This window comes from Olleya sp. NP1-10, assembly GCF_055804415.1.
The window spans coordinates 2110001-2167671 of record NZ_CM147840.1 but is presented as its reverse complement, the minus strand read 5'-3'; the positions used below and the strand labels follow the sequence as shown (position 1 = coordinate 2167671).

The window sequence follows — 57671 nt, the reverse complement described above, 5'->3', positions numbered from 1 at the left end:
AATGATTGAAAACATGACGGAAAGACATCCTCTTAAAAAGTTTTTAAACCCTCAGGAGGTCGCTGATATGGCTCAGTTTTTAACTTCAGAAAAAGCAGCCTCAATATCTGGACAAATATTTGAAATGGATTGTGGGATAGTAAGCTTTAAAATATAATTATTTATGAATCCTTTAAAAGCATTTGCTGCTACATTATTTAGCAAAGATTCTGTAACTATAGATTATAACAATCTGCCTAGTATTTATGATATAAAAATCAATAATATACAAGGTAAACCTATAGATTTAAATCAGTTTAAAAACAAGCATATTTTATTTGTAAACGTTGCTTCAAAGTGTGGTTTTACACCACAATATAAAGACCTGCAAGAGCTTTATGACCTACACAAAGACAAGTTACAAATTATTGGTGTTCCTTGTAACCAATTTGGAAGTCAAGAACCAGGTACTGCAGATACTATAGAGTCGTTTTGTCAAGTAAATTATGGTGTTTCTTTTTTAATAACAGAAAAGATAGCAGTTAAAGGTAGACAACAACATCCTTTATACAGTTGGCTAACTAAAAAAGAGAAAAATGGCAAAAAGAGCTCTACAGTTAAATGGAACTTTCAAAAGTATTTAGTAAGTCCAGAAGGACAATGGTTAGACTACTACTACTCTACTACAAAGCCAAATAGTTCTAAAATAACTAAGTATTTAAAATGAAAATATTTAAAGCCTTAATATTATTTTTGATTATAAACTTTAGCGGACTAGCATTTGGTAGTTGGTTAATGGATAATGGTCCATTAACAGATTGGTATATTAATTTAAATCAAGCTCCTTGGACACCTCCAGGTTGGGTGTTTGGTGTAGCTTGGACGTTAATAATGATCTGCTTTTCGGTATATCTTGCGTATTTATTCAATACTAAAAAAACTAATTTACTAATACTGTTATTTGTAATTCAATTTATACTTAATGTTAGCTGGAATTACGTGTTTTTTAATCAGCATTTGGTTTCGGTTGGGTTAGTAATCATAAGTTTACTTACAGTGCTTATTTTTTCTTCTTTTTCAATTTTAAGAAAGATTTAAAAAAACGAAGCTATTTACTTTTACCATACATGATTTGGATGCTAATTGCTACCTCTCTTAATGCCTATATTCTTATAAACAATTAAACAGTTGTATCATGAAAATTTACAGATTACATAAAAAACAGAATTTACCAATTACAAAAGCTCAAGCTTGGGATTTTTTATCTGATCCTAAAAATTTAAAAGCAATTACTCCTGATTATATGAGTTTTGATATCTTATCTGGTGCAGATAGGCCTATGTTTTCTGGACAAATCATACAGTATATTGTTACACCAGTTTTGGGAATTAAAACAAAATGGGTTACTGAAATTACACACATAAAAGAAGGCGAGTATTTTGTTGACGAGCAACGTTTTGGTCCTTATGCATTATGGCATCATAAACATTTTATTAAAGAAATTGATGGTGGTGTAGAAATGGAAGATATTATAGATTATAAAATCCCATTGGGTCTTTTAGGTCAATTGGCACATCCTATTTTGGTTAAACCAAAATTAGAAGAGATTTTTAAATATAGAACAGAAAAATTAGAACAACTTTTTGGTAAATATTAATACATGGCAACTACAGTAAATATATTTTGGTTTAGACGCGATTTAAGATTGGATGATAATGTTGGTTTTGTTAATGCTTTAAAATCAGACCTTCCTGTGCTCCCTATTTTTATTTTTGATAAAAATATTTTGGAGCAATTACCTGAGGATGATGCTAGAGTCAATTTTATTTTTGATACTCTACAATCTATGCGTAATACATTGCAAAGCGAACATAATAGTAGTTTGGCTATTTACTATGATACGCCTGAAAAAGCTTTTAAAACCATAATAGAACAGTATACCATAGACACTGTTCACACCAATCATGACTATGAGCCTTATGCTACAAAAAGAGACAAAAACATAAAACAATTATTAGATAAAAATGACATTAGCTTTAAAACGTATAAAGATCAAGTCATTTTTGAAAAGGATGAAGTCGTAAAAAAAGACGGAAAACCTTACGTTGTTTACACTCCTTATATGCGACTATGGAAAGAGACTTTTAAATCTCATGATTTAACTATTTATTACACCAATAGCTATTTAGATAATTTGATTGAGCATACAAGACTACCAAATGTGACGTTAAGCGACATTGGTTTTAAAAGCGCATCACAAAATATTGAGGATTACGACGTAACACCAACGCTAATACAGGAATATGAAGACAAACGTAATTTTCCTGCTAAAGATGCAACGTCTAAACTAGGACCTCATTTACGTTTTGGAACTGTAAGTGTACGTAAAATGGTCAAAAAAGCTATTGCTGAAGACAATGAAATTTTCTGGCAAGAATTAATCTGGAGAGAATTTTTTATGCAAATACTTTGGCATTTTCCAGACACTCATAAAGATGCTTTTAAAGCTAAATACGATAGAATCGAATGGCGAAATAATGAAACCGAATTTAAAGCTTGGTGTAAAGGTGAAACAGGCTACCCTTTAGTTGATGCTGGTATGCGACAACTTAACCAAACCGGATTTATGCACAATCGCGTACGTATGTTAGTTGGAAGTTTTTTATGTAAACATCTATTAATTGATTGGCGTTGGGGAGAAGCTTATTTTGCCGAAAAACTTCATGATTACGATATGTCCAGTAATGTTGGAAATTGGCAATGGGTTGCAGGATCTGGTGTGGATGCGTCTCCTTATTTCAGAATATTTAATCCTACAACACAAATCGACAAATTTGACAAGCAACATGAATACATAAAACAATGGGTTCCCGATTATCAAGAATTAACTTACCCAAAACCTATAGTTGATCATAAAGAAGCTAGAGAACGCTGCTTAAAGGTTTATAAGGAAGCTGTTGCTTAAAATATTAAAGAGGAAATAAAATTCCTCTTTTTTATTTCCTATATTTAATATCAAACAAGATATTAAACCTAAATTTTATGAATCAAAATCTTAAAAATGAAGTTATAGAACAACTAGAAAAAGATATTTGTTTTGGATTTGAAAATGAAAAAGATCTAATTGAAAATATTAGTGATATGTTTTACGATGAAGAAGATTTGGACTTAAAGTGGTTAACAACACAAGTTAAAACAAGATTAAATAACCATTACACACACAGTTTAAATTGGGACAGACCTAGTGATTTTGATAGACTTGTTAAAGCTTTTGACCAACTCAACACAGCCAATATTGTGTCTTTACACAAGGCAGGTTACACTAAACAAGATGGTAGAAATGATTGTCACGAAATTATCAATGAACTAAAATCCTTTGGCATTACCTCAAAAGGATATTGTTTTTATCATACGCAAGATTTAGAAACAGCAATAAGTAATCTTAAGACTTTACATATTGCTTTTGATAGTTATAATCAGGATGATGAACTGGCTCAAGAAGTCGCTAAAAACATTATTGAAGTTTTAAAAAATAATGGTTTTAAAACAAAATGGAATGGTAGCTTAGAAACCAGAATAGCCATTTTAGACATTAATTGGCAAAAAACAATTGATAATATAGATTATAATTATACACGTATTTTTGATATCTTGAAAGCTAATACTGAAAAATCAGTAATTAAAAAAAGCACCAAAAAGCCTTTTTGGAGAATATGGTAATAAAAAGAAGCAATACTTGAAAGCAAAACAAACCTATCTTAAAGGTAAATCTGTATTTATTGTATCATTAATAGTTATTACTATTACAGCTCTTACAGTATATATAACTGGTATTAATTATAACAGATCTGTAACTTCAAACCTATATTTATCATTATCAATTATTGGCATAGTATTAATATTATTTATGACATATGGTCTTTATGTTGGCGTCAAATTAAAAGACAATTATCCAAAAATTAAAACGTTTAAGTCTGGAGATTATATACCTTCAGCAGGTTCGTTTCCAGATATACAAGCACCAACTATTGATACCGAAGATGTTATTATTGGTATCGTCATATCTTTTTTATTCTGGATAGTAACTTCAGTTTTACTTTTTCTGTTTTTAATTTTAATAGAAGCTATATTTTGGTTTTCTATTTTTATCCTTTTAGCAATGCTTTATTGGGTGTTTTTTAGAGCATTAAAATTAGTGTTTTTTAAATCTAAAGTTACCAAAAATAACTTAGGTCTATCTTTAATGTACGCTACCACTTACACTACGCTATACTTATCTTGGATATTTTTAATTGCTTACTTTTCTCAAAACTTTTGATTAACCTTAATATTAATTATATGTTAACCTTTATTAAAACTTAGTTTCGGTTTTTAGAATTCTGTACATTTAATCTAGTTTAATTTTTGACACAAAAAACAAATACAATGAGTAGTTTAAAAAATAAAAAAGCAATAATCACAGGTGGTGGTAAAGGGTTAGGTAAAGCAACAGCTATTGCATTTGCCAAAGAAGGTATTGACGTAGCCATTACTGGACGTACAGAAAGCACACTAAAAGAGACCGTTACTGAGTTAGAAACATATGGAGTAAAAGCCACATATTCAATTTTTGATGTTGGTAATTATGACGAAGTTAAAACTGGTATTGCTAAAATTATTGAAACTTTTGGGACAGTAGATATTTTAGTTAATAATGCAGGTATTGCTGCTTTTGGAACTTTTAATGATATGGAAGTTAGCCAGTGGACAAAAATTATACAAACTAACCTTTTAGGTATGTATTATGTTACTAAAGAAGTATTGCCTGTTTTAATTAATAAAAATGAAGGTGATATAATTAACGTCTCATCAACTGCAGGATTAAACGGAAACGCTAGTACATCTGCCTATTCTGCTTCAAAATTTGCAGTTATTGGTATGTCAGAATCTTTAATGAAAGAGGTCCGTAAAAACAATATTAGAGTATGCACATTAACGCCAAGTACAATAGCATCAGACATGTCTATAGATCTTGGTATTGCTAATAAAGACTCAGAAGACAGTGTCTTACAGCCTGAAGATTTTGCAGAATTAGTTGTTGCTGGATTAAAATTACCTAGACGAGCTATGCTAAAAAGTGCAGCTTTATGGTCTACTAATCCGTAATCTAAAATATAGTCTAAATCAAAGCATCCATTAAGTTTTAATGGATGCTTTTTTGTTTAACACCAGAATAATACCAAGTTAACACTTTGTAAATCAAAATTTTACTATATTTAGTAAAACAAACAACTAAATAGTATGAACACACAAGAAGTTGCTCAAAAATGGGCTAATATGTGCAGAGAAGGTAAAAACTTAGACTGCGTTACAGAACTTTACGCTGACAATGTAGTTAGCAGAGAAATGCCTGGAATGCCAGGAGAAATTATTTCTGGAAAAGAAAATGTTTGGAATAAAAGTAAACAATGGTATGAGAACGTTGAAAACCTTCATTCAAGTGAGATTGGAGAACCAATAGTTGCTGGAAACTTTTTTACTGCAAAAATGAGCTTTGATTGCACCTTTAAAGAAGGTGGAAGACAACAAATGGAAGAGGTTTGTGTATATGAAGTAAAAGACGGTAAAATTGCTAGCGAGCAGTATTTTTATAACATGGGTCAATAATCCTAAGTATAAAAAAAGCTTCAGTATTGCTGAAGCTTTTTTTATCTTTTATCTAAATTTAGTTTCCGTCAATACGTTCAATTTTAGCTCCAATAGCTTGTAAACGTTCTACAATTTTTTGATAACCTCTATCAATTTGCTCGATGTTGTGTATTGTAGAAGTACCTTTTGCAGATAATGCAGCAATTAATAACGATATACCTGCTCTAATATCTGGAGATACCATTGTTGTTGCCTTTAATTGTGATTTAAAATCATGTCCCATTACTGTGGCTCTATGTGGATCGCAAAGTATAATTTTTGCTCCCATGTCAATTAATTTATCTACAAAAAACAAGCGACTTTCAAACATTTTTTGATGCACTAAAACCTCACCTTTTGCTTGTGTAGCTACAACTAAAACAATACTTAATAAGTCAGGAGTAAATCCTGGCCAAGGTGCATCTGCAATAGTTAAAATAGAACCATCAATATAATTTTGTATTTGGTAACCCTCTTTATGAGCAGGAATGTAAATATCATCTCCTTTACGCTCAACAGTAATACCTAACTTTCTAAATACATCTGGTATTTGTCCTAAATCGTCCCAACTTACATTTTTAATTGTAAGTTCTGATTTTGTCATAGCTGCTAAACCTATCCAACTTCCAATTTCAATCATATCTGGCAGCATAGTATGCTCTGTTCCTCCTAAACTATCCACACCTTTAATGGTTAGTAAATTAGATCCAACACCAGAAATTTTTGCTCCCATTCTATTCAGCATCTTACATAGTTGCTGTAAATAAGGCTCACAAGCTGCATTGTATATAGTTGTTGTACCTTCTGCTAATACAGCAGCCATTACAATATTTGCTGTTCCTGTTACAGAAGCTTCATCTAAAAGCATATCTGTACCAATTAATTTATCGGCTTCTACACCATAAAAATAATCTTCACGATTATATCTAAACTTTGCTCCTAAATTAATAAACCCTTCAAAGTGAGTATCTAAACGACGACGTCCAATTTTATCTCCTCCTGGTTTTGGAATGTACCCTTTACCAAAACGTGCTAATAAAGGTCCGACAATCATAATAGATCCTCTTAAAGAACTTCCTTCTTTTTTAAACTGAGCAGATTCTAAATATTCTAAATTTAAATCGTCCGCTTGAAAAGAGTATGTACTTTCTGATAATTTTTCAACCTTAACACCTAAGTTACTTAAAAGTGATATTAACTTATTAATATCAATAATATCAGGTATGTTATTTATGGTTACTTTTTCTGGAGTTAATAAAACTGCACATAATATTTGTAACGATTCATTTTTGGCACCTTGAGGTTGTATATTTCCTTTTAGTTGGTGACCACCTTCAATTTTAAATGTTCCCATAAATGTGATTAGTATCTTTTTCGGTTTCGGTTTTGATTATTATTTTTTTGTGACCTCCTTTTTTATTATTGTTATTGGAGTATTTTTTTCCGCTTGATGCTTTCATTAATCTAGAAGAATCAGTCAAATCTTCTTCAGAGTTTTTAAGATTAATTTCTCCGTTTGAAAGCTCAAATAAATGGTCAAAAATCACTTTATCCTCAACAGTGTCTTTGTTCCAATTTAAAAAGCACTTTTTCATGTGATTGGCAATGGTATATGTCAAAGCCTCTTTCATTTCACCTTCTTCCCAGGTTTTTGCAACATCAATCATTGTTTTTATGTTATTACCATAAAAACGATATTTAGGAAAATTTTGAGGGTATTTTAAAGGTTGTGGACGTTCAGACAATTCCTCTTTTGAAGGCGCTCCATATGGAGAATCAGCATCTAATTCAAAATTAGACATAATAAATAATTGGTCCCAAAGTTTATGTTGGAAATCTGGTACATCACGCAAATGTGGTTGCATGTTACCCATTACTGCAATTATTGATTTTGCTAATTTATTGCGCTCTTCTTTGGTGTCTTGCGCTTTAGCATGATTAATCATTTTTTGAATATGGCGTCCATATTCAGGAATAATTAAATGTTCACGCTCTGTGTTATACTCTATGTCGTCTATCAAAATAAAAAAGTGTAGAATTTATAAGTGTGCATCGAAGTTTTTATAATGCTTGTGCAAAATACAAAAAAAATTAAAGACTTATCACGCCTTCTACTTTTTCTGTAACTTCTAGATACTTTTCAATAACATGGTCCGGATTTTTCATTCTAACGTTAATGGATACACTGGTGTATTTACCATTACTAGATTCTTTTGTTTTAATAACTGCTCCCATGTTATCAAAAATAGCTTCTACTTCTGCTATTTTCTGTAAATCAGATAGCACTATAAATTTATACAAATACTCATTTGGCCAAAGCGCAGTATCTTGTAATTGTTCTTTTAATTTTGCGTAAAATTCTTCTGGATTTGGTGTCTTATTCATAGCTATTTAATAAGCAACAAATATACCATTTTGTTTAGATTTTTTTTAATGAATTTATTTCGGATTTTTACCAATAAATTTTTTTCAATTGAAAGCAAAAAAGATAGTCATTACAGGAGGCCCAAGTACAGGAAAATCGGCAATTATTAACGAGCTAAACAAACGTGGTTATACATGTTATGAAGAAATCTCGCGTCAAGTAACCCTAGATGCCAGAGAAAAAGGCATTGACCAAATGTTTTTAACCCAACCTTTATTATTTAGCGAGTTGTTACTTAAAGGTCGCGAACAACAATATACTGATGCCCAAAATAGCAATAGTGAGTTTGTATTTTTAGACAGAGGTGTACCTGACGTTGTGGCATACATGGAATATGCGAAAGAAGGCTATCCAGAAAACTTTGTAAAGTCATGTCAAGAAAACACTTATGATTACGTTTTTATTTTGGCACCTTGGCAAGAAATATATAAAAGTGACGCTGTGCGTTACGAAAGTTTTGAACAAGCCAAAATAATACACCAAAACCTATTAGAAACCTATCAAAAATACGATTACAATCTGCAAGATGTACCTTTTGGAAGTATTGAAACCAGAGCGCAACATATTTTAGATGTCGTTAAAGCTTTGTAAATGAAACATCCAATTAACATACTAGAACGTTATTGGAAATTTACAGCCTTTAGACCACTTCAAGAAGATATTATTAATGCTGTTATTGCTAATGAAGACACCTTTGCTTTACTACCAACTGGTGGAGGAAAAAGTGTGTGTTTTCAAGTTCCTGCTTTAGCTAAAGAAGGAATATGTATTGTTATTTCGCCTTTGGTTGCTTTAATGAAAGATCAGGTTAAAGCATTACAAAAAAAGGCATTAAAGCAATTGCTTTAACTAGCGGAATATCCAGTAAAGATATTGACACACTATTAGATAATTGCATCTATGGTAATTATAAGTTTTTGTATTTGTCGCCAGAACGCTTGCAACAAGAATTAGTTCAAGATCGTATAAGACAAATGAATGTCAACCTTATTGCCGTAGATGAAGCCCATTGTATTAGTCAATGGGGAAATGACTTTAGACCTGCTTACAAAAACATAACCGTTTTACGTCAGTTACAACCTACGGTTAATGTTATTGCTTTAACAGCAAGTGCTACTCCAGAAGTTATCGAGGATATTAAAACCGAATTAGATTTTATTAGTCCCAAAGTATTTAAGCAATCGTTTTATAGACCAAATATTGCTTACATGGTTTTTGAAGAAGAAGACAAATATTTTAGACTTGAAGCCATATTAAATAAAAATAAGCAACCGTCCATAATTTATGTAAGAAACAGACGCTTGTCTCTTGAAATTGCTCAATATTTAGAACAAAAAAACATAACAAGTACCTATTATCATGGTGGCCTAAATAACATACTTAAAGACCAACATTTAAACGACTGGCTTTTAGGTAAAAAACAAGTTATGGTTGCCACAAATGCTTTTGGAATGGGTATTGATAAGTCTGATGTTAAAACCGTTATACACATAAACCTTCCTGATAGTATTGAAAGCTATTTTCAAGAAGCTGGACGTGCTGGTCGTGATGAGACTAAGGCTTATGCTGTTATACTAAAAAACAAAAATGATGATAATGCATTAAACAAACAGTTTTTAAATGTATTACCAACTGTGGACTTCACTAAATTGGTATACCGTAAATTATGTAGTTATTTTCAAATCTCATATGGTGAAGGTACCTATCAAACCTTTGATTTTAATTTTAATGACTTTTGTAAAACCTATAAGTTTAACACTGTAACGACTTACAACACATTAAACATACTTAATAATACAAGTATTATAACTTTAAGCAAACAGTTTAATAAACGTATTGATGTACAATTTACAGTGTCAAGCAATACGCTATTTAGGTATTTAGAAACACATAAAAGTTTTGAAATTATTACAAAATCTATTTTAAGAACCTATGGTGGTATTTTTGAACATAGCACCAAAATAAATAGTAGCCTAATTGCCGAAAAAGCTAACGTGCCAGAACAAAAACTAATTTCGGTTTTGACACAGTTAGAAAAAGACCAAATTATAACCTTAAATATTAATAAAACTGATGCTCAAATCACTTTTATTGAACCTCGTGAAGACGAAAAAACAATAAACCGTGTTGCTACCATTATTAAACAACAAAACTTACTAAAACAAAAACAAGTGAAAGCTGTTTTAGATTACGTTAATAATGACCAAATTTGCAAAAGCATTCAATTATTAACCTATTTTGGTGAAAAAGACGTTGACAAATGCGGAATTTGTAGTGTTTGTATTTCCGCGAAAGCGAAACCAAAAACAGATATTAAAACGGTAAAACATGGTATAATTACCAATTTAGAATTTGGTGCAAAAACCTCAAAAGCTTTATTTACAGCTTTACCTTTTACAGAAGCACAAATTAATGCTACAATAAAAATATTGTTGGAAGACAACACTATTGAAATTACAAAAACTAATAGTTACAAATTAAAACATTTATGAAAAAGGACTTAAAAATTGTTTTTATGGGAACACCAGATTTTGCGGTGACCACATTAAAAACCATTTTAGAACATAACTATAATGTCGTTGGTGTTATAACTGCACCAGATAGACCTGCTGGACGAGGACGTAAACTAAACGAATCTGCTGTAAAGGTATTTGCTAAATCAAAAGGTCTAACTATTTTACAACCTACAAATCTTAAAAGTGAAGCTTTTTTAGAACAATTAAAAGCTTTAAAGGCCGACTTACAAATTATTGTAGCCTTTAGAATGTTACCAAAAGTTGTTTGGGCAATGCCAAAACATGGAACATTTAATCTTCACGCCTCTTTATTACCTAATTATCGTGGTGCTGCACCAATTAATTGGGCTATTATTAATGGGGAAACAAAAACAGGCGTATCTACTTTTTTTATTGATGAAAAAATTGATACTGGTGAAATGATTTTACAAAAAGAATTAGATATTCAACCAGATGAAAACGCAGGAAGCCTTCATGACAAATTAATGCATATTGGTAGTAGTCTTGTGATTGACACTATTAAGTTAATTGAAACTGGAGAGGTTAATACCACTCCACAACCAGAGGATGCCATAAGTAAAACGGCTTACAAACTAAATAAAGACAATTGTAAGATAGATTTTACAGATACTATAGACAATATATATAATAAGATACGTGGATTAAGTCCATATCCTGCAGCTTGGTGTAAATTACACAATAATGAAGACGAATTGGATATTAAAATTTATAAAGCTGAAAAACAATTAGAAGTACATAATTTAAATATTGGGACAATTATAAGTGACAAGTCTACACTTAAGGTCGCTGTAAAAGAGGGTTTTATAAATATTTTAGATGTTAAATTACCAGGAAAACGCAATATGGATATTAAATCACTTTTAAATGGTTACCAATTTGACCAGCAAGCAAAAATGCTGTAAACCCTTATCACCATTGATGTTGCAATAAATTAATAAAAACACACCTTGTTTATTAACAAATGAACAAAGTTATTAACAAATAAGTGCTTTTCCCTTGCTATTACTTGCATAGTAGCATAATCCGTATAAATTTGTAAAGGATTTAACAAAAAAGTGTTTAATCAACTATTTATTAATAATTAAAATTAAAATTATGAACAAAACAGATTTAATCGATGCTATGGCAGAACACGCAGGAATTACTAAAGCTGCTGCAAAGAAAGCTTTAGAATGTGCGTTAATCGAAATTGAAGGATCTTTACAAAAAGGTAATAGAGTTTCATTAGTAGGATTTGGTTCTTGGTCAGTATCTAAAAGAGCTGCTAGAGACGGAAGAAATCCTCAGACTGGAAAAACTATCAAAATAAAAGCTAAAAACGTAGTTAAGTTCAAAGCTGGTTCTGATTTAGCAAACGCTGTAAACTAAACCTTTGCTCAAAATATTTTCAAAAAGCCTTCAATATGAAGGCTTTTTTTATTTGATATAATTAATAATAATTGGTTTTTAACCAAAAAAATACTACATTTAAATAACCTAATCCTTTTACAATGACTACAACCAAACCAAAAAAGGGTGACTTATTAATTGCTGAACCTTCAATTATTGGAGATATATCATTTAATAGATCAATAGTACTTCTAACAGATTATAACAAAGAAGGTGCTATTGGTTTTATTTTAAATAAGCCTTTAAATTACTCGATAAGCGACTTGATACCACAAATAGATGCGTCTTTTGATGTCTATAATGGTGGACCTGTTGAACAAGACAATCTTTATTTTATACACAAACGTCCTGACCTAATACCAAATAGTGTGGAAATATCTTTAGGTATATTTTGGGGAGGCGACTTTAATATTGTTGCGGATCTGATTGCAAATAATCAAATTACAGCAAATGACATTAAATTCTTTTTAGGATATTCTGGTTGGGATAGTAACCAACTTGAAACCGAATTAAAATCTAATGCATGGGTCGTTACCAAAAACACCTACAAAAAGGATATCATTGAAAAAAGCTACGAAACCTTTTGGAAAGAAAAGATGATTGAACTTGGTGAAGACTATTCTATTTGGTCTAATGCTCCTGAAAACCCAAGCTATAACTAACCTAGTCTAACTTTTACATTTAATTTTTGTAGTAGCATTTTTGCAACTTCGTTTGTAAAGACTTTTTTACGGTATTTAGTAATTGGCTGTATCCCTTTAATAACATTAGTTGTAAATAGCTCGTCTGCTTTTTGAAGTTCAAAAGGAGATATAGATGCTTCTTCTAAAGTATATTCTGGTATTAGTTTAATAATTTCTAACAATTGTTGTCTTAAAATTCCTTTTAAACAACCATCAGATAATGGCGGTGTTTTTATGGTTTTTCCTTTGACTAAAAATAGGTTTCCATTTAAAGCCTCTACAACACTTTTATTAGTGTTTATTAACAAACAGTTGTCTAGTCTGTTTTCTTTTGCATAGATACTCCCTATTACATTAATAGCCTTATTACTAGACTTTAATGTAGATAACAAACTTGGTGACAAATAATGATCTTTATATAAATCGACTTCGTATTTATTATCATTTAACAAGTAAAAATCCTCATCTAAAGCCTTAACATCTATAATATAGTTTACACCATCAGATTTTGGTAAGTATAAACCACCTTCTACTCTATCTATTTGAATTTTAACTCTTGCAGATTTACTAAGCAAATCATTAGCTTCAAGCGTGTTTTTAATCTGTTCTTCAAAAAACTCCATTGTAAAACTCATTGGTATTTTCATACGTAAAATACGCATCGAAGCCATTAGTCTAAAATAATGATCTTCAAAAAACAACAACTTACCATGCACAGCTTTAATGGTTTCAAAAAGTCCGTCACCATAAGAGTAACCACGATTTGTGTTAGATATTACTATGTTATTATCTTGAAGTGTTCCGTTAAAATTTATCATAAAAAAAGTCCCATTTTTCAATGGGACAAATATACTTTAATTGAATGTATTTTTATGCAGAACCTATAACTTGTTTTAAGTCTGAAATTTGATTAGTCCAAAGCATTTTAGCTTCTTCTACCTCATCTTCCTCTGCAAAATCAGTAACTATTATTGAAACATCTTTAGTTATTTCATCCACCTGAATTTTTATTTCAAAGAAATATGGATCGTCTTCATCTACCAACCATTTAAATTTAATGCGCTCTCCAGATTTTTTAGTAATTAATTTAGCCTGCTCTTCAGCACCATCCCAAATAAATTTGAATAATTCTCCTCGAGAGTTTACATTATCTGCAAACCATTCAGATAATCCAGAAGGTGTTGATATATATTGGTATAGTAATGATGGAGAAGCATGTACTACAAATTCCATCTCGTACTTTATTTTATCTTCCATTTAATTGTATTCTTGTCTATTATTATTTGTCCAATATATACATTAATTAATAAGTTTAGAAAAAAATTGAAATAAAAATTTTTATTTGAAATTTTATTTGCCACATTCAATAATCTTTATATATTTGCACTCTCAAAATTATGGCGAGGTAGCTCAGTTGGTTAGAGCGTCGGATTCATAACCCGGAGGTCACGAGTTCAAATCTCGTTCTCGCTACAAAATTTACACATTAAAAATCAACGGTTTAGTCTTCTAGACCGTTTTTTTTATGCTTAATTTTAAATTCTTTTGCATACGATTGTGAATACGTTTTGATTGTAAATCAGAATACTTAATTCTTATAGTATTAAAAAAGACATCTTTCAGTTTTTTAAAAAACTATAAATCAAGTCATAATGCTTTATTTTGACAAATAATTAGCTTTGATCTAAATAAAAACTACAAATACAAGTTTTTGTTACCTATATTTGTAGCATAATGAATTACATCGCTACAAACATAAAACACCTAAGAGGTCTCAAAAATCTATCTCAACAAGATTTAGCAGAAATACTTAACGTGTCAAGATCCCGAATTGGGTCGTATGAAGAAAAAAGATCTGCTCCAACTATTGAGTTTTTAATTTCTTTATCAAAACATTTCAAAATAACTATAGACTTACTATTAAAGTACGATCTGTCAAAAAGTAATGCAACAACCTTTATTCAGTTAAATGAACAACGCATACTGTTTCCTATTACAGTAGATGATGCAAATGATGATTTAATTGAAATCGTTCCTGTAAAAGCCTCTGCTGGATATTTAGCAGGCTATGATGATCCAGAATATATTGAGCAATTACAAAAAATAAAACTTCCGTTTTTACCAACCGGAAAACATCGTGCATTTCCTATCAAAGGAGACTCTATGTTACCCATGAAAGACGGATCGTTTGTTATTGGTCGTTTTATAGAAGATAGAAACGAGATTAAAAGTGGTCGTACTTACGTATTAGTAACCATTAATGATGGTATGGTTTATAAACGCGTCCAAAATAACATTGACAAAAACCAGACTTTAACATTAATATCTGACAATAAAAACTATCAAGAATACAACATTTCAATTAGCGAAGTACTTGAAATATGGGAGTTTACTTGCAGTATAAACACACAAGAGTACAGTCAAGAAGAATTAAAAATAAGTAGCATACTTAACATGTTTAATCAGTTAGGTATTGAGTTAAAAGCATTAGAAAAAAGTATAAAATGATGTATACTATTATTGATGTAGAAACTAGTGGTCCAACTAATAAGATTACTGAAATTTCAGTATTTAAATACGATGGAAATAAAATTGTAGATGAATTTACTTCTTTGGTAAATCCAGAGGTTTTCATACCTGTTTACATCACAACACTAACAGGTATTGACAATGGTACTGTAGCCAATGCACCTACATTTAAAGAGATTGCAGAAGATGTTTTAGCAATAACATCTGATACCATTTTTGTAGCTCATAACGTCAATTTTGATTATAATGTAATTAGAAACGAGTTTAAAGAACTAGACATAGATTTTAATCGAAAAAAATTATGTACTGTAAGATTATCACGAAAATTGTTACCAGGACACAAATCTTATAGCTTAGGTAAACTTTGTAATGATTTAGAGATACATATTGCTGATAGACACAGAGCTCGTGGAGATGCAGAAGCAACAGTTATTTTATTTGAACAATTACTTAATCAAAAAGATGCTGAAACCGTCTTTAATGATTTTTTAAAAAAATCTTCAAAAGAAGCGACATTACCATCTAACTTACCGACATCTGTTTTTAATAATTTGCCCAATAAAGCTGGTATATATTACTTCAAAAATAAAAAAGGAAAAATTATTTATATTGGTAAAGCTAAAGACATCAAAAAACGTGTTTTAAGCCACTTTTACAGTAAAGCACAAAAGTCTTTAGACTTATGTCGAAACACGTCTGATATTGACTTTGAACTTTCAGGAACAGAGCTTATTGCCTTATTAATGGAAGATGCTGCTATAAAACAACATTATCCAGAATTTAATATAGTTTCTAAACGTGTACCTAAAGCATTCTCAATTTTTAGTTATGAAGATAGACAAGGTATAAAACACTTAGCATATAACACCTTTAAAGCAACACCTAACCCAATTGAAACCTTTTCTAACATAGCAGAATGTAGATTATACTTAGAAAAACTTTGTAATGATTTTGAATTGTGCCCCAAGTTTTGTCACTTACAAGATGGCGTTACACAATGCTCGCATTATAAGATAAAAACTTGTAAAGGGATTTGTGACACTAATGAAACTGTAGAAGCCTATAACCTTAGAGTAAACTCTGCAATAGAATTTACAATTAATTCAAAAAAAGATATGGTTATCAAACAACAAGGTAGACATGTAAATGAAGAAGCTTTTATACTTATTAAAGATAGCACATATCAAGGTTATGGGTTTATTGATAAAACAGAGCAAATTAATAATCAAGTGGAATTAGAACATTATTTAATTCCGCAGAAAGACAATTTAGATATCCAGAAAATTTTAAGAAAAACGATACAAGCTAATTGATCGTTGTTGGTTTTGTTTTAATTCTAAAGCAACGCTCTTCTCCTAAATACAATGGGTTACCGTGTTTTTCTGACCAAAAACCTTCTAATATGTCATTGGTAACACATTTGTAAACTACAACACCTTTGTAAATGAGATTATCTTCTCCCTTATAATTAAAATTAATAACTAAGATGTTATGTTTAAAAAAACCAGTTCCAAACTGCTCTTGATTATTATTAATTAGCCATTTAGCTTTAATTCTGTTATTTTCATCCAACTGTAAATCTAAAACACCTTCATAAGTCAATCCTTCTCTATCTTGGTTTGTTCCTGATATTTGAAAGACTCCTGGTAAATTCTCTATTGTCATTTTTAATAAATCATTTCTGTAATAGTCATAAATGTATTAATAAAAATTGAAAGATAATTACGCTGTTTAATAAATAGACTCACTCCATCTATTATGATAAAACAGTTATTTTAAAACAAAAAACCCTTATTAATAAAGTAATAAGGGTTTATACTAAAAACAGTTAAGGGATTCTGAATGTATTATTTTTTAACCACACGCTTAAAAAATATTTTGTTATTTAAATCTTGTATTTGTAATAAATAAACACCTGATGCTAGATTTGATATATCTAAATTAGATTGATTTTTAAATGTTTTGATTTTTGCTCCAGTAACTGAATACAATACAACTTGACTAATGCCACCATTTTTTGTACTTATGTTAATTGAATTGGAGCTTGGATTAGGATAAACGGTTATTATTTGGTCAACATCTGTAAACTCTGGTACACCTAATGTACTTAAGTCTATATTATACTCCATCAACCCAAGATCTGAAGTACCTACAAAAACAGTTACCATATCTTGATAAAAATAATACGCAGAAGTTGCAGAAGAAACACTATGTAATTGTTGATTATTAATCAATTGCCAATTTGTTCCATCATCCGTTGAGTAATAAATTTGGAATACTGACACTTGACTATTATATGTAGAAGCAACCATTGCTCCTTGTGAAACTGTTGAAAATGCAATATCATGAACAATATCTGTTGTTTTTTGAGTCCAAGTGACTCCAGCATTATCAGACATAAATATACCAGATGATGTTGCTAAAGCTAATCTATTAACATTTAAAGGATCTTGTTGTAAATCATAAATAAGACCAGAAGAAGTCAAGTTATCTAAACCATTACTAATATTAACCCATGTTACACCATCATCCAAAGAATAATAAACTTCGTTACCAATAGCTGCAGTAATTTTACCTGTATTATCAATTAAAACTCCATTGACATAACTTACAAAAGGTAATACTACATCTTCTACTTGCACATTGTTAATATCAGTAAAGTCTATTTTTTTCAAAATGGATTCAGAAGGATCATAACCTCTAAAAGCTGCTAAAACAACATTAGTATTATTAGGGTATGTTGCTACAGATGTTAAGCTATTGGTATATAAATTAAATAATTGATGCTGAGTGTAACCATTATCATTACTAACATAAAAATTACTACCTGTAAAACTAGAAGACAATCCAAAAATACGGTTTTGTATAATTTGATCAACAAAAATAGAACCATCACCATTATTAGAAAAATTATTTAAAGGCGAGATATTATAAGGCGTGTCTAGATCTGTATCTAGATCTCTGTGGACATGACCAAATTGCACACCATAATATAAACTTGAATCTACACCATTTCTATAAACAGATGTTTTACCTGTACTTACAAAATATGGGTTAGGTATACCTGATACTGTCAAACCTCCATCATTAGAAAGTAAAGGAATATAATTAGAACTAATAGCTATTTGATTAAAATCTTGAGGATTATAACTAGCATTTAATCCATAGTAATAACTATCTGTATTATCAATAGGGTAAACTATATTTTGAAAAGTAAGTCCTCCATCATTAGAAATCACCATTTCATTCTCTTCTAAAACAATAACTTGTGATGGGTTATTCTTATTAAATTTAATAACATTAATATTATCTAAAACACCAGAAGACCATGTAATAGGTACTATACTAAAAGTATTACCACCATCAATAGACTTATATAAATTCTCTACAGTTCCACCAAAACTTATCCCAGTACCTAAGTAAATAGTTTGATCATCTATAGGGTTAAATTCTATTGGATTCAAAACAATACTTGGTAATTTTTCTACAAAAGTTTGACCAGCATCATCAGATATTAATAGTCCACCATCGATACTAGTGCTACCATTACCTCTTACTAAAAATAACTTATTTGGGTCATTAGGACTTACAGCTACGTTGTTTAAAAAAACAGTATCATTATTATTAGTATAATATATCATATCCCAAGTTAAACCTCCATCTGCAGTGTAATATGTTTTTCCTTCTGTGTTAAAACCAACAGGAAAATTAGTATCTATAATTAATACATCCATATTTAAATCGTAGAAATCATAAGAATTTACATAAGCTAAATCTGTTTGATTTGGTAACGAAAACGATTTTATAATTGATAAAGTCGCTATATCTAAAACTAATACAGCATTATTTGGTGAATTACCTTGAAAAGCAACGAAGGTTAAAGTTGTACCATCTTCAGATAATTTTAATTGCTCTATGCTTGCTCCAGGTAAAAAATCTAAAGCGTATAAAACATCCCAATTATCACCATTATCTTCAGACACTACGATGTGATTCCCTAATGTTTTAGCATAGATTTTATTGGTCACATTTAAATCATAAGTGAGATCAAAAATTCGACCAAATTCTTCAGATCCTGTAATTTGAATTTGAGAAAAAATTTGCTGTAATGAAAAGCACAACACAATTAAAAAAAGAGAAATAGTTTTGTTCATAATTAGTATTTTAAATGAACATCAATATTCTTTAATAAAAATTATAACTTATAAAATTTTGATACAATAAATGCGACAGCTTTAATAAAAAGTGTGACATCTTAATTTAAACACTTGATAAATAAGAATATAAGCCTGAGCTTTCAGATAAACCCATTTTCACACTAATTCGCTCTTTGCGTTTACGAGAAGCTACTTCTGTAATGTTAAACAATGAAGAAATCTCTTTATTAGTTAAATCCATATATAAATAACTTATATATCTAATATCATTTGCAGTTAATTCTGGATGACGTTTTTTAAGTTGATGAATAAAATTATGATTAACCTCTTCAAAGTGTTTTAAAAAACTATTCCATTCTTTTTCATTATTAAGTAAACTATTTAATTCTTTTATTTTTTTAGAAAGAAATACATTTTTTGAAACTTCTGTTTGATTTGATAATGAAGCAATAATATCTTTAAGTAATTTATTCCGACTTGAGATTTGCAAAGCTTTAGCTGCTAGTTTTTGATTACGAATTTCAATTTCTGTTTTATATTTTTCTTGCTCTAATTCAATAATTTCTTTAGTTTTTTTATGCAACACTAAACGTTGTTTGTTTTTAATTGAACTGTTTCTTAATGCCCAAGAAATTAATATTATTACTAAAGCACAAACTGCAAATAATGTATAAAATTTTGTTCGTTCTGATGCTTGCTGAAGTTTATTTTGCTGAAGTTCTTTTCTATAATTAGCAACCTCAAACTTAACTTTATTGGCTTGATAGAATCGTCCATTTTGTATTTTGCTTAACGCCTGAGTTAAGGCAATAACAGAATCTTTAGACGCTAAAACTTTATCAATTAAACCTTGTGTTAAATACACCTCTGCTAATTGATTATAAATTTTGATTTTAAATTCAGGGTTTTCGGCAACCTTTAAAGCTTGTTTAGCATAACTAACAGCATTTAAAATTTCTCTATTTCTTTTTGAAATATTTGAAAGTAATATTAATGTTGATATTTTTTCTTCCGTTAATGCACTTGAGTCTAAGTTAGGCAACAGCATTAATGCTAGTTTTTTAGCTTCATTTAGGTCGTTTTGCTTATACTTATTTTCAGCCAAAGCAACATCTGACAAAATAGTAATTTCAGGGTGATTTTTTAAACGAATCTTACTATCTTCTAGATAATTTACAGCAAGGTCCAACTTATCAAGCTCATTTGCAACAATACCTAAATTTAGTGCATATAACCCGATTTTAATATCATCCTCGTGCTTAAGTGCTAATGTATAAGCTTTATAAAAATACTCTTCTGCCTTATTTAAATCGCCTTCTTTACTGTATAAAATAGCAATATTATTTAAAACCGTCATTTCTTCACTTTCATCAAGAAATTTTAAAGCTAAAGTATAAGCTTCTAAATAATTATCTAAAGCTTCACCATAATCCAGCATAGAATAATAATTAGCTCCAATATTATTTAGTGCTAAAAATTGTTGTTTATACCAGTTGTTATCTTCTGCAACTGTACGGACTTTAGTTAAAATCTCTAATGATAATGTATAGTCTTTATTATCACGAGCTTTAATACCTTTTACTATTAAAGTGTCTAAGGTCTTTATATTTTGAGAAAACACTAAAGTGCTTATAAAAAATATTAAAAACTGGATAAACACTTTCATACAACTATACTTAGTATTTTAAATAGTTACACTTTACTTTGAATTAACGTTATTATTAAATTTTATTTAAGATTAGAAATCATAGTTTGTAAATCAACTTTGTCTTGCTCTCCAGAGATCATATTTTTTAAAGTGAATTGATTATTTTTTAATTCCTCTTCACCTACCAAAACAACAAACGGAATATTACGCTTATTAGCATAATTCATTTGCTTTTTCATTTTAGCATTATCCGGATATAATTCGGCATTAATATTTTGCTCTCTCAAAGCCTTTATGGCTTTTAAGCTGAATAGCGATTCGTTTTCACCAAAATTAATAAATAAGACTTCGGTAGATTTTGTTATGGTTTCTGGAAACAAACCTAACTCTTCTAACACTAGATAGATACGATCTAATCCAAAACTAATTCCTACTCCACTTACATTTTTAAGACCAAAAATACCAGTTAAGTCGTCATAACGACCTCCTCCACCAATGGATCCCATAGCAACACCTTCTGGTGCAGAAACTTCAAAAATAGCTCCTGTATAATAATTTAAACCTCTAGCTAAAGTCACATCCAATTGTAATTTAGCCGATTTTAAACCTAAAGTTTCAATTGCATTATTAATAAAACCTAACTCTTCAATACCTTTTTGTCCTTCTTCAGAAGTTGACAATATCGTTTTTAAACTATCGATTTGAGACCCAAAATCTCCTGATAAAGTAAATAACGGTTGAAGTTTAGCTATACCTTCTTCAGAGATACCTTTATTAAGCATTTCTTCTTTTACTTTAGCTTCACCTATTTTATCTAACTTATCTAAAGCAACAGTAAAATCTATTAATTTATCACTGGCACCAATAACTTCTGCAATACCAGATAATATTTTACGGTTGTTTATTTTAATGGTTGCTCCTTCTAGTTTTAAGGCTGTAAACACCTCGTCATACAATTGTACAAACTCAACTTCTTGCCATAAACTATCGCTACCTACAACATCTGCATCACATTGGTAAAACTCTCTAAAACGCCCTTTTTGTGGTCTATCTGCACGCCAAACAGGTTGCATTTGATAACGCTTAAAAGGAAAATCAATTTCGTTTTGGTGCTGCACAACGTATCTTGCAAAAGGCACTGTTAAGTCGTAACGTAATGCTTTTTCAGAGATTTGCTTCGTTAATAAATTACTCTCTCTTTTTATGTAATCTTCTTGAGAAATAGCTCCTTTTTTAGGATTTAAATAATCACCTGAATTCAAAATTTTAAAAATCAAACGGTCACCTTCTTCTCCATATTTACCCATTAAGGTATCCGAGTTTTCAAAACTTGGTGTTTCTATTGGTTGAAACCCAAAACGTTGAAATTTAGACTTTATGGTACTAAAAATATAATTTCGCTTTGCTACTTGTTCTGGATTAAAATCTCTTGTTCCTTTTGGTATGCTTGGTTTTTGTGCCATAATATTTCCTGCGAAAGCAGAAATGTTTTTAATGATTACTTTTTACTTTAATAGTATTTTAAATACTAAGAATACAAAAATATATAATACTGTTGTCTTTGTTTACTTTTACAAGGAAAAACAACACTATGCTTTTTATTACTACTTAATTAGTTAATTAACGTATTCATATACTCATACAATTCGCCTTTTGTAATAGCGCTTCCTGCTTTAATTAACTTAAACTTATCTAAATTCTTGTCTTCAGAATAGTCTTTTTTACCTTGTGTAAAAGTTACAGTTTCGTCCATTAAGTTTTCACGAAGCCAATTAAACCCATCTTTTGTCGTAACATCTATTGGTCCATCGATCTTAATTCCAATAACATGCATATGGTCTTCGTTAAAGCTGAATAAATGAATGTTTTGAGCCGAAATTTGCTCGACATATTTAACCGATTTTAAAACACCTTCCCAAACCAAGTCACTAAAAACATCTAGTTCTTGTTCTGCTACCTCTGGTTGTTTTGTTTTAATAGTTGCCCACTCCTCTGCTGTGATAGATTGTGTGGCTAGAAAATTTATAAATTCTTGATGCAATTCTTCAAATTGTTCTTTTGTAAGTCTTGAATACTTCATTATTTCTTCTTTGTTATATTTAATGCTTTTGCAACGTCAAATGGTCTGTCTGTTGCAAACAAATCTATACCTTTATCTCTCCAAACTTTGTAAGGCACTTCTCCTTTAGCTTCTGCTTGCTTATCAAGGTTACCTAAAGTCCCTAACATTGTTTTTATACCATGAGATTGAACGGTTTTATAAAACTGGTTTGGTGATAATTTTGTACCTGTAAAAGCCAGCATATTTTGTGTTGGTATTTTTGAATGTAATAACCAATCTAATTCTTTTTGATTTCTAGCTGAAACCGATAACATTAAATTTGGTGCTAATGCATATGCTTGGGTAGCTTGCTTAATATCATAGGTAATAAGTATTGAAACATCTTCGGCTTTAACTTGCTTTACTAATGCCACAATTGCATCAAAAGACACACTACGTTTTTTGTCTAAAGTTAACACTACATTATTTTGTTTTGCCCAAAGTAAAACCGATTTTAATGTTGGGATTTTAAATGTAGTCTCATTACCATAATCATCAACTAAGTTAAATGCTTGAAGCTCTTCATAAGTATATTTATTCAATCTATCTGTTCCTGTTGTTGTACGCTCAAGTGTGTTATCGTGCATTAAGACTAATACATTATCTCTGGTTTGTGCGACGTCAATCTCATAAATTGCAGGTATGCTGTCATTGACATATTTTAAAGTTTCTAAACAGTTTTCTGGATAGTGCTTTAAACCTTTACCTCCACGATGTACACTAATAATTAGGTCGTCTTCTGGGTTATATTTAAAAGTATCAATTAATGCTGATTGTTTTTCTATTTGTGCTTTGGTTTCAGTAGTAGTTTCATTAGTCTTAGATACATCTTGTTTTGAATCCTTACAAGACACTACGCTTATTAAAAACACTAGTAAAGTTAACTGTTTGATGGCTTGATTTCCGCGAAAGCGATACAATAATTTCATTTAAAATTGATTTTGTGACAAAATATTAAAAAAAATGCGCTCCTTAAAAGGAGCGCAAATTTACGTAATATATTGTAGTTTTATATAGTCTGTAATTCTAGATTTTTAATAACACTAGAATTATTTTGTGTAATGACTATCCGTATTGTTTATCGTCTTCTTCTACCAAAGTAACCACTTTTCATACGTGCGTTGTATGTTTTTGTAGCTCCAGTTGCTGTAGGATCAAATGCTTTTTTGTCATCAAGATCTTCTACTGTTGATAATTCTTCTTCTTCATTATTAGATTGTATCTCTACTGCTTTAGTTTCAACTTCTTTTTCTGGCTTAGGTACAAAAACTACTTCTTCAATACTAGACTCTATAACTATTTCAGGTTTACTTTCAGTCTCTATTTTTTCCACCTCTTTTTGTTTAACCTCTTTAAAATCCTCAATATTAGGTAAAACTGAATCTGTTTTGATTTTATTAGTATCTATTGCACTACTTTTTAATCCTTTTCTGTTTAAAGCAAAAGTTGTTTTTCTTAGATTTAAGATTTCGGTTAGTTCTTGGCTTGATTTATCTATTATGCTCATAATGTGAAGGTATTTAAAGTAATAATCTGTGCAAGATTAAATATTATTTAAGACAATCTAACAATATTCCTTTAAAATTACGTATTTTAAAGACTTAAAGCAATTTAACCCGATAAACGGTAATACAACTATTACATTACATAATTTATTTTTTTACAAAAACACTTTAACCTTATAAATTAGCATTTTATCTATATTAACATATTTTAAACACATTTTACCAATTGATGATAAGATAATAAATTAGATTTGTCCGATACAATATATTATCACCTATGATTAACCTTGAACAAATTATTGAAGATACTGGTGCTAAGATCGCTGTCTTAGCTGATAAAGAAGGAAATGTAATCGAGTCTATTAATACAGAACAATCGGTTAATATTGCTTTAATGACAGAAACTAGTTTATCTATGTGCAATGATTTAATACATGACATTACAAAAAATAAACTAAACCAATTAATAGTGCGATCTGAAAAAGATTACATAGTCATTAACAAATTAGAATCTGATGATTTTATATTTGTTGTTTCTGATAATGTATCTATGTTTGGATTATTACTAAAACAGATGAACTCTTTACAAAACAAATAATATTAACAAACATTAAAAAAAACAATTATGTCAAATTTTTTAGAACAATTTACTGAGGATATTAAATCAAATGTACCTGGTTACATTGCTGTATCTGTAACAGAGGTAAGCTCTGGTGTATGCTATGTATCACATTCTAACTCAAAGGATTTTGATCCAGAAATCGCATCTGCTTTTAACTTAGAAGTTGTTAAAGCTAAGAAAAGTGCTATTAAAGCATTAGATCTTGATGCTTCAATACAAGACATTTTAATTACACTTAATAGTCAAATACACATTATTGATGTATCTGAAAATGGTGAATATTTTATTTACTTAGCTGTAGATTCTGATAAAGCAAATTTAGGTATGACTAGAGCATTACTTAAAAAATACAAGAAAGAAATTGTAAGCCAACTATAAGCTTAAATTCTTTTTAATAAATAAAGCGGATAATTCTAATTTTAGAATTATCCGCTTTTATTTTTAATGCTAATGTCTTTAGATATTAGAAAATATACCTAACTCCAAATTGTGCTTGCCATCTGGATAATAAACTTGTATCATATGAAAAAGTTTCAGTTACACCGGTAAATGTATATGTTGGTACTCCTGAAGCATCAACATCTACTCCTACAGGTTGAACAGATGTTGGTTGTTGTACAACTCCCCATTCACTATTTAATAAATTTCCAATGTTTAAAACATCTAAACTTAATTGTATTGTGTTTGTTTTTCCTCCACCAACATTAAATTTATAATCTTGTAACAGCTTAAGATCCCAACGACCTCTCCAAGGTGCTAATGCTCCGTAACGTTCTACGTAATCACCACGACGCTCACTTAAATAATCATCTTGTTGAATAAAAGCTTCATAAGCTTCAGCTTGACCAGCACCTGAAAATTGCATATTTTGTAATTCTGAAGCAGTTGGAACATACAACAAATCATTTAAATCTGATCCATCACCATTTAAATCTCCTCCATAGGTATAATTAAAGCGTCCACCTTGAGCGTACTCGAAAAAAGTAGAAATTGTAGTTGACCATTTGTCATCTCCATAGGTAAACTTTTTACTAGCGACACCAATAAAACGGTGTGTATCACCATATTTTGAATAGGATAATACATCATCATTTGCATTACCAACTATAGGATTAAAAGCAAATGCATCCCCTGTAATTTCTGCCTCAATTGAGTTAACGTCTTTTGAATTCAAATAATTATAAGCTAAACTTGTATACAATCCGTTGTCAAAAGTTTTTTGAGCTTTAGCGGTAAAATTCCAAATACGTCCTTTATCAGAATTTGTAAATACATAGGCATTATTAATTATATCTGCATCTGTATAAACAGGTCTATTATCACCTGGTGCACCTAAAGTACCAGATGGATTACGTAATCCCCAATTTTGAACATGCGCGCCATTAATATCTTTTGTGTAAGAAATATCTCCTGTTGCAACAATACCATTATCAAATCTATAATCAGCACCAATGTTAGTTCTCCATACTTGAGGGAATTTAAAGTCAGGATCTACCATCTGGTAAAAGAAAACTTCTGGGTTAGCAATTTGGTTACCTAACCAAACAAATGGTAAACGTCCTGTAAATAAGCCTGTACCTCCACGAACTTGAAAACTATTATCTCCTTCCACATCATAATTAAAACCTACTCTAGGAGAAATTAAAAATTTATTAGAAGGCATTTTAGTATTATCTAAAAATACGCCTTCTCCTGTATTAGGATTAATATACTCTATATCTGGAGAATAACAACATGCTCTATCAATGACCTCTTGAGCTTTTGTTGATGAATCAAAGAATAATGGTTTGTCAAATCTTACTCCATAAGTTAATTTGAAATTATCGTTAACATTCCATTCGTCTTGTAAATAAAAAGCAAATTGACCAACATTAGTTTCTGCTAAAGCCCAACTATCATTATTAGTATTTGTATCATAAATATTTTGTGCATTAGCCATCGCATCTGCTAACATACCGCTAGAAATAGCCGCATTGAATGCTTCAATATCAGCAAAATCACCACCCAAAGCACCTACATAACCTCCTTCTGGATACTCAGGGTATTGACCTGGTCCAAAACGATAACCGTAAGCTCCTAAATTAAATGAATTGTCAAATTCAAATTTTTCATAAGACACTCCAGCTGTAAATGTGTGATCTCCTTTAATGTAATTTAAATTATTAGAAAATTGAAAAACCTTCTGGTCTAATTTATTATTAATAGAAAAAGGTTCGTGACCTGCAACAATATAAGTGGATTCTGCACCATCTAATATTCTAAAAGCAGGCATTGGAGACGATAAAGGGTTTCTAAAATCATCAAAATGACTATAACCAACTTGTAATTTATTAGTAATACTACCTGATAGTGTAGAATTTATTTCTAATTGAACTGAATTTATATTATTATTAATTTCATAACCTGAGTTTTCAAATTGTAAGGTAGCAAAACTTGGACCTCTAAAACCTAAAGCAGTAGGATGGGCTGGTTTTTCTTTAGAAGCATTTAAAAAATTATAAATTACAGCTAAACGATGACTATCACTAATATTCCAATCTAATTTAAAAATTCCTTTAGTAGAATTTGAATCGTAATTAAAACCTTCATAACGTCCTGTATCATACCCAATACTAGCTAACCCATTTTGAACAGTTATTAAATCAGACTCTAAAACACGAGTTTCATTAATAGCACCTGTACCTCTATTAGGAGCAAATCCATTTGTACCTAAATCAGAACGTTCATCTTTTTCAAAGTTTGCAAAGAAAAATAGTTTGTTTTTAATAATTGGACCACCTAAACTTACACCATATTGGTTTTGCTTTAAGTCAGATTGAAAAACGTCTTGTCCCATAATCTTTCCTCCAGTCATGTCTTCGTTTCTAGTAAATCCATAAACTGTACCATGAAACTCATTAGTACCACTTTTTGTAACTGCATTAACTGCAGCACCTGTAAATCCAGATAAAGTTACATCGTAAGGCGCTAACGAAACTTGAATTTGGTCAATTGCATCCAAAGATATCGGCTGAGAATCTGTTTGTCCACCTGGCGTTGCTGCATCTAAACCAAATGGATTATTAAATACAGCTCCATCCAAAGTAAAATTGTTAAACTGATCATTTCTACCTCCAAAAGAGTTTCCTGAAGCGGATGGTTCTAGTCTTGTAAAATCGGCAGCTGATCTAGAAATTGTAGGCAATGTTGTTAACTCTCTTTTTCCTACGCTAGTTTCGGCACCAGTCCTATCGCTACCAAAAGTCCCAGAAGAAGAACCAGTGATAACTACCTCATCTAAAGACTCTTCACTAGTACTCATTATAGCATCAATATTTGTTGTTTTTCCTAAAGTTAAAAATACATTTTCAAATACTTTATCCTCAAAACCCACATAAGATACTGTTACTTTGTATGGTCCACCAATCCTTAAGTTTAATAAATTATATCTACCATCTACGTTAGATATTGCTCCATATTTTGTCCCTGTGGGACCATGGACAGCTACTATATTTGCGCCAAACAGATGCACATTAGCATCATCCATAATAAGTCCTTTAATATTAGATGTAGTCACTTGCGCATATGCAAAGACTGTAAATAATATCAAAATAATAGTTAATTGATTTTTTTTCATGTCGTTGTGTGTTATGTTTTTAACATATTATGCGTGCATAATACCATATAAAATTAACACAAAAAAAGCTACTCGATAAGAGTAGCTTTAATATTTACATCTAATTTATTAACTTTTTGTTAACAAATAAAATATTATGCTTGTGCAACAACGTCAAATTCTAAATCAACTTTTACTGATCTATGTAAACGTACAGTAGCAGTATACTTACCTAAACGCTTTACAGTTGTTACTGAAATGAATTTTTTATCAATATTTTGACCTTCTTTAGCTAATGCTTCAGCTACATCAATATTGTTAACAGATCCAAATAATTTGTCTCCTTGTCCAACTTTAGCTGCTATTTTAATTTCTAAAGCTTTGATAGTTTCTGCAACTTTATTAGCTTCTTCAACTTCTTTAGCTTCTTTAAAAGCACGTTGCTTTAAAGTTTCTTCTAATGCTTTTTTAGCAGAATTAGTTGCTAAAACTGCATGTCCTGTAGGGATTAAAAAATTTCTACCATAACCGTTCTTAACCGTTACAACATCGTCTTTAAATCCTAAATTCTCAACGTCTTGTTTTAATATAAGTTCCATTGTTATGCTATTTTTATTTTAATAAATCTGCTACGTAAGGCATTAAAGCTAAATGACGCGCTCTTTTTACAGCTACAGACACTTTTCTTTGATACTTTAAAGAGGTACCTGTTAAACGTCTTGGTAAAATTTTACCTTGCTCGTTAACAAACCCTAATAACCAATCTGCATCTTTGTAATCTACGTACTTGATTCCAGACTTTTTGAAACGACAATATTTTTTGTTCTTGTTAGTTTCAATATTTAAAGGAGTAAGATATCTGATTTCTCCTTCTTTTTTTCCTTTTGCTTGTTGATCTATACTTGCCATGATTACGCTTTTTGTTTTAATTTAACTCTTCTACGTTCTGCCCATGATACAGCATGTTTGTCCATTGCAACAGTTAAGTAACGCATAAAACGCTCATCACGTCTAAACTCTACTTCTAAAGGATTAATTACTTCTCCTTCTACTTGGTACTCAAATAAGTGATAAAATCCACTTTTTTTGTTTTGAATTGGGTATGCTAATTTTTTAAGTCCCCAATCTTCTTTTGATACCATCTTAGCTCCTCTAGAAACAAGAAAATCTTCGTATTTCTTTACTGTTTCCTTTATCTGTGTCTCAGATAAAACGGGATTTAAGATGAAAACAGTTTCATAATGATTCATAAAAATCTAATTTATTTGTGTTAAAAATGAGTGCAAAAATACTTCTTTTTATTTAATCTCACAAATTGTTTTTTATCCATTTCAATAAATAACATTCAACACAAGATAAATAAAATGTTAATTTTTACATTTAAGCGATGTTTTTTGGTTTTAATCCGAATTTTTTGTACTATTGTCGATAAATTAACCTATTTAAAAAATATACTATGATATTAAATTGTGTAGTAGTTGATGATTCAGCAATACAAAGACTATCTATTGTAAAGCTAATTGAAAATAACAATAATCTAAATTTAATTGCTGAATACAGCAGTGCTTTGGAGACTAAAAATGGATTAAACACACATAAGGTTGATCTTATATTTTTGGATATAGAAATGCCAGTACTTAATGGTTTTGAGTTATTAGATGTTTTAAATAATAAACCTCAAATTATTTTTGTTACAGGTAAAACAGAATATGCATTTAAAGCCTTTAACTATGATGCTACTGACTATTTACAAAAACCAATTACTAGAGAGCGTTTTAGCCAAGCAGTTGATAAAGCTGTAGAGCAACACAAACTTAAACTTGATTTTAATCAAGAAGAAGGTGAACATATTTTTGTTAAAAGCAACCTTAAAAAACGTAAAGTATATATTAGAGACATCAAATGGATTGAAGCTTTAGGTGACTATGTAAAGTTAGTGACCGAAGATACAAGTCTTGTTGTTTTATCTACAATGAAGGCTTTTGAACATGAATTACCAGAAGGTAAGTTTTTAAGAATCCATAAATCTTATATTGTTAATCTTGACAAAGTTGATAGATTTAACAGTAAAAATGTTGAAGTTGGTGCCTACGAAATACCTTTAAGCCGAAACAAAAAAACACAATTAGTAGATGCTTTAAATAGTATTTAATTAATAAAATATATGCCAAAAAAAGCCTACTTTTTCAAGTAGGCTTTTTTTGATTAGTAGTTATCTACATTTACCACAATCCTTACACCTTTAAAATTACCAATTGCTTCAAAAGACGTTTGTACCTTTTTGATTGCTTCTTTTGTTTTACCCAAAGGTTGTCCTTGGGGGATTTTAATTAAAATATTTTTATGATATTGATTTCTAATTCTCGAAATTGGAGGAAACTCTGGTCCTAAAACATTTTGTTTAAACAATTGTGTCAATGCTTTTGCTAACCAATCTGCCGACATATCTACTTTATTATAATCACGATGTTTTAGTGTGATTTTTACTAATCTGTAAAATGGTGGATATTTATAATTATAACGCTCTTCCAACTGTTCTTTAAACATACCAACATAATCATTAGTTGAGACTTGTTGTAATATTTTGTGATAGGGATTATAAGTTTGTATTAAAACTTTACCCCTTTTTCTGTACGTCCTGCTCTTCCAGATACCTGAAGCATTAACTGAAAACTACGTTCATGAGCTCTAAAATCTGGAAAATTCAACATATTGTCGGCATTCATGATACCAACCAATTTTACGTTTCTAAAGTCAAGCCCTTTAGTTAACATTTGTGTCCCAACTAAAACATCAATTTCTTGTTGTTCAAAAGCTGTAATTATTTTTTCGTAACCAAATTTACCACGTGTAGTATCTAAATCCATACGACCCACTTTAAAATCAGGAAAAATTTGCTTAACCTCAGCTTCTATTTGCTCTGTACCAAAACCTTTGGTATCTAATCCAGGCGTACCACAAGCCATACACTTAATTAACATTGCACTATTATAACCACAATAATGACAACGCAATTGTTTACGATATTGATGGTAAGTTAAACTAACATCACAATTAGGACACTGTGGAGAGTGACCACAAGTATTACACTCTACAATTGGAGAATACCCTCTTCTATTTTGAAATAAGATAACTTGATGTCCATCTTTAATGGCTTCATTAATTTCTTCAATTAATCTATCCGAAAAATGACCTTTCATCTTTTTACGCTTTTGTTTATCCTTAATATCTACCAATTCTATATCTGGTAATTGGACATTATTATAGCGTCTGTTGATGTTTACTAAACCGTATTTATTTTGTTGCGCGTTATGGTAACTTTCAATACTTGGTGTTGCGCTACCTAGCAACGTTTTAGCTTTAAATATCGAGGCTAAAACTACTGCTGCATCACGTGCGTGATACCTTGGAGCAGGATCAAATTGTTTAAAAGAAGATTCGTGTTCTTCATCCACAATTATTAATCCTAAATCACTAAATGGTAAAAATATAGATGATCTAGCACCTAAAACTATTTTTGCTTTCGCGGAATTACCAAGCACTTGATTATAAACCTCAACACGCTCATGAGCCGAGTATTTACTATGAAACACAGCGACTTGTTCTCCAAAATAATTTTGTAACCTCGTCACTAATTGTGTAGTTAAAGCTATCTCTGGCAACAAGTACAATACTTGCTGATTATTTAATAAAGCTTGTTCAATTAGTTTTACGTAGACTTCGGTTTTACCTGAAGAAGTAATACCATGAAGTAACACCACATTTTGGGTTTTAAAACTTTGCTGTATTTGCTGCAAAGCTTCGGTTTGATACTGGTTTAATTGTTTAGAGGCTTCATTGTCTTCGCCTTCATAAACCACACGATCTGTTTGTATATGATAATCTTCTAAAACACCTTTATCTATCAATGTTTTTATAGTAGAAGATGTTGCATTACTTTCTGCAACTACATCAGCAACTTTTACAGGCTTTTTAGTTTTTGCTGCAATTGAAAATAAAGTCAAAATAACATCACGCTGTTTAGTGGCTCTGCTATTTAAATTTTCTAATAACTGATTTAAATTATCTTGGGTATTATAAGCTTGAGTTAATTTTACGTATCTAACGTATTTAGGCTTATACTTATCATAAATTTCTTCGTTTAAAATTATAGCTTCCTTTTCTACTAAACGTTTAACTACAGGAAGCACATTTTTTTTATCTAATATATTAGATATATCTTGAATCTTAAGTGAAGATTGATGTTGCAATGCTTCGTAAATTAAATACTCGTCGTCTTTTAACTCGGTTTCATTTAATTCTATGGTATTATTTTTACTAATAATCGTTTCGCTTTCAAGCAAAAAAGCATTAGGTAGAGCTGCACGCATAACTTCGCCTTCTGTGCACATATAATACTTTGCAATCCATTGCCACAATTGCAATTGTTTTAGAGTTACAATTGGTGTGTCATCTAATATTTGATGAATTTGCTTAGCATCATATATTAATGGTTTAGTTTGGTGTATTGCAGCTACAATACCTGTGTGAATTTTGGATTTTCCGAAAGGGATGGAAACACGCATACCAACCTTTAAAAAACCACTTTCTGCTTGCGTAATACTATACGTAAAGCGATTTTCTAAAGGGATTGGAAGAATGACATCTATAAAATGCAATGGATGCGTATATTTTTGATTAATTATTGGGTGTTATTTTACGCGTTCCCAATATTGCGTAGAGTATAAAAACCCTATATAACCTCTAACCTGAAGTTTGTCCTCGTCTGTTACAGCTAAACGTAAGTCATAAACTTTTCCGTTTTGTGGATCTACTATTGACCCATGCTTATAATACTTACCATCTTTAGTCATGTTTTTAATAAGGTGTAATCCTAAAATTGGTTTGTTATAATCGTCACCTTTACACTTTTTGCAAAGATTTTTTGTTTAGCAGGATCAAAAATCTTCACTATTTTACCAAATACTTTTCCATCTTTCTTGTAGATTTCTACAATAGATTTTTTTGCTCCTGTCTCATCATCAACGGTTGTCCATTGCCCAAATATACTTTGCGCTTGTGTTGATAAACTAATTAAAAATACGGCTAATACTAAAATACTTTTTTTCATAATTAAAAATTTTTACGGAGTTGCTTTAATGACATGTTTAGCTCAAATCCTAATAAAAGGATATTGGCATTTAACCATAAATAAAACAACAAGATTAAAATGGCTCCAATGGAACCGTAAAGCTCATTATATTTGGCAAAATTTTCGATATAGATTCCAAATAAAAACGAGGTTACCATAATTAGTATTGTTGTAAATAAGGCGCCAACCGAGAAAAATCTTGAGGACTTTCCTTCTGCTGTTCCAAAGTAATACAACACTGCTGTTGCTAGATATACCATTAACACAAAAAAGCCATATTGTGCTAAGGTACTCCAGATGCTAACTTGACGTTTTTCTATAAAACCATGATCTTTTAAATTGTCTAATACATAAATATTAAAATATCCTAAAAAGGCTACTGTTAACATTAATAGTATAGACAAAATTAATGCCACACCTAAAGCGTAAATATATTGTTTAAAAACGTTTCTAGTAAGAATTTGATGGTATGAATTTTCAAAACCCGAAAACAATGCATTTATACCATTGGCCATCAAGAATATAGACAATAAAAAAACTGATGATACTAAACTACCGCTTTGATTACCTCCAATGTTATTAAATATGTTATCAGAGAAAAAATCTGATGTTGTTGGAGGCAAAAAGGACTCTAAAAACATCAAAAAATCAGTTTGAAAATCTTCTATTGGTATGTGTGGTATAACTATAATAACAAACAATAAAAAAGGAAACAATGCCATAAAAAAACTATAGGCAATTGCACTTGCACGTGCTGTTAATGCACCTTTTGCTATACCAATAACATATAACTCTAATAAGTCATATAATGATAACCCTATTAATCCTGGTAGTTTAACTTTTGATAGTAATTTAATAAAAACATTAAGCACAGGTATTTTAAGCAATTTATCTTTTAATTGCTCTTCTACCATTTTTTCTTGAATTAACTCCTCTTCTACAGTTTCTGGCATCAAATATATTTTTAGTCTACAGCTTTTAAGCTTAAATCCATATTGTAAACTGAGTGTGTTAAAGCTCCTGAAGAAATATAATCTACACCACAAAGTGCGTACTCACGTATGGTTTTTTCGTTAATACCTCCAGAACTTTCTGTTAAACATTGATCTCCTATTAATTTAACTGCTGTTTTTGTGTCTTCGTAATTAAAATTATCAATCAAAATTCTATATACTCCTTCTGATTTAAGAATTTCTTTAATTTCGTTTAAATCTCTAGCTTCAACAATTATTTTTAAATCACGATTAGTGTCCTTTAAATATTGTTTGGTTTTATCAATTGCTTTGGTAATACCTCCTGCAAAATCTATATGATTATCTTTTAACATGATCATATCATACAATGCAAACCTATGGTTTTCTCCTCCTCCTATTTTTACTGCCCATTTTTCTAAAGCCCTTAGACCTGGAGTTGTTTTACGTGTATCTAAAACTTTTGTACCTGTACCTTCTAGTAAATCTACAAATTGCCTGGTTTTGGTCGCAATTGCACTCATGCGTTGCATAGCATTAAGTACCAAACGTTCTGCTTTTAAAATAGATTGTGATGCACCTGTTACATAAAAAACAATGTCACCATATTTAACAGTACTTCCGTCTTCAATTAAAGTTTCCACAGTCATATTTGGATCAACATAATTAAAGACTTGCTTAGCAAATGCGACACCTGCAATAATCCCTTCGTCCTTTACAAGTAATTTTGCTTTACCTTCTGCAGATGCTGGAATACATGACAGTGAGCTATGGTCACCATCTCCTACATCTTCACGGATTGCATTGGTAATAATTAAATCTATTTCTTTATCAAATTGAGCTTTACTAATCATGTTGTATTTTTATTTAATGTAAAAATAAGAATTGATTTTTGAAATACTATTTTTACATTAAAAAATGTATAATACATAACATCCTAAATTGTAAATTTGCGTATGACTATTAAACTACTAGCTATAGGCAAGACTGACAATAAGCAATTACAACATTTAATTGATGAATATACAAAGCGTTTAGGTTTTTACATTGGATTTGACTTAGACATTATTCCTGATTTAAAGAAGGTAAAAAACTTAAGCGAAGACCAACAAAAACAAAAGGAAGGTGAACTTATTTTAAATAAGCTAAAGCCTACTGATATTTTGATTTTATTGGATGAAAATGGAAAGCAATTTGACTCAGTTGGATTTTCTAACTACCTTCAAAAACACATGAATTCTGGTGTTAAACAAGTCGTTTTTGTAATTGGTGGACCTTATGGATTTAGTCCTGAGGTATATGCTAAAGCACAAGGTAAAATATCGTTATCTAAAATGACATTTTCACATCAAATGGTTCGCCTTTTTGTTATAGAGCAATTGTATCGTGGATTTACTATTTTAAGAAACGAACCTTACCATCATAGATAAAAGAAACGATTAGCGTTTAAACTTTTTATGATGTTTAAACTTTTGTCTAAAACGCTTTTGTTTTTTTGAAACTATAGAAGGCTTATAATGGTTTTTCTCCTTTTTTAAATCTTCAATTAGTTTAGTTTTAACTTTGCTTATTAATACAGCATCACGTTTTATGTAACTAATAAAACTACCGATTAAACAAGCAAAACCTAAAACTATTGTTACAGAACCATTATCAAAGTAAGGAAATTGAGTATATAAATTTACAGCTAACCTAGGTTGATAATTTATAAAAACAAACACACCATAGCTGATAGCTAACAAACCAAAAACGGAAAATAACACAATATTTTGATTGATACTTTTTAAAGTTTTCTGCTCAATTGAAATAATATTAGCATGGCTTAAAATAGGATTGTTTTTCTTTTTTTGAAGGTTTACATAATTCAAAAAATCATCATTATAGGACATAAAAGACGTACCATAACTCCTTTTTTCTAAATCTTGATGGGTAATATTATATTTCAATTTAAAAAACAGGTGTTACTTTTCAGTTCTTACCTTACAAGTTTTAGTCTCCTTTTTAGAAGCATTTGATAGTAAACTATTCATTATTGTGGCAGACATTATTGCAAATCCAAAAAAATATTTCCAATTAGCATTGTCTTTAAATAAATATGAGCCTAGCAATATAAAAGCTGCCCAAATAACTGCGTTGATTATAATTATTTTTTTCATACTAGATAAGACGTAAATTCTATAACTTTGTTACACAATTTTAATTAAAATTTTAAATTATGCAAATTGTTTTTGCTACCAACAACTTAAACAAAGTAAAAGAAGTCCAAAGTCTTATACCTAATCATATCAAACTTTTAAGCTTAAAAGATATTGGATGTTTAGAGGACGTGCCAGAAACACAACCAACTATTGAAGGTAATGCAAAACAAAAAGCAAACTACATCAAGCAACAATATGGTTACGATTGTTTTGCTGATGATACTGGTTTAGAAGTAGAAGCGTTAGATGGAGCTCCTGGTGTGTTTTCTGCAAGATATGCTGGACCACAACGTAATGACCAAGATAACATGGATTTACTTTTAAAAAACTTAAAAAACAAACCTACAAGAGATGCACAATTTAAAACTGTTATAGCATTAGAATTAGATGGTAAGCTAAACACTTTTACAGGAATTTGTAAAGGAGAAATCACTGTGACTAAACAAGGTGAACAAGGGTTTGGCTATGATCCAATATTTAAACCTAATGGATTTGACAACACGTTTGCCCAAATGGATATAGTGCAAAAAAACACTATTGGTCATCGTGGTAAAGCAGTCCAACTACTCATTAATTTTTTAAACTCGATGTAATTTAACACACATTAAAACTAAAATAACTTGTTGTAAAAATTTATTAATCGTAATATTGCGATATACAGATTGAGTTGTGATTTTAATATAATAAAAATGACTAAAAAAATTAAGCTTCCTTGACAGAAATCTAACCCTTTGGATCTTTGTCGCAATGTTAATTGGTGTTGCAATTGGATATTTTGTCTCATCATTTCCGGATGTTATCAATTCATTTAATAGCGGAACGACAAATATTCCGATAGCAATCGGATTAATATTAATGATGTATCCTCCTCTTGCTAAGGTTAATTATTCTTTATTGCCTAAAGTATTTAGAAACACTAAAATTCTTTCAATTTCACTGTTACTAAACTGGGTTATTGGACCTGTTTTAATGTTTATTTTAGCATTAACCTTTTTACAAGATTATCCAGAATACATGGTTGGCTTGATTTTAATTGGATTAGCACGTTGTATTGCAATGGTTTTGGTTTGGAATGACTTAGCAGAAGGTAGCAGCGAGTATGGAGCTGGATTAGTGGCTTTAAACAGTATTTTTCAGGTGTTTGCTTATAGTTTTTATGCTTGGTTGTTTATAACTGTTTTACCTCCTTACTTTGGTTTTGAAGGTGCTATCGTTGACATTTCTGTAGCTACAATTGCAGAAAGTGTTGCTATTTATCTAGGTATCCCATTTGTCTTAGGAATTTTGAGCAGATTACTTTTAGTCAAACTAAAAGGAGAAGATTGGTATAATAATAAGTTTATACCAACCATATCACCAATGACGTTAATTGCATTATTATTTACAATTGTAATCATGTTTTCTTTAAAAGGAGAATTAATTGTAGAAATCCCAATGGATGTATTAATCATTGCTAATCCTTTATTAATATACTTTACGTTAATGTTTGTTATTGGCTTTTTCTTGACTAAAGCAATGGGAGCAAATTATGATAAAACAGCAGCTGTAGCTTTTACTGCAGCAGGTAATAATTTTGAATTAGCTATTGCGGTAACCATTGCTGTATTTGGACTAAACTCTGGACAAGCCTTTGCTGGTGTTATTGGTCCATTGGTAGAAGTACCAGCTTTAATACTATTAGTTCGTGTGTCCTTTTGGTTGCGCAAAAAGTACTTTAGTAAAAGTGCAGTATAAAATTCAATACAAAAAATGTAATAACTAGCGGTTTTGATGTTTTCAAAATCGCTTTTTTTATTTTTAAAACTATAATTAAACATTTTTTTAAAATGTAAAACCTCTGTTATTACCTTTAAACACTATACAATTAGTAACTTAAAGCAATAATAACATCCCTTTGGTAATTATGTTAAATAAAAGTGTACCTTTGCACCTTGAAAAACCCAAGTGGTTTATTTACTCCTCAGAGAGAGGATGTGTTACTAGAAGTTTTAGGTTAAGTATGTTCAATGCACTTCTATTTGTAACACCAAACAGATTGACATTGAAATACATATACAAAGAATGAGCACATTCCAAGATTTAGGTCTTAACGAAGATCTATTAAAAGGTATAACGGATTTAGGTTTTGAAAAACCATCTGAAGTACAAGAAAAAGCAATCCCAATTTTATTAAGTGAAGAAACAGATTTAGTTGCATTAGCGCAAACTGGAACTGGAAAAACAGCAGCATTTGGTTTTCCTATGTTGCAAAAAATTGACGTTAACAGTCGTACAACCCAAGGTTTAATATTATCTCCAACGCGTGAACTTTGTTTACAAATTGCAAACGAGATGAAAGCCTATGGTAAATACTGTAAAGGTTTAAATGTGGTTGCCATTTATGGTGGATCAAGTATTACTGATCAAGCTAGAGAAGTAAAACGTGGAGCACAAATAATTGTTGCCACTCCTGGTCGTATGAAAGATATGATTAGCAGACGCTTGGTTGACATTACAAAAATTCAATATTCAGTTTTAGATGAAGCTGATGAGATGTTAAACATGGGTTTTAAAGAGGATATTACAGAGATTTTATCTGGTACTCCTGAAGACAAAAACACATGGTTATTCTCTGCAACAATGCCAAAAGAAGTTGCTAGAATCGCTAAAAATTTCATGTTAGATCCAAAAGAAATTACTGTTGGACATAAAAATGAAAGTACAAGTAACGTTTCTCACGAATATTACATGGTTAATGCACGTGACCGTTACCAAGCACTAAAACGTTTAGCAGATGCTAATCCAGATATATTTTCTGTTATTTTCTGTCGTACAAAACGTGATACGCAAAAAGTTGCAGAGCAACTAATTGAAGATGGTTACAGTGCTGGAGCATTACATGGCGATTTAAGTCAAAATCAACGTGATATTGTGATGAAGCAATTTAGAACACGTCAAATACAAATGTTAGTAGCTACAGACGTTGCTGCACGTGGTATTGATGTAGACGATGTAACACACGTTATAAATTACCAATTAAGTGACGAAGTAGAAACTTATACACATAGAAGTGGTCGTACAGGTCGTGCAGGTAAAACTGGTGTATCTATGGTAATTGTTTCTAGAAGCGAAATGCGTCGTTTAAAAAGTATAGAACGTATTATAAATAAAAAGTTTGAATTAAAAGAAATTCCTAACGGAATGGAAATTTGTGAAGTACAACTTAAGTCTTTAGCAAACAAAATTCATACGACTGAAATCAATCATGAAATTGATCCATATTTAGAAGAAATAAACACATTATTTGAAGAGACTTCAAAAGAAGAGTTAATTAAAAAGTTTTTCTCTGTAGAGTTTACACGTTTCTTCAATTACTACCAAAAAGCTAAAAACTTAAATGTTTCTGCTGGAGACAGTAATCGTGAAGGAAGAAGTCAATCATCTGGAAGTGCAACACGTTATTTTATTAACGTAGGAGAAAAAGATGGTTATGACTGGATGAAGTTAAAAGATTTCTTAAAAGAAGTTTTAGACTTAGGACGTGATGATGTATTTAAAGTAGATGTAAAAGAAACTTTCTCTTTTTTCAATACAGAAAAAGAACACCAAGAAAAAGTATTAGCTTTTTTCACAGATTATAAAGACAATGGACGCTTTGTTAATGTAGAAGTTACAGAAGACAGAGGTGGACGTGGTGGTCGTGGTGGTCGCGACAGAAACCGAGGTGGTGGAGGAAGACGTCGTGATGGTGGAGACCGTAGACGTCGTGATGACAAACCAAGAGGAGAAAGACGTTCTAGACGTAGCGATGACAACTCTGGAAACAGAAGCGATAGACGTAGAAATAACGATGGAAACTCAGAAGGAAGAGAAAGACGTGGAGATAGAGATAAGTCGGTTTTTAAAACCTCTCACTCTAGACCAACACGCTCTAGACGTAAAGATTAAAACTAAACATTCGTTTAATTTTAATTAAACCTTTCTGTTAATATTTAGTCAAAATACAAAGAAAACGCCATATTTAGCGTTTTCTTTGTATTTTTATATTTATAAACATATACATGAAGTACTCCCTATTTATTGTTCTATTGGCTTTAAGCACAACTTTTGGATTTGCGCAAGTAAAATCTGAAGGCCAAACTACTGTTGCAACTGCACAAAAAAATACAGACTCGACGTCTATTAATAAAGACTCAACTGTAAAAGGAATTATAATTGATGCGACCTCAAAAAGACCATTAGAAAATGTAAATATTGTTAACTTAAATCAAGTTATTGGTACAGCAACAAATAATAAAGGTGAATTTGAATTACGTGCACAAGCTAATGATACATTACACCTCTCCTATTTAGGTTTTAAATCTATTAAGGTAAAAGTAACTAATGACTGGGTAAATAAAATTGAAAAATCTACCATCACTTTAACAGAGTTAGCTTTAGCTTTAGAAGAAGTTGTTGTTACAGGTTTACAATTAACTGGTTATTTAGAAGTAGACATTAAACAAGTTAATATAAATACAAATTACAGATATAGTATCTCTGGTTTATCTAATGGTTATGAAGCTGGAAAAAGACAACCAAGTGCTGTTACCAAGGTTTTAGGCTCGATATTTAATCCTTTAGATTTTTTGTATAATACATTTAGCTCTAAAGGTAAAGAGTTACGTAAGCTAAAAAAGATGAAAGACGATGACAACATCCGAAACACCTTAGCAACACGATTTGACAGAGAAATGTTAACAGCTTTACTTGGAGTAAACAAAGTAGATTTAGACGAGATAGTTAGCCAATGTAATTATTCGCAAGAATTTGTAACAACTGCAAATGATCTTCAAATATTAGATGCTATTAGTGAATGTTATGAAGAATACAAAGTACTAAACAGAGGTCGTAAAAAAGAATTTAATTTCAACACATAAAAAAACTCAAACCATTATAGTTTGAGTTTTTTTATACTACTTTTCAGGATTATCCTCATAAAATCTAGCCACAATATCATCATAACTCTTAATTGTTTTTTTACACCAATCAAGTCGTTTTTCTAATAGTTCGGTTTCACTTAATTGCCAATCAATATTAGTTTTTTTTAGTTTAGACGTTGCATGTTGTAAAATTATAGCTGCACTAACAGATATATTTAAACTTTCAGTAAAACCAACCATTGGGATTTTTAAAAAACTATCCGCTTGTTTAATCACCTCATCAGACAAACCTTCGGTTTCTCTTCCAAAGAAAAAACAAGACTTTTTTGTTACATCAAAATCATATAACTCACAATCTTCAGTATGTGGTGTCGTTGCAACTATTTGATAACCTTTAGCTTTTAAATCGGTTATACAATTAGTAACGGAATGATATCTATTTAGGTCTACCCATTTTTGTGCTCCCATTGCTATTTCTCCATCAATACTTTTACTATTAACCTCTTCAACAATATTAACTTCTTGTATACCAAAAACATCACAACTACGCATTACAGCACTAGTATTATGTAATTGATACACATCTTCTGTTGCAACTGTAAAGTGTTTGGTACGTTGTTGTAAAACTTTTGTAAAACGTTGTAATCTATGATCCGTTAAATACGTCTCTAAATGTTGTAATAATTGTAAGTCTACCATATATCTAAAATAAAAAACTTAGTTGTTAGAGTCTTTAATATCAAAATTTAAAATAGCAATCTGGTCTTAATTACTATTATCAGCACAATTTATAAAAACAGTAATTTTAATAATTAACAAAAGTGTTTTATATTTATTAAAGATTCAATAATTAAATTGAATCTCTTGTTTTTTTGCAAAGCATTAAGATTTTAAAAAGAATTAGTCTTAAGTTTATAATCTAAACACCAAAAGTAACAAAATATTAATGGCTGTAAAACAACTCATATCCTCTTTAGTTATATTAATACTATTTTTTACGACAGTTGTTGCGCAACAGACTTTTAAAATTAACCCTAACGATACTATTGTTTACAACGATAGTAATAGCGAAAAAGTAGTAGCTTTAGGTAGTGCTATTGAAGCTGCTGTCCATAACAATCAGGTGGATAATTTTATTTCTAAATGGTATAAAAATGTATTTATCAAACGTATCATTGATTTAAACCCAAATTCTGGCAGCATGACTGCTAATTATGCTAAAACATTTGTAAGTGGTATCAAAAAAGGATTAGATAAATTTCCAAACGAGATAGTTACTGAAGTCCAAAATGGCTCCTATTATGACTTTGTAAATTACAGATACGATCAATATTTACAAACCTATTATTTGTTATTTAGGTTATACTCAACAGAAGGTGGAATGAATTATCACGATTATAGAGTCCATAAAAAAGATGGCGAAATGCTATTTTCTGACGCTTATATATATTATTCAGGAGAAAACTTATCACAAACGATGTCTAGGTTAATGAGCTATGTTACGCCAAAAGATAAAATATTAGGCTTAGTAGATTCTCCAAAAAACAAAGATATTGATAATCTATTTTCTGCATTAAAATATAAAAATGCTGGTCATTATGAGCTATCTTATAAACTGATTAATACTATAAAATCTGAAGTTAGTAAAGATAAGTTTTTTTGATTTTCAAAACACTTATTGCTAGTAATGTAGATGAAAATAAATATTTAGCAGCTTTAGAAGAATTGATAAATACTTTTCCGAACGATCCTACTATTGTTTTAAATAAAATTGATTACCATATTTATAAAAACGAATATTTTGAAGCTATTCAAGTTATTAATCAACTACAGGAAGAAACTGAGGATGATTTTTTAAATTACTTAAAAGCTAATGTTGCTTTTCAAGACAAGAATTATGACTTTGCATTAAATAATTATAAATATACTATTGATAATTACCCTGATTTTTTTGAAGGTCAAGCTGGTTATTTAAGTACTTTAGTTATGATGGAAAATTATGATAAAGCTACTACCTATGTAGAATCTTTAATAAAAGATGGTTATGCAAAACAAGACATTATTAATTATATTGAAGAAAATGATGACTTTGGTTTAAATATACTACAACCCTTAGTAGACTCTAAAAGCTATAAAAACTGGAAAATTAAAAGCGATAATTAAAAAAATGAAACATTTAGTAGTCTTAACAGGTGCTGGCATGAGTGCAGAAAGTGGTATTAAAACATTTAGAGGTGCAGATGGACTTTGGGAAGGACATGACGTTATGCAAGTCGCATCTCCTAAGGGGTTTAAAACCAATCCTGAACTTGTTTTAGAATTTTACAACCAACGTAGACGTCAATTACTAACTGTAAATCCTAATCAGGCACATATAGATTTAGCTACTTTAGAAAAGCATTTTAAAGTCACTATTATAACACAGAATATTGATGATTTACATGAACGTGCAGGAAGCACAAATGTGATCCATTTACATGGCGAATTACTTAAAGCTAGAAGTGTTAATGATGAAAACCATGTTGTAAACTGGAAAAAAGATTTAAATATAGGAGATTTAGATACAAACGGAAACCAATTACGTCCACACATAGTTTGGTTTGGTGAAGCTGTACCTTTAATTGATACAGCTGTGGATATTTGTGCAACTGCAGACTTACTTTTAATTATTGGAACATCTTTACAAGTCTATCCTGCTGCTAGTCTAATGAATTATGTACCAGAAAGTACTCCAAAATATTTTATAGATCCTAATCCTTCAATTTCCAGCACTAAACACTTAACAGTTATTCCTGAAACAGCTACAAAGGGTATGAATACTTTTATTTCAATATTATAACTATGTCCATAAAACACCTGTTATTAATTGGTTTTATAAGTACTGTAACCTATGGTCAAAATAGCATCCTTTCTTTTAAAGAAAAACTATTATTAAAATCAAATATTAATACACAAACAGAATCTTTTTCTGTTCAAAACGATGGACAATCTATTTTAGTTAATGCCAATAATACGTATCGACTAGAAGTTGGCGCTAATTATAAGTTTTTAGGTTTAAAAATTGGTTTTTCCCCAAGTAATAAGTCTTCTGAGTTAAAATCAAAGTTTTTAAATCCACAATTAAATATTTTTATTAAACAATGGATTCAAAGTTTTGAATATCGAAAAGTTCAGGGCTTTTACCAAGAAACTAATGCTCAAGACTTGGCTAAGTTTCCGGATTTAAAAACAACAAGTTGGACTGGCACAACTTCATATGTATTAAATCATGATTTCTCATTAAAACACTTAACGCATTTAACAGAATGGCAACGTCTAACTGCTGGTAGTTTTATACCAACATTACAATATGGTTTTAATAGATTAAGTAATAATATTGATGAACAAAAAGTAGTAGAGAATAGTTTTGACTTATCCATTGCTCCTGCTTACTACTATACCTGGGCTTTTAAAAAATATTGGTTTATATCCTCGTCTATTGCTCCTGCTATTGGCGTACGTTTTACAACTGAAAAATCAAACGAAAACATACAAAAAGATACGTTTATAACACGATCATTAGACCTTACGTTTCAATTTGGATACACCTCTGAAACCATAAGTGCTGGAGCACGATTTAACTTTGATAATAATGCTATTAATAAAGATTTAAAACAAAGTATGATCAATGATAAAAGTTATGCTAGTCTTTATTTTGGATATAGATTTAATCCACCAAAGTTTTTAAAACAAACCGTTAGTAATATCGAAGACCGTTTAGGTTTATAGCCTATTTCATTAAGTTTATATCAGCAATGCTTTTAATACGGTTACGTTCTAGGAAGGCATCAATAGTTTCAAAATGCTCTATAACACGTTGGTCTTTAAACTCAAAAACCTTTTCTGATAAACCCTGTAAAAAATCTCTATCGTGAGAGACTAAAACTAAAGTACCATCATAGGTTTTTAAGGCTTCTTTTAAAACATCTTTTGATTTTAAATCCAAATGATTTGTTGGTTCATCTAGAATTAATAAGTTTACAGGCTCTAATAATAACTTTACCATAGCTAATCTTGTTTTTTCTCCTCCTGATAAAACTCCTACTTTTTTATCTATATCATCACCTTTAAACATAAAACGACCTAAAATATTTTTAATTCCGGTCCTAATATCGCCTTTAGCAACGTCATCAACCGTTTGAAAAACAGTTAAATCATTATCTAACAAAGCCGCTTGGTTTTGTGCAAAATAACCAACTTTGACATTATGTCCTAAACTACATTCTCCATCATAATCTATTTGACCTAAAATGGCTTTAATCATAGTAGACTTACCCTCTCCATTACGACCAACAAAACTTACTTTTTCTCCGCGTTTAACAGACATATTAGCCTGACTAAACACAACAACGTCATCGTATTTTTTAGTTAAATTTTGTACAGTAATTGGATAATCACCAGATCTTGGTGCTGGAGGAAAACTTAATTTTAATGAGGAATTATCGACTTCATCAATCTCGATAATTTGCAACTTTTCTAGCATCCTTTCTCTTGAAGTTACTTGATTTGTCTTAGAGTAAGTTCCTTTAAAACGCTCAATAAAAGCCATATTATCTGCAATAAATTTTTGTTGCTCTTGATATGCTTTTACTTGATGACTTCTTCTATCTTCTCTTAATTGTAAATAATGACTGTAATTAGCTTTATAGTCATAAATACGTCCCATTGTTACCTCAATAGTACGATTGGTAATATTATCAATAAATGCACGATCATGCGATATAACCATAACAGCATCTGCTTTATTTACTAAAAAGTCTTCTAACCAAATTACAGATTCAATATCAATATGGTTTGTAGGCTCATCCAATAAAATTAAATCTGGTTTTTGTAACAAAATCTTAGCAAGCTCTATTCTCATTCGCCATCCACCAGAAAACTCGTTAGTTAATCTTATAAAATCTTCTTGTTTAAAACCTAGACCTTTTAAAGCTTTTTCTACTTCTGCATCATAGTTTACATCTTCTAAAGCATAGTATTTTTCACCAAGATCAGAGACCTTTTCAATAATAGACATATACTCATCACTCTCATAATCTGTCCTTGTCTCTAACGCTTTATTAAGTGCATCCATTTCATCTTTCATGGCATACACATGTTTAAAAGCTTTTGCTGCTTCTTCAAAAACAGTACAATTATCTTCAGTTAATAAATGCTGTGGTAAATATGCAATAACTGCATCTTTAGGCGCTCTAACATGACCTCTTGTTGCTTTTTGTTGTCCTGCAACAATTTTCATCATTGTAGATTTTCCTGCTCCATTCTTACCCATCAAAGCGATCTTATCTGTTGGATTAATAACAAAAGATACATCACTAAAAAGTGGGCTTCCGCTAAACTCTACTGCTAAATTATCTATAGAAATCATGGTCTGTTTTTTAAAGTTGCGAAAATAATAAAAAGACTAGTATTTAATTCAAATACGTACTTATAATTACTACAACTCGACTTAAACTTAAAAAGGTCAGACTAGAAAAGTGTTTTAAACTTAATCTAATCTGACCTTGATTGTTATTATTTTTGCTACTGTTGTAATACAGTATACAGAAATACTATTTATTCAAAAGATTTCATAATCTCATCATAACCTGGGAAATAATGAGAATTAGATGCTAATAAATTAGACTCTTTTGCAACCATAGTCACCTTATATTCTGGCGCATGTTCTGCTTGTACAATATATTTATAAGAACCATCTTTACCTGAAGTGTTTTTACTTTTAAAAGAATAAGTGTAAATACAAGAAGCTGTTTCATAAGCTTTGTCACCTAAACCTGATGATACTCTCTCTATTTCTGCTAATATTTTTTCGTTTTTAGAAATAGCTGCTTGTAAACGCTCTACTTTTTCTTGTTTATATGAAGAAGAACCTTCTTTTTTATACATTTCTTGTTTTTGTATAATTTTTTTGTCAGCTTCTATAATTTGTGTGTAGTAATTTTTGTTGTATTTTACATTATCACTAAATAAAACAGAATCTTTTAATGTAAGTTCAACAAACTCGTAACTATCAGGATATTCAAGTTTAGATTTAATTCTTTTTTCTAGTTTGGCTTTTACAATCATATCTCTATTTTGATAAGAATTTTGAGATGCACTTTCCTGCTCTGATTTACAAGAAGTAAAAAGAATTGCTACAAGAAGTGTAGTGCCAAATAAGGTTTTAGTAATTTTATTCATAATAAGCGTGGTTAAATTAATTAAGTTTTAAGGAATTACAAAATTAAAAAAAAGAACATATCAAAAAAACTTTTTAGATATTTCGCAATAAAACACCATGTTTTTGATAAAAAAACTATAAAAAAGTTAATTAACCCAATATTATTAAAGAATAAGTATCATTTTCACAAAATTTTAAGATTTAATGATTCAAACAGCTCTAATACTAAACATTCAATAATTTTATCACTTTTAATTTTAATAGATTTAACTGAATCAAAAAGCAATTTCAACTCAAACATTTCTTCTATCTTTGCAACTATTAAAGTATAATTATGAGAATTGATATTATAACCGTTTTACCAGAATTAATAAAAAGTCCATTTGAAGCATCCATTTTAAAGCGTGCAATTGAAGCTGACTTAGTTGAAGTTCATTTTCATAATTTAAGAGATTATACTACAGGTAATTATAAGTCCATAGACGATACTCAATTTGGTGGTGGAGCAGGAATGGTTATGAGTATTGAACCTATTGATAAATGTATTACTAAATTAAAAGAAGCAAGAACTTATGACGAGGTTATATACATGACTCCAGATGGCAAAACTTTAAACCAAGGTATTGCTAATCATTTATCACTAAAAGAGAATATTATTATTTTATGCGGTCATTATAAAGGTGTAGACCAACGTGTACGCGATCTTTTTATTACTAAAGAAATTAGTATTGGTGACTATGTTCTATCTGGAGGAGAACTTGGTGCTGCAGTACTTTGTGATACTATTATAAGATTAATTCCTGGAGTTTTAGGTAATGAAACTTCTGCTTTGACAGATAGTTTTCAGGATAATTTATTAGCGCCTCCAATTTATACCAAACCAAGAAGTTATAAAGGGTTAGATGTACCAGAAGTACTGTTAACAGGTCATGCAGCTAATATTGATAAATGGAGAGAAGAACAAGCTTATAAACGTACCAAAGAAAGACGTCCGGACTTATTACAAGACTAAATTTATAGACTATAAAAAAGAACTATAAATTTTTAAAGTTTTTACTTTATAAGTTTTACAATTTACTTATATTTGCACCCAATTTCGGATTAACCTCTGGCGAGATACGTGAATGTTACTCTGAATCAATCATTTAAAATAAAATAAAGATGGAATCTTTAATTAAATTTGTACAGGACGAGTTTGTAACAACAAAGGACTTTCCTGAATTTTCAGCTGGAGACACAATTACTGTGTACTACGAAATTAGAGAAGGTGAAAAAGTAAGAACTCAGTTTTTAGAGGAGTTGTATTACAAAGAAGAGGAACAGGAACTTCTGAAACCTTTACTATTAGAAAAATGTCAGGAACAGTTGGTGTAGAGCGTATCTTCCCTATCAACTTACCTGCTTTACAAAAAGTAGAAGTTAACAAAAGAGGTAAAGTTAGAAGAGCAAGAATCTTTTACTTTAGAAACCTTACAGGTAAAAAAGCTAGAATTAAAGAAGCTAGAAGAAAGTAATTTTTTCAACCTGAAATATATTAAAAAGCCTAACTTAACTAAGTTAGGCTTTTTTAGTTGTTAACTATTGGTGTTAATTAAAATTAGTTACTGTTAAAAAAACATATAAAAAACACTATTAAACAATTAATTTTCAGTATATTAAATTAATATTTATATTAATTTAATGTTACATTTGATTTAGTCAAACTGTTTTGGGGTTTTATTAATATCTAAAAAACAGTTTTAGTGTACATTTAGTAACAATTAAATAATAAGTTACACCCTAATGTAGCATTGATTTAATATTTGTTGGACTTATAAGTACCAAAATGTTATCTCAAAAAAGCCATAACAATACTTAGTGAAAACTATTATGTTATGGCTTTTATGTTAAAAATATTAATATATCTTTTTAATATAATTAAATTTAATCTTTAAAAGACAAAAATGTTATTACCCTTTATTACTGATAAGGAATATAAAAATATAGATTTTACCATAACACCTTTTCAAAAGGCAGAGTATGATAATTGTACTTTTATCAATTGTAACTTAAGCGATTGCTATTTATCTATGATAAACTTTGTAGATTGCCAATTTATAGATTGTAATTTAAGTAATTGTAAAACATCAGATACTACACTAAATAATGTAAAATTTATAAATTGTAAATTATTAGGCATGCTTTTTAATGATTGTAACCAATTAATAATGGCTATTAATTTTGAAAATTGCCAACTAGATTTTGCATCATTTTATCAATTAAAATTAACTAATAGCCTATTTACTAAATGTGTTTTTAATAAAACTGAATTTACAGAAGCTAATTTAAGTAAATCTATATTTAAAGATTGTGACTTTAGAAAAGCTATTTTTTTTAACACCAATCTAGAAGAAGCAGATTTTACTACAGCTTATAATTATATTATTAATCCTGAAAATAATAGAATTAAAGGTGCTAAATTTTCGAAAGACCAAATTGAAGGACTCCTGGAACATTACAAAATTAATATTTCTTAAAAAAACACCTATATTTTATTAAATCCGCAATAAACGTCGTTGTGGCTAATATTCAACTAAATATAGATGTTAAGTAAACGTTTTCGCTTTAAAAAACCTTCTATTTTTTGTATATTCGCCAAGCTTAAAACTAAACAAAATTTAAATTATATTTATGTCAAACTCATCAAAAATAATATATACTATTACAGATGAAGCGCCTGCATTAGCGACGCGTTCATTTTTACCAATTGTTCAAGCATTTACTGCCTCTTCTGGAATAGGTTTAGAAACCAAAGACATATCATTAGCTGCACGTATTCTAGCAGTGTTCCCTGATTACTTAACAGAAGACCAACGTGTGTCTGATGATTTAGCTTATTTAGGAGACTTAGCTAAAACACCTGAAGCAAATATTATCAAACTTCCAAACATTAGTGCCTCTATACCTCAGTTAAAAGCTGCTATATCAGAATTACAAGCTAAAGGTTTTGCTATTCCTAGTTATCCTGAAGAAGTAACTAACGATAAAGAAAAAGATGCTAAACAACGTTACGATAAAATTAAAGGTAGCGCTGTAAACCCAGTTTTACGTGAAGGAAACTCGGATAGACGTGCACCAAAAGCGGTTAAAAACTACGCTAAGAAAAACCCACACTCGATGGGTAAATGGTCAAAAGACTCTAAATCACATGTAGCAACAATGACCGAAGGTGATTTTGCACATAACGAGAAATCTGTAACACTAACAGATGCAACTTCTATAAAAATAGTACATACTGATTCTGATGGGAATGAAACAGTGTTAAAAAATGATTTAGCACTTTTAAAAGGAGAAATCATTGATGGAACTATATTAAGTAAAAACGCTTTATTAACTTTTTTAGAAGCTCAAATTAAAGACGCTAAAGAAAAAGGTGTATTGTTTTCATTACACATGAAAGCTACAATGATGAAAGTATCAGATCCAATTATTTTTGGTCATGCTGTTCGTGTATTTTTTAAAGATGTATTTGCTAAACACAGTGCTACTTTCGAGAAAATTGGTGTAGATGTTAACAATGGCTTTGGAAACTTATTAAGTAATTTAAACGAGTTACCAGAAGCTGAACGCAATACAATATTAAAAGATATAGATGCTGCTTATCAAGCTAATCCTGCATTAGCGATGGTGGATAGTGATAAAGGTATTACAAACTTACACGTACCTAGTGATGTAATTATCGATGCTTCTATGCCAGCAATGATTAGAAACTCTGGACAAATGTGGAATGCAGATGGTAAATCTCAAGATACTAAAGCTGTAATCCCTGATAGTAGCTATGCTGGGATTTATACAGCAACTATTGACTTTTGTAAAGAGCATGGTGCTTTTGATCCAACAACAATGGGTACAGTACCAAATGTTGGACTAATGGCTCAAAAGGCTGAAGAATATGGTTCTCATGACAAAACGTTTGAAATGTCTGCAGATGGAAAAGTTCAAGTTATTGATGCAGATGGAAATGTATTAATTGAGCATACTGTTGAAGCTGGAGACATCTGGAGAATGTGCCAGGTTAAAGATGCACCAATCCAAGACTGGGTTAAATTAGCTGTTACTCGTGCAAGAGCATCTCAAACTCCTGCTGTTTTCTGGTTAGACGAAAACAGAGCACATGATGCCGAATTAATTAAAAAAGTAAATACTTACCTTAAAGATCATGATACTGATGGTCTAGAGTTACATATATTATCACCAATAAAAGCAACCGAATTTACTTTAAAAAGAGTAAAAGCTGGTGAAGATACAATTTCTGTTTCAGGAAACGTATTACGTGATTACTTAACAGATTTATTCCCTATTCTAGAGCTTGGTACATCTGCAAAAATGTTATCTATTGTTCCTTTAATGAATGGTGGAGGTTTATTTGAAACTGGTGCAGGAGGATCTGCTCCAAAACACGTACAACAATTTGTTGAAGAAAACCACCTACGATGGGATAGTTTAGGAGAATTTTTAGCACTTGCAGTTTCTTTAGAGCATTTTAGCCAAGTGAATAATAATCCAAAAGCTAAAGTTTTAGGTGATGCATTAGATGATGCTACCGAGAAATTATTAGAAAACAAAAAAGGTCCATCAAGAAAAGCTGGCGAAATTGATAATAGAGGAAGTCACTTTTATTTAGCAATGTATTGGGCAGAAGCTTTAGCTAATCAAGAAAAAGATGCCGATTTAAAAGCGCAATTTGGACCAGTTGCATTAGCCTTTAAAGCAGAAGAAAGCACAATAGTTTCTGCTTTAAATGATATACAAGGAGTTGCAGTTGACATTGAAGGATATTATTCTCCAAACGAAACATTAACGTCTAAGGCCATGAGACCTATCCAATTATTTAATGACTTATTAAAAAGTATCTAAAGCATACTTTTTAATTTAATAATAAAAAGCTTCTTTTTTAAAGAAGCTTTTTTTGTTATAAACAACAATTTCAAAACATTAATAACTAATATATCACTTGATTTTTAGTTATTTTTACTATTCAAAATCAAAAAATGAATTTAATAAGAAAAGGACTCCTAATCGTATTCCTATTATCTACAGCAAACATTTTTGCTCAAGAAAACTATACTTTAAGTGGAAAAATAACTGAAGCTAGTAGTAATGAAACCTTAATAAGTGTAAATGTGATTATTCCAGAATTAAAAACTGGTACAGTTACAAATGAATATGGCTTCTACTCTATCACAATACCTAAAGGAAATTACAAAGTTGTTATTTCATATTTAGGCTTTTCTGATATAACCGAAACTATTGAGCTAAATAAAAATATTAGTAAAAACTTTATCTTAGAAGAATCTTTTGAAAATTTAGACGAAGTAGTCATCACAGAAAACATCGAAAAATTAAGTATCAAAAAACCTCAAATGAGTGTCAATGCACTTAGTGCATCAACTATAAAAAGTATACCTGTAGTACTTGGTGAAGCAGATGTTATTAAAGCAATTACATTATTACCAGGAGTTACTAATGCTGGTGAAGGCTCTTCTGGCTTTAATGTTCGTGGTGGTGCAGTAGATCAAAACCTTATTCTTTTAGACGAAGCAACAGTATTTAATTCTTCACATCTTTTCGGCTTTTTCTCAGTTTTTAATCCAGACGCCATAAAAGATTTAAAATTATATAAAGGAGGAATACCTGCACGCTATGGAGGACGTGTGTCTTCCGTGTTAGATATTTACCAAAAAGAAGGGAATAGTAAAGCGTTTCATATGAATGGCGGAATTGGTTTAGTGTCCAGCAGATTATTGGCAGAAGGTCCTATAAAAAAAGACAAAGGTTCTTTTTTATTTGGAGGTCGTAGTAGTTACGCTCATCTATTTTTACCACTTTTTGATATAGATAACAAAGCCTATTTTTATGATTTAAATACTAAATTAAGTTATGATTTAGATGATAATAACAGTATTTACTTATCAGGATATTTTGGTCGAGATGTATTTAGAATTGCAGATAGCTTTGACAATACCTATGGAAATACAGTAGTAAATTTTAGATGGAATCATTTATTTTCTGATAAATTATTTTCTAATATGTCTTTAATTTATTCAGACTATTATTATGGTTTAAAATTAAATTTTGTGGAATTTGATTGGGATTCTGGTATTCAAAATTTTAATTTCAAATACGATCTTAAGCACTATGTTTCAAATCAATTTAAGTTACAATATGGTTTGAATAGTATGTATTATAAATTTAATCCTGGACAAATAGAACCTTCAACGCCATCATCTGGTATTAATTCTTTCAAACTAACAGATAAATATGCTTTTGAAAACGCATTATATATAGATGCAGAACATACTATAAACGATAAATTAGCTTTAAGTTATGGTTTTAGATTAAGCTCGTTTCTAAGATTAGGACAAGATCAATTAAACACATATGACAATAATCAAGCTGTAGTATTTAATGAAGATTTTCAAATTTATCAAAAAGCAAATCCAACTGGGACAGATACATTTAATCGTAGTCACATAATTAAAACTTTTACAAATCTAGAACCAAGATTAGCATTATCGTATCAATTAAATGAAAATACATCAGTAAAAGCTAGTTATAATAAAATGACTCAATACTTACATTTATTATCCAACACATCCTCACCTACACCTTTGGATGTTTGGGCTCCAAGTGGTAAATACATTCAACCTCAAAAATTAGATCAAGTTGCAATTGGCTATTTTAAAAGTATAAATGAAGATAAATACTCACTTGAAGTAGAAAGTTTTTATAAAAAAATTAAAAACCGAATTGATTATATTGATGGTGCAGATCTTATAGCCAATGATGCAATAGAGCAAGTCATTTTAAATGGAGAATCCAGAGCTTACGGATTAGAAGTATTAATTCGTAAAAATGAAGGTAAACTAAAAGGATGGTTAGCCTATACATTATCAAAATCTGAACAAAAAACACCAGGTAGAACACCACAAGAAACAGGAATAAATAATGGTAATTGGTATAATACAGCTTATGACAAAACTCATGATTTGTCAATAACAACTAGTTATGACTATAATAAAAAATGGGTGTTTAGTGCTAATTTTTTATATCAAACAGGACAACCAACAACGTACCCGAATGGTCAGTATATCTATAATAATATAAGTATTCCAAGTTACAGTAATCGTAATGCAGATAGGTTACCAAGTTATCATCGTTTAGATCTTTCAGCAAACTATACTCCAAAACCAGAAAAAAATAATGGATGGCAAAGTTATTGGGTCTTTAGTATTTATAATGCATATAATCGTCGTAATGCAGCATCAATAACTTTTGGAGAAAATAGAATGTCTGGTAATAACGAAGCCACAAGACTTGCAATTTTTGGACTTATTCCATCCGTATCTTACAATTTTAAATTTTAATAACATGAAAAAAACATTATACCTTATATTAGCAATATTGTTATTTAATTGTGAAGACGTAATTGATTTAGATCTACCAACAGCAGATTCAAAATTAGTAATAGAAGCCTCCTTAAATTGGTTTGAAGGTACAGATGGCTCTCAACAAGAAATAAAACTATCATTATCAGCACCATTCTTTGATAATCAAGTTCCTCCTGCAAACAATGCAATAGTAAACGTTGAAGATACAAACGGAAACGTATTTAATTTCACAGAAATTAACAATACAGGAATCTATCAAACAAATAATTTCATACCAGAAAACAATCAAGAATACAATCTAACTATAATTTATAACAATCAAACTTATATTGGTACAGAAACATTAATAACAACAACACCTGTTGACTATGTAGACCAAAATGATGAAGGAGGTTTTTCTGGAGAGGACATAGAACTTAAAGCCTATTATACAGATCCAGCAAACGTCGATAATTATTACTTCTATCAATTCGAAACAAGTATTGCACAAACACCAAATTTAGAAGTATATGATGATCAGTTTACCGACGGTAACCAAATTTTTGCATTCTTCACAGAAGAAGATTTAGAATCAGGAGATGAAGTAACAATCACAAATTATGGTATCTCACAACAGTTCTATCAATTCATGGATCTATTATTACAACAATCAAGTTCTGATTCTGGAGGTCCTTTTGAAACACAACCAGCAACCGTTAGAGGCAACTGTGTCAATACAACAAATCCAGAAAACTATCCTTTAGGATACTTTAGGGTTTCACAAGCCTTTCAATTTACCTATATTGTACAATAAAATTTGGGCGTTACCACAAGGGTCGCGCTTTCGGCAGTCGCTCTCTGCGAGGAGCTTCAACAAATGCCTCAATCCCTAACGCAAAACACAACAATAATTAAACAATGTCATTTATAAAAACAACCGAACAAGATTCAAATTACAATCACTTAGAAAAAATGTCATTGTCCGACATCTTAAATAACATAAATAAAGAAGACCAAACCGTAGCTCAAGCAGTTCAAAAAGCCATTCCCCAAATTGAAGCTTTAGTTCATCAAATAGTAATTAAATTAAAACAAGGAGGAAGATTATTTTATATTGGAGCTGGTACTAGCGGAAGATTAGGTATAGTAGACGCATCAGAATGCCCTCCAACTTTCGGAGTCTCCTATGATTTAGTAATAGGTTTGATAGCTGGAGGAGATAAAGCAATCAGAGAAGCAGTAGAGTTTGCTGAAGACTCAACAAATCAAGGATGGACAGATTTACAAGAACATAAAATTTCAGATAATGATGTAGTTATTGGTATAGCAGCATCAGGTACAACTCCATATGTAATTTCAGCTTTACAACAATGCAATAAAAACAATATAATTACTGGATGTATCACTTGTAATAAGAATAGTCCATTAAGTCAAACAGCACAATTCCCAATTGAAGCAATAGTAGGACCTGAATTTGTAACTGGTAGTTCTAGAATGAAAGCAGGAACGGCTCAAAAACTTATACTTAATATGATATCTACATCAACAATGATTCAATTAGGTAAAGTAAAAGGAAACAAAATGGTTGATATGCAATTAAGCAATGATAAATTAGTCGATAGAGGTACAAAAATGATCATGAGTGAATTAAATATAACATACAACGAAGCTCAATCATTACTTACAAAACATAAAACGGTTCGTAAAGCAATAAACATTTACAACAATGAAAACTAAATCTACAGATAAAGATATATTAGTAAAAGGAATCAAACAATTAGGTATTGCTCTTACCTTATTAATACTTGGACCTACTTTATTACATTTAGTATTAACTAACAGAGAACGTCCATTCTATTATTTGCTATTAACTATATCGATAATCATATGTTGTATAGCTGTAATATTTATATTTAAAGGTATCAATACTATTTTAGATAGTATATTTAAAAGTAAAAAATATAAATAAGAACTACCGATTACTCTCCTATAAATAAGACCTTTTATTATCATAATTAAATAGCA

General features: G+C 30.2%; 57 protein-coding genes, 1 tRNA gene and 6 pseudogenes (1 of these 64 cut by a window edge). 38 read left to right on the top strand and 26 right to left on the bottom strand.

What is annotated here, in order from left to right; all coding sequences use genetic code 11:
- The 9 genes and pseudogenes from AC0L4B_RS10070 to AC0L4B_RS10030 all read left to right on the top strand — a co-directional run.
- A protein-coding gene (locus AC0L4B_RS10070; RefSeq protein WP_473436785.1) for an SDR family NAD(P)-dependent oxidoreductase crosses the window boundary here: on the top strand, positions 1-157 show its 3' end. 527 nt of this gene lie to the left of the window's left edge; only the last 157 of its 684 coding nucleotides appear in the window; the start codon falls outside the window, past its left edge; the stop codon is at positions 155-157.
- A 6-nt stretch (positions 158-163) separates the two neighbouring features.
- A complete protein-coding gene (locus AC0L4B_RS10065; protein ID WP_473436784.1) occupies positions 164-706 on the top strand; it encodes a glutathione peroxidase in 543 nt (180 codons plus the stop codon).
- Positions 703-1163: pseudogene (locus AC0L4B_RS10060) on the top strand (TspO/MBR family protein). The gene AC0L4B_RS10065 and the pseudogene AC0L4B_RS10060 overlap by 4 nt, the downstream one beginning before the upstream one ends.
- An 11-nt stretch (positions 1164-1174) precedes the next feature.
- Positions 1175-1636, top strand: a complete 462-nt coding sequence (locus AC0L4B_RS10055) for an SRPBCC family protein (protein WP_473436783.1) — start codon at positions 1175-1177, stop codon at positions 1634-1636.
- Between the two features lie 3 nt (positions 1637-1639).
- Positions 1640-2944: a cryptochrome/photolyase family protein gene (locus tag AC0L4B_RS10050; RefSeq protein WP_473436782.1), complete on the top strand. Its 1305-nt coding sequence runs from the start codon at positions 1640-1642 to the stop codon at positions 2942-2944.
- 77 nt (positions 2945-3021) lie between these two features.
- The gene (locus AC0L4B_RS10045) at positions 3022-3699 is read left to right on the top strand and encodes a DUF6891 domain-containing protein (RefSeq protein WP_473436781.1); all 678 of its coding nucleotides are present in this window, start codon (positions 3022-3024) and stop codon (positions 3697-3699) included.
- Positions 3700-3715: 16 nt separating this feature from the next.
- Positions 3716-4297, top strand: coding sequence for a hypothetical protein (locus AC0L4B_RS10040; RefSeq protein ID WP_473436780.1), 582 nt, complete (start codon positions 3716-3718; stop codon positions 4295-4297).
- 107 nt (positions 4298-4404) lie between these two features.
- A complete protein-coding gene (locus AC0L4B_RS10035) occupies positions 4405-5124 on the top strand; it encodes a 3-ketoacyl-ACP reductase (protein WP_028291352.1) in 720 nt (239 codons plus the stop codon).
- Between the two features lie 135 nt (positions 5125-5259).
- On the top strand, positions 5260-5625 hold the full coding sequence (locus AC0L4B_RS10030; RefSeq protein WP_473436779.1) for a SnoaL-like domain-containing protein: 366 nt from the start codon (positions 5260-5262) through the stop codon (positions 5623-5625).
- 58 nt (positions 5626-5683) lie between these two features.
- Here AC0L4B_RS10030 and murA read toward each other — a convergent pair whose 3' ends face one another.
- The 3 genes and pseudogenes from murA to AC0L4B_RS10015 form a co-directional block, all read right to left on the bottom strand.
- Complete coding sequence (murA, locus tag AC0L4B_RS10025; protein WP_473436778.1) at positions 5684-7000, bottom strand: UDP-N-acetylglucosamine 1-carboxyvinyltransferase; 1317 nt, start codon at positions 6998-7000, stop codon at positions 5684-5686.
- Positions 7001-7008: 8 nt separating this feature from the next.
- Positions 7009-7667, bottom strand: a pseudogene (locus AC0L4B_RS10020) (DUF4290 domain-containing protein).
- A 70-nt stretch (positions 7668-7737) separates the two neighbouring features.
- On the bottom strand, positions 7738-8031 hold the full coding sequence (locus AC0L4B_RS10015) for a DUF493 family protein (RefSeq protein WP_028291348.1): 294 nt from the start codon (positions 8029-8031) through the stop codon (positions 7738-7740).
- Between the two features lie 88 nt (positions 8032-8119).
- Between AC0L4B_RS10015 and AC0L4B_RS10010 the strand changes: the two genes are divergently transcribed.
- The 6 genes and pseudogenes from AC0L4B_RS10010 to AC0L4B_RS09985 all read left to right on the top strand — a co-directional run bounded on the left by AC0L4B_RS10010 (position 8120) and on the right by AC0L4B_RS09985 (position 12659).
- The gene (locus AC0L4B_RS10010) at positions 8120-8662 is read left to right on the top strand and encodes an AAA family ATPase (RefSeq protein ID WP_473436777.1); all 543 of its coding nucleotides are present in this window, start codon (positions 8120-8122) and stop codon (positions 8660-8662) included.
- Positions 8663-9648 (top strand): annotated as a pseudogene (locus tag AC0L4B_RS10005) (RecQ family ATP-dependent DNA helicase); the annotation flags it as partial.
- A gap of 57 nt (positions 9649-9705) precedes the next feature.
- Positions 9706-10563 (top strand): RecQ family zinc-binding domain-containing protein, encoded by an 858-nt coding sequence (locus tag AC0L4B_RS10000; protein ID WP_473439427.1) that lies wholly within the window; start codon positions 9706-9708, stop codon positions 10561-10563.
- Positions 10560-11510 carry a methionyl-tRNA formyltransferase gene (fmt, locus tag AC0L4B_RS09995; protein WP_473436776.1) on the top strand — a complete coding sequence of 317 codons (951 nt, stop codon included), beginning with the start codon at positions 10560-10562 and terminating at the stop codon, positions 11508-11510. Before AC0L4B_RS10000 ends, fmt begins: the two co-directional genes overlap by 4 nt.
- Before the next feature lie 193 nt (positions 11511-11703).
- A complete protein-coding gene (locus AC0L4B_RS09990; RefSeq protein WP_028281811.1) occupies positions 11704-11976 on the top strand; it encodes an HU family DNA-binding protein in 273 nt (90 codons plus the stop codon).
- A 122-nt stretch (positions 11977-12098) separates the two neighbouring features.
- Positions 12099-12659 carry a YqgE/AlgH family protein gene (locus tag AC0L4B_RS09985; RefSeq protein WP_116824451.1) on the top strand — a complete coding sequence of 187 codons (561 nt, stop codon included), beginning with the start codon at positions 12099-12101 and terminating at the stop codon, positions 12657-12659.
- On the opposite strand, the gene AC0L4B_RS09980 is transcribed toward AC0L4B_RS09985, so the two are convergent.
- Positions 12656-13498, bottom strand: coding sequence for an aminotransferase class IV (locus tag AC0L4B_RS09980; RefSeq protein ID WP_473436775.1), 843 nt, complete (start codon positions 13496-13498; stop codon positions 12656-12658). The two genes, AC0L4B_RS09985 and AC0L4B_RS09980, sit on opposite strands and share 4 nt — an antisense overlap.
- 52 nt (positions 13499-13550) lie before the next feature.
- A complete protein-coding gene (locus AC0L4B_RS09975) occupies positions 13551-13937 on the bottom strand; it encodes an START-like domain-containing protein (RefSeq protein ID WP_473436774.1) in 387 nt (128 codons plus the stop codon).
- A 142-nt stretch (positions 13938-14079) separates the two neighbouring features.
- Here AC0L4B_RS09975 and AC0L4B_RS09970 point away from each other — a divergent pair.
- The 3 genes from AC0L4B_RS09970 (at position 14080) to AC0L4B_RS09960 (ending at position 16522) form a co-directional block, all read left to right on the top strand.
- Positions 14080-14153, top strand: a tRNA-Met gene (locus AC0L4B_RS09970).
- A gap of 261 nt (positions 14154-14414) precedes the next feature.
- Positions 14415-15188, top strand: coding sequence for an XRE family transcriptional regulator (locus AC0L4B_RS09965; protein ID WP_473436773.1), 774 nt, complete (start codon positions 14415-14417; stop codon positions 15186-15188).
- Positions 15185-16522 (top strand): exonuclease domain-containing protein, encoded by a 1338-nt coding sequence (locus AC0L4B_RS09960; protein WP_473436772.1) that lies wholly within the window; start codon positions 15185-15187, stop codon positions 16520-16522. The genes AC0L4B_RS09965 and AC0L4B_RS09960 overlap by 4 nt, the downstream gene beginning before the upstream one ends.
- Here AC0L4B_RS09960 and AC0L4B_RS09955 read toward each other — a convergent pair.
- The 7 genes from AC0L4B_RS09955 to AC0L4B_RS09925 form a co-directional block, all read right to left on the bottom strand.
- Positions 16515-16874, bottom strand: a complete 360-nt coding sequence (locus AC0L4B_RS09955) for a hypothetical protein (RefSeq protein ID WP_473436771.1) — start codon at positions 16872-16874, stop codon at positions 16515-16517. The genes AC0L4B_RS09960 and AC0L4B_RS09955 overlap by 8 nt on opposite strands.
- Positions 16875-17056: 182 nt before the next feature.
- Entirely contained in the window at positions 17057-19363 is a 2307-nt protein-coding gene (locus AC0L4B_RS09950) for a T9SS type A sorting domain-containing protein (RefSeq protein ID WP_473436770.1), read from the bottom strand.
- A gap of 106 nt (positions 19364-19469) precedes the next feature.
- A complete protein-coding gene (locus tag AC0L4B_RS09945) occupies positions 19470-21032 on the bottom strand; it encodes a tetratricopeptide repeat protein (RefSeq protein WP_473436769.1) in 1563 nt (520 codons plus the stop codon).
- A gap of 62 nt (positions 21033-21094) precedes the next feature.
- Complete coding sequence (gene hisS / locus AC0L4B_RS09940; RefSeq protein ID WP_473436768.1) at positions 21095-22477, bottom strand: histidine--tRNA ligase; 1383 nt, start codon at positions 22475-22477, stop codon at positions 21095-21097.
- Between the two features lie 149 nt (positions 22478-22626).
- Positions 22627-23094 (bottom strand): DUF6495 family protein, encoded by a 468-nt coding sequence (locus AC0L4B_RS09935; protein ID WP_473436767.1) that lies wholly within the window; start codon positions 23092-23094, stop codon positions 22627-22629.
- A complete protein-coding gene (locus AC0L4B_RS09930; protein ID WP_473436766.1) occupies positions 23094-24044 on the bottom strand; it encodes a glycerophosphodiester phosphodiesterase family protein in 951 nt (316 codons plus the stop codon). The genes AC0L4B_RS09935 and AC0L4B_RS09930 overlap by 1 nt, the downstream gene beginning before the upstream one ends.
- 149 nt (positions 24045-24193) lie before the next feature.
- Complete coding sequence (locus tag AC0L4B_RS09925; RefSeq protein ID WP_473436765.1) at positions 24194-24622, bottom strand: hypothetical protein; 429 nt, start codon at positions 24620-24622, stop codon at positions 24194-24196.
- Between the two features lie 275 nt (positions 24623-24897).
- Between AC0L4B_RS09925 and AC0L4B_RS09920 the strand changes: the two genes are divergently transcribed.
- Both AC0L4B_RS09920 and AC0L4B_RS09915 read left to right on the top strand, forming a co-directional pair.
- Positions 24898-25218, top strand: coding sequence for a roadblock/LC7 domain-containing protein (locus tag AC0L4B_RS09920; protein ID WP_473436764.1), 321 nt, complete (start codon positions 24898-24900; stop codon positions 25216-25218).
- Between the two features lie 27 nt (positions 25219-25245).
- Positions 25246-25620 carry a hypothetical protein gene (locus AC0L4B_RS09915; RefSeq protein WP_289045232.1) on the top strand — a complete coding sequence of 125 codons (375 nt, stop codon included), beginning with the start codon at positions 25246-25248 and terminating at the stop codon, positions 25618-25620.
- An 85-nt stretch (positions 25621-25705) separates the two neighbouring features.
- Here AC0L4B_RS09915 and AC0L4B_RS09910 read toward each other — a convergent pair whose 3' ends face one another.
- From AC0L4B_RS09910 to rpsF, 4 genes are all read right to left on the bottom strand, one after another.
- Positions 25706-28858: a TonB-dependent receptor gene (locus AC0L4B_RS09910; RefSeq protein ID WP_473436763.1), complete on the bottom strand. Its 3153-nt coding sequence runs from the start codon at positions 28856-28858 to the stop codon at positions 25706-25708.
- A gap of 134 nt (positions 28859-28992) precedes the next feature.
- Complete coding sequence (gene rplI, locus AC0L4B_RS09905; protein ID WP_473436762.1) at positions 28993-29436, bottom strand: 50S ribosomal protein L9; 444 nt, start codon at positions 29434-29436, stop codon at positions 28993-28995.
- Positions 29437-29449: 13 nt separating this feature from the next.
- A complete protein-coding gene (gene rpsR, locus AC0L4B_RS09900; RefSeq protein WP_028291330.1) occupies positions 29450-29746 on the bottom strand; it encodes a 30S ribosomal protein S18 in 297 nt (98 codons plus the stop codon).
- A gap of 2 nt (positions 29747-29748) precedes the next feature.
- Positions 29749-30087, bottom strand: a complete 339-nt coding sequence (gene rpsF / locus AC0L4B_RS09895; RefSeq protein WP_054850638.1) for a 30S ribosomal protein S6 — start codon at positions 30085-30087, stop codon at positions 29749-29751.
- A 206-nt stretch (positions 30088-30293) separates the two neighbouring features.
- Between rpsF and AC0L4B_RS09890 the strand changes: the two genes are divergently transcribed.
- The gene (locus tag AC0L4B_RS09890; RefSeq protein WP_473436761.1) at positions 30294-30989 is read left to right on the top strand and encodes a LytR/AlgR family response regulator transcription factor; all 696 of its coding nucleotides are present in this window, start codon (positions 30294-30296) and stop codon (positions 30987-30989) included.
- A 53-nt stretch (positions 30990-31042) separates the two neighbouring features.
- Here the strand turns inward: AC0L4B_RS09890 and priA are convergent.
- The 5 genes and pseudogenes from priA to nadC form a co-directional block, all read right to left on the bottom strand.
- A pseudogene (priA, locus tag AC0L4B_RS09885) lies at positions 31043-33495 on the bottom strand (replication restart helicase PriA).
- Between the two features lie 33 nt (positions 33496-33528).
- Positions 33529-33690 (bottom strand): DUF2147 domain-containing protein, encoded by a 162-nt coding sequence (locus AC0L4B_RS09880; protein ID WP_473436760.1) that lies wholly within the window; start codon positions 33688-33690, stop codon positions 33529-33531.
- A gap of 20 nt (positions 33691-33710) precedes the next feature.
- On the bottom strand, positions 33711-33947 hold the full coding sequence (locus tag AC0L4B_RS09875; protein WP_473436759.1) for a DUF2147 domain-containing protein: 237 nt from the start codon (positions 33945-33947) through the stop codon (positions 33711-33713).
- A gap of 2 nt (positions 33948-33949) precedes the next feature.
- A complete protein-coding gene (locus AC0L4B_RS09870; RefSeq protein WP_473436758.1) occupies positions 33950-34921 on the bottom strand; it encodes a YihY/virulence factor BrkB family protein in 972 nt (323 codons plus the stop codon).
- A gap of 11 nt (positions 34922-34932) precedes the next feature.
- Positions 34933-35793, bottom strand: coding sequence for a carboxylating nicotinate-nucleotide diphosphorylase (gene nadC / locus AC0L4B_RS09865; protein ID WP_473436757.1), 861 nt, complete (start codon positions 35791-35793; stop codon positions 34933-34935).
- Positions 35794-35895: 102 nt separating this feature from the next.
- Here nadC and rlmH point away from each other — a divergent pair, with 102 nt between their 5' ends.
- Positions 35896-36369 (top strand): 23S rRNA (pseudouridine(1915)-N(3))-methyltransferase RlmH, encoded by a 474-nt coding sequence (gene rlmH, locus AC0L4B_RS09860; RefSeq protein WP_289045226.1) that lies wholly within the window; start codon positions 35896-35898, stop codon positions 36367-36369.
- 9 nt (positions 36370-36378) lie between these two features.
- Here rlmH and AC0L4B_RS09855 read toward each other — a convergent pair whose 3' ends face one another.
- Both AC0L4B_RS09855 and AC0L4B_RS09850 read right to left on the bottom strand, forming a co-directional pair.
- On the bottom strand, positions 36379-36885 hold the full coding sequence (locus AC0L4B_RS09855; protein ID WP_473436756.1) for a hypothetical protein: 507 nt from the start codon (positions 36883-36885) through the stop codon (positions 36379-36381).
- A gap of 15 nt (positions 36886-36900) precedes the next feature.
- On the bottom strand, positions 36901-37095 hold the full coding sequence (locus tag AC0L4B_RS09850) for a hypothetical protein (protein WP_473436755.1): 195 nt from the start codon (positions 37093-37095) through the stop codon (positions 36901-36903).
- Between the two features lie 59 nt (positions 37096-37154).
- Here AC0L4B_RS09850 and AC0L4B_RS09845 point away from each other — a divergent pair, with 59 nt between their 5' ends.
- The 4 genes and pseudogenes from AC0L4B_RS09845 (at position 37155) to AC0L4B_RS09830 (ending at position 42035) form a co-directional block, all read left to right on the top strand.
- The gene (locus AC0L4B_RS09845) at positions 37155-37730 is read left to right on the top strand and encodes a non-canonical purine NTP diphosphatase (protein WP_473436754.1); all 576 of its coding nucleotides are present in this window, start codon (positions 37155-37157) and stop codon (positions 37728-37730) included.
- Between the two features lie 103 nt (positions 37731-37833).
- Positions 37834-38871: pseudogene (arsB, locus tag AC0L4B_RS09840) on the top strand (ACR3 family arsenite efflux transporter); the annotation flags it as partial.
- Positions 38872-39198: 327 nt separating this feature from the next.
- Positions 39199-41064: a DEAD/DEAH box helicase gene (locus tag AC0L4B_RS09835; protein ID WP_473436753.1), complete on the top strand. Its 1866-nt coding sequence runs from the start codon at positions 39199-39201 to the stop codon at positions 41062-41064.
- Between the two features lie 113 nt (positions 41065-41177).
- Positions 41178-42035 carry a carboxypeptidase-like regulatory domain-containing protein gene (locus tag AC0L4B_RS09830; RefSeq protein WP_473436752.1) on the top strand — a complete coding sequence of 286 codons (858 nt, stop codon included), beginning with the start codon at positions 41178-41180 and terminating at the stop codon, positions 42033-42035.
- Between the two features lie 36 nt (positions 42036-42071).
- Here the strand turns inward: AC0L4B_RS09830 and AC0L4B_RS09825 are convergent, their stop codons facing one another.
- Positions 42072-42737 (bottom strand): TrmH family RNA methyltransferase, encoded by a 666-nt coding sequence (locus AC0L4B_RS09825; RefSeq protein WP_473436751.1) that lies wholly within the window; start codon positions 42735-42737, stop codon positions 42072-42074.
- A gap of 247 nt (positions 42738-42984) precedes the next feature.
- Here AC0L4B_RS09825 and AC0L4B_RS09820 point away from each other — a divergent pair, with 247 nt between their 5' ends.
- Genes AC0L4B_RS09820 through AC0L4B_RS09805 form a run of 4 tightly spaced genes read left to right on the top strand, consistent with a single transcriptional unit; the run spans position 42985 to position 45806 of the window.
- Positions 42985-43701 carry a hypothetical protein gene (locus AC0L4B_RS09820; RefSeq protein WP_473436750.1) on the top strand — a complete coding sequence of 239 codons (717 nt, stop codon included), beginning with the start codon at positions 42985-42987 and terminating at the stop codon, positions 43699-43701.
- Positions 43698-44201: a tetratricopeptide repeat protein gene (locus AC0L4B_RS09815; protein WP_473436749.1), complete on the top strand. Its 504-nt coding sequence runs from the start codon at positions 43698-43700 to the stop codon at positions 44199-44201. The genes AC0L4B_RS09820 and AC0L4B_RS09815 overlap by 4 nt, the downstream gene beginning before the upstream one ends.
- 4 nt (positions 44202-44205) lie before the next feature.
- Positions 44206-44877 carry an SIR2 family NAD-dependent protein deacylase gene (locus AC0L4B_RS09810; protein WP_473436748.1) on the top strand — a complete coding sequence of 224 codons (672 nt, stop codon included), beginning with the start codon at positions 44206-44208 and terminating at the stop codon, positions 44875-44877.
- A 2-nt stretch (positions 44878-44879) separates the two neighbouring features.
- The gene (locus AC0L4B_RS09805) at positions 44880-45806 is read left to right on the top strand and encodes a DUF4421 family protein (protein WP_473436747.1); all 927 of its coding nucleotides are present in this window, start codon (positions 44880-44882) and stop codon (positions 45804-45806) included.
- Between the two features lies 1 nt (position 45807).
- Here the strand turns inward: AC0L4B_RS09805 and AC0L4B_RS09800 are convergent, their stop codons facing one another.
- Both AC0L4B_RS09800 and AC0L4B_RS09795 read right to left on the bottom strand, forming a co-directional pair.
- Positions 45808-47445: an ABC-F family ATP-binding cassette domain-containing protein gene (locus AC0L4B_RS09800; RefSeq protein ID WP_473436746.1), complete on the bottom strand. Its 1638-nt coding sequence runs from the start codon at positions 47443-47445 to the stop codon at positions 45808-45810.
- A 188-nt stretch (positions 47446-47633) separates the two neighbouring features.
- Positions 47634-48257, bottom strand: coding sequence for a hypothetical protein (locus AC0L4B_RS09795; RefSeq protein WP_473436745.1), 624 nt, complete (start codon positions 48255-48257; stop codon positions 47634-47636).
- Between the two features lie 314 nt (positions 48258-48571).
- Here AC0L4B_RS09795 and trmD point away from each other — a divergent pair, with 314 nt between their 5' ends.
- From trmD to AC0L4B_RS09755, 8 genes and pseudogenes are all read left to right on the top strand, one after another.
- Complete coding sequence (gene trmD, locus AC0L4B_RS09790; RefSeq protein WP_473436744.1) at positions 48572-49249, top strand: tRNA (guanosine(37)-N1)-methyltransferase TrmD; 678 nt, start codon at positions 48572-48574, stop codon at positions 49247-49249.
- Between the two features lie 149 nt (positions 49250-49398).
- A pseudogene (gene rplS / locus AC0L4B_RS09785) lies at positions 49399-49751 on the top strand (50S ribosomal protein L19).
- A 429-nt stretch (positions 49752-50180) separates the two neighbouring features.
- On the top strand, positions 50181-50753 hold the full coding sequence (locus AC0L4B_RS09780; protein WP_473436743.1) for a pentapeptide repeat-containing protein: 573 nt from the start codon (positions 50181-50183) through the stop codon (positions 50751-50753).
- Between the two features lie 154 nt (positions 50754-50907).
- The gene (locus tag AC0L4B_RS09775) at positions 50908-53133 is read left to right on the top strand and encodes an NADP-dependent isocitrate dehydrogenase (protein ID WP_473436742.1); all 2226 of its coding nucleotides are present in this window, start codon (positions 50908-50910) and stop codon (positions 53131-53133) included.
- A 134-nt stretch (positions 53134-53267) separates the two neighbouring features.
- Positions 53268-55643: a TonB-dependent receptor gene (locus AC0L4B_RS09770; protein ID WP_473436741.1), complete on the top strand. Its 2376-nt coding sequence runs from the start codon at positions 53268-53270 to the stop codon at positions 55641-55643.
- A 4-nt stretch (positions 55644-55647) separates the two neighbouring features.
- The gene (locus tag AC0L4B_RS09765) at positions 55648-56460 is read left to right on the top strand and encodes a DUF4249 domain-containing protein (protein ID WP_473436740.1); all 813 of its coding nucleotides are present in this window, start codon (positions 55648-55650) and stop codon (positions 56458-56460) included.
- A gap of 104 nt (positions 56461-56564) precedes the next feature.
- Positions 56565-57383 (top strand): N-acetylmuramic acid 6-phosphate etherase, encoded by an 819-nt coding sequence (murQ, locus tag AC0L4B_RS09760; RefSeq protein WP_473436739.1) that lies wholly within the window; start codon positions 56565-56567, stop codon positions 57381-57383.
- On the top strand, positions 57373-57615 hold the full coding sequence (locus AC0L4B_RS09755; RefSeq protein WP_473436738.1) for a DUF6095 family protein: 243 nt from the start codon (positions 57373-57375) through the stop codon (positions 57613-57615). Before murQ ends, AC0L4B_RS09755 begins: the two co-directional genes overlap by 11 nt.
- The last annotated feature ends 56 nt before the right edge of the window (positions 57616-57671 follow it).

Excerpts from the sequence above, each read along its gene's own strand:
- AC0L4B_RS10065 (WP_473436784.1), top strand. The coding sequence starts at position 164 with ATGAATCCTTTAAAAGCATTTGCTGCTACATTATTTAGCAAAGATTCT.
- AC0L4B_RS10055 (WP_473436783.1), top strand. The coding sequence starts at position 1,175 with ATGAAAATTTACAGATTACATAAAAAACAGAATTTACCAATTACAAAA.
- AC0L4B_RS09870 (WP_473436758.1), bottom strand. The coding sequence starts at position 34,921 with ATGCCAGAAACTGTAGAAGAGGAGTTAATTCAAGAAAAAATGGTAGAA.
- AC0L4B_RS09800 (WP_473436746.1), bottom strand. The coding sequence starts at position 47,445 with ATGATTTCTATAGATAATTTAGCAGTAGAGTTTAGCGGAAGCCCACTT.
- fmt (WP_473436776.1), top strand. The coding sequence starts at position 10,560 with ATGAAAAAGGACTTAAAAATTGTTTTTATGGGAACACCAGATTTTGCG.
- rlmH (WP_289045226.1), top strand. The coding sequence starts at position 35,896 with ATGACTATTAAACTACTAGCTATAGGCAAGACTGACAATAAGCAATTA.
- AC0L4B_RS09985 (WP_116824451.1), top strand. The coding sequence starts at position 12,099 with ATGACTACAACCAAACCAAAAAAGGGTGACTTATTAATTGCTGAACCT.
- AC0L4B_RS09930 (WP_473436766.1), bottom strand. The coding sequence starts at position 24,044 with ATGAAATTATTGTATCGCTTTCGCGGAAATCAAGCCATCAAACAGTTA.
- AC0L4B_RS09960 (WP_473436772.1), top strand. The coding sequence starts at position 15,185 with ATGATGTATACTATTATTGATGTAGAAACTAGTGGTCCAACTAATAAG.
- murQ (WP_473436739.1), top strand. The coding sequence starts at position 56,565 with ATGTCATTTATAAAAACAACCGAACAAGATTCAAATTACAATCACTTA.
- murA (WP_473436778.1), bottom strand. The coding sequence starts at position 7,000 with ATGGGAACATTTAAAATTGAAGGTGGTCACCAACTAAAAGGAAATATA.
- AC0L4B_RS09880 (WP_473436760.1), bottom strand. The coding sequence starts at position 33,690 with ATGACTAAAGATGGTAAGTATTATAAGCATGGGTCAATAGTAGATCCA.
- AC0L4B_RS09945 (WP_473436769.1), bottom strand. The coding sequence starts at position 21,032 with ATGAAAGTGTTTATCCAGTTTTTAATATTTTTTATAAGCACTTTAGTG.
- AC0L4B_RS09925 (WP_473436765.1), bottom strand. The coding sequence starts at position 24,622 with ATGAGCATAATAGATAAATCAAGCCAAGAACTAACCGAAATCTTAAAT.
- hisS (WP_473436768.1), bottom strand. The coding sequence starts at position 22,477 with ATGGCACAAAAACCAAGCATACCAAAAGGAACAAGAGATTTTAATCCA.
- AC0L4B_RS10050 (WP_473436782.1), top strand. The coding sequence starts at position 1,640 with ATGGCAACTACAGTAAATATATTTTGGTTTAGACGCGATTTAAGATTG.
- AC0L4B_RS09915 (WP_289045232.1), top strand. The coding sequence starts at position 25,246 with ATGTCAAATTTTTTAGAACAATTTACTGAGGATATTAAATCAAATGTA.
- rpsF (WP_054850638.1), bottom strand. The coding sequence starts at position 30,087 with ATGAATCATTATGAAACTGTTTTCATCTTAAATCCCGTTTTATCTGAG.
- AC0L4B_RS09795 (WP_473436745.1), bottom strand. The coding sequence starts at position 48,257 with ATGAATAAAATTACTAAAACCTTATTTGGCACTACACTTCTTGTAGCA.
- AC0L4B_RS10045 (WP_473436781.1), top strand. The coding sequence starts at position 3,022 with ATGAATCAAAATCTTAAAAATGAAGTTATAGAACAACTAGAAAAAGAT.
- AC0L4B_RS09975 (WP_473436774.1), bottom strand. The coding sequence starts at position 13,937 with ATGGAAGATAAAATAAAGTACGAGATGGAATTTGTAGTACATGCTTCT.
- AC0L4B_RS09980 (WP_473436775.1), bottom strand. The coding sequence starts at position 13,498 with ATGATAAATTTTAACGGAACACTTCAAGATAATAACATAGTAATATCT.
- AC0L4B_RS09810 (WP_473436748.1), top strand. The coding sequence starts at position 44,206 with ATGAAACATTTAGTAGTCTTAACAGGTGCTGGCATGAGTGCAGAAAGT.
- AC0L4B_RS09805 (WP_473436747.1), top strand. The coding sequence starts at position 44,880 with ATGTCCATAAAACACCTGTTATTAATTGGTTTTATAAGTACTGTAACC.
- AC0L4B_RS09910 (WP_473436763.1), bottom strand. The coding sequence starts at position 28,858 with ATGAAAAAAAATCAATTAACTATTATTTTGATATTATTTACAGTCTTT.
- AC0L4B_RS09875 (WP_473436759.1), bottom strand. The coding sequence starts at position 33,947 with ATGAAAAAAAGTATTTTAGTATTAGCCGTATTTTTAATTAGTTTATCA.
- AC0L4B_RS09755 (WP_473436738.1), top strand. The coding sequence starts at position 57,373 with ATGAAAACTAAATCTACAGATAAAGATATATTAGTAAAAGGAATCAAA.
- nadC (WP_473436757.1), bottom strand. The coding sequence starts at position 35,793 with ATGATTAGTAAAGCTCAATTTGATAAAGAAATAGATTTAATTATTACC.
- AC0L4B_RS09820 (WP_473436750.1), top strand. The coding sequence starts at position 42,985 with ATGGCTGTAAAACAACTCATATCCTCTTTAGTTATATTAATACTATTT.
- trmD (WP_473436744.1), top strand. The coding sequence starts at position 48,572 with ATGAGAATTGATATTATAACCGTTTTACCAGAATTAATAAAAAGTCCA.
- AC0L4B_RS09990 (WP_028281811.1), top strand. The coding sequence starts at position 11,704 with ATGAACAAAACAGATTTAATCGATGCTATGGCAGAACACGCAGGAATT.
- AC0L4B_RS09955 (WP_473436771.1), bottom strand. The coding sequence starts at position 16,874 with ATGACAATAGAGAATTTACCAGGAGTCTTTCAAATATCAGGAACAAAC.
- AC0L4B_RS09780 (WP_473436743.1), top strand. The coding sequence starts at position 50,181 with ATGTTATTACCCTTTATTACTGATAAGGAATATAAAAATATAGATTTT.
- AC0L4B_RS09770 (WP_473436741.1), top strand. The coding sequence starts at position 53,268 with ATGAATTTAATAAGAAAAGGACTCCTAATCGTATTCCTATTATCTACA.
- AC0L4B_RS10015 (WP_028291348.1), bottom strand. The coding sequence starts at position 8,031 with ATGAATAAGACACCAAATCCAGAAGAATTTTACGCAAAATTAAAAGAA.
- rplI (WP_473436762.1), bottom strand. The coding sequence starts at position 29,436 with ATGGAACTTATATTAAAACAAGACGTTGAGAATTTAGGATTTAAAGAC.
- AC0L4B_RS09830 (WP_473436752.1), top strand. The coding sequence starts at position 41,178 with ATGAAGTACTCCCTATTTATTGTTCTATTGGCTTTAAGCACAACTTTT.
- AC0L4B_RS09845 (WP_473436754.1), top strand. The coding sequence starts at position 37,155 with ATGCAAATTGTTTTTGCTACCAACAACTTAAACAAAGTAAAAGAAGTC.
- AC0L4B_RS09775 (WP_473436742.1), top strand. The coding sequence starts at position 50,908 with ATGTCAAACTCATCAAAAATAATATATACTATTACAGATGAAGCGCCT.
- AC0L4B_RS09850 (WP_473436755.1), bottom strand. The coding sequence starts at position 37,095 with ATGAAAAAAATAATTATAATCAACGCAGTTATTTGGGCAGCTTTTATA.
- AC0L4B_RS09890 (WP_473436761.1), top strand. The coding sequence starts at position 30,294 with ATGATATTAAATTGTGTAGTAGTTGATGATTCAGCAATACAAAGACTA.
- AC0L4B_RS10030 (WP_473436779.1), top strand. The coding sequence starts at position 5,260 with ATGAACACACAAGAAGTTGCTCAAAAATGGGCTAATATGTGCAGAGAA.
- AC0L4B_RS09920 (WP_473436764.1), top strand. The coding sequence starts at position 24,898 with ATGATTAACCTTGAACAAATTATTGAAGATACTGGTGCTAAGATCGCT.
- AC0L4B_RS09935 (WP_473436767.1), bottom strand. The coding sequence starts at position 23,094 with ATGAAGTATTCAAGACTTACAAAAGAACAATTTGAAGAATTGCATCAA.
- AC0L4B_RS09950 (WP_473436770.1), bottom strand. The coding sequence starts at position 19,363 with ATGAACAAAACTATTTCTCTTTTTTTAATTGTGTTGTGCTTTTCATTA.
- AC0L4B_RS10035 (WP_028291352.1), top strand. The coding sequence starts at position 4,405 with ATGAGTAGTTTAAAAAATAAAAAAGCAATAATCACAGGTGGTGGTAAA.
- rpsR (WP_028291330.1), bottom strand. The coding sequence starts at position 29,746 with ATGGCAAGTATAGATCAACAAGCAAAAGGAAAAAAAGAAGGAGAAATC.
- AC0L4B_RS09765 (WP_473436740.1), top strand. The coding sequence starts at position 55,648 with ATGAAAAAAACATTATACCTTATATTAGCAATATTGTTATTTAATTGT.
- AC0L4B_RS09965 (WP_473436773.1), top strand. The coding sequence starts at position 14,415 with ATGAATTACATCGCTACAAACATAAAACACCTAAGAGGTCTCAAAAAT.
- AC0L4B_RS09825 (WP_473436751.1), bottom strand. The coding sequence starts at position 42,737 with ATGGTAGACTTACAATTATTACAACATTTAGAGACGTATTTAACGGAT.
- AC0L4B_RS09835 (WP_473436753.1), top strand. The coding sequence starts at position 39,199 with ATGAGCACATTCCAAGATTTAGGTCTTAACGAAGATCTATTAAAAGGT.